The following is a 57,671-nucleotide window of genomic DNA, read 5'->3' as shown; positions in this document are numbered from 1 at the left end:
GTCTTCTGCGGCTGTGGGGGAGTGAGCTTCGCGATGGTGACGTTCGCGCAGGCGCAGGAGCGCGCGGAAGAGTGGATCAACGGTGACGTGCCGTCGTACCAGCATCGCGAGGTGCGGGTACGGGAGTTCGAGCTGGGCTTCGTGGTGTGGGCGGAGGACCGTGCGGACGGTCCGCGCTCGGACGGTGGCGCGCAGCGGCTTGTGATCGCCCGGGACAGCGGTGAGGCGACGTTGTGGCCGTCGCTGCCGGTGGGCGAGGTGATTCGCCGGTACGAGGAGGAGTACGGCCGTCCGCAGGCCGACCCGGAACCGGCGCCGGCGTCGGCCGCTTCGGCGCGGGTGGATCTCAACCAGACGTCGTTCCTGCTGAGTCCGCCGGAGTGGTTGCAGGAGGCGGCGGACAAGCTGGGGATCGCGGATCGGCGGGGTGGGGCCGGGGCGGGTGTTGGTGCCGGTTCGGGTGCTGGTGCTGGTGCTGGTGCCAGGGATGGGAACTTGGCCGAGACGCAGCCCGGGCCGGGTGCGGCTGCCGTGCCCGCGGGGGCGACTCCTTGGGCCGGGACCGACACCAACGCCGATGCCGAAGAGGACCGTTCGGTGCCGCTGCCGGCGACCGTCTTCGCACCTCCGCTGAACGAGGCGGGCGACGATACGCCGCCGGACGCGGTCACGGAGCTGATGTCGGCGGGCAGTGCGCTTCCGCCGACGGTGCAGGGGTCGGCGGTGGACGCGGCGGGCGTGCGGGGTGCGCCGGAAGCGCCTTCGTACGGCTACCCGCAGGGCACGGGCGGCGCTGCCGCGCCGGGTACGCCCCCGCCGGGCGCGCCTGCGCCGGGTGCGGTGCCTCCGCCTCCGCCGGGTGCTCCCTCTTACGGTTATCCGCAGGCTCCCGGCGCCGCGCCGGGGTTGCCCCAGCCGCCCGGTGCTCCGGGTGCCCCGGGGGTTCCGGGTGCTCCGGGACGGGCGCTCGCGCCGAACGCCGGCGACATCGCCGACGCCGCGACCAGCAAGGCGGGGCCTCCGCCGCGCCGGAGCACGACGCCGCCTCCGCCGCCACCGCCGGGTGTCCCGGGGGCTCCGGGCGCGCGGGAGGGAAGCGCGCCGCCGCCTCCGCCCGGGCCGGGAGCGGGCGGGTACGTCCCCACTCAGCTCGTGTCGGCGCTCGGTCCCGGCGGACCGGAGGATGCCGTCGGACCGCAGGCCCCGGGTGCGCCGCAGCCGCCCGGCGCGCCGCATCCGCCGGGCGCCCCCAAGCCGCCCGGTGCGCCGAACATGCCCGGCGGCATGCCTCCGGGCGGCGTTCACCATGCGGCCACGATGTTCGCCGACCCCAGTGCGATGGGGCCGGGCGGGGGCGCGCCGCAGCCTCCGGGCGCCCCTGGTATTCCGGGTGCGCCCGGCGCGCAGCCGGCTCCTGGCGCCCCGGGTGCACCGAACGCGCCTGGCGCACCAGGAGTGCCAAGCGCCCCGGGTATGCCGGGAGCGCCGGGCGCATCCCAGCTTCCGAGCGCCCCGGGCATGCCGGGTGCCCCCGGCGCGCCCCAGCCCCCGAGCGCCCCGGGCATGCCCGGCGCGCCCAGCGCCCCGCAGCCCCCAGGCGCTCTCGGCACCCCCGGCGCGCAAGGCCCGTCTGGGGGCGCGCGAGGCGCCGTTCACCACGCGGAGACCGTCCTGGCCGCGCCGCCGGTGGGCGGCCCGGGCGCGCCCCCGATGGGCCCGCCCGGCGCGCCCCCGCCGCCGCAAGCCCCCGGCATGGCGTCCGCTCCGGGCGCGCCCGCCGCGCCGGGCGCCCCCGGCATGGCGTCCGGCACCCCCGGCACGACACCGACCGCTCCCCAGCCGCCGATGCCACCGGCCGCCCCCGGCACGATGCCCCCGCCACCGGGCCAGCCCCTGCCCGGCCAGCAGCCCCAGGCCACCGGCCAGCCCGTGCCCGGCCAACCCATGCCCGGCCAGCAACCCCCGCCCCCCGGCCAGCCCATCCCCGGCCAGCAGCCGCCGGCATACGGCTACCCGCAGCCTCAGCCGCAGGGGCAGCCGACGGTCGGTCCCGGCTATCAGGCCGTGTTGCGCTACCGGGCGCAGGACGGTTCGGAGCAGCAGCTGATCCGGCGTTCGGCGCCGGGTATGCCGCATCCGGAGTGGCAGATCTTCCACGAGCTGCGCGGTATGAACGTGCCGCCGGACCAGGTGCTGGAGCTGCACACCGAGTTGGAGTCGTGTGAGCTGCCGGGTGCGTACTGTGCGCGGATGATCCGGGAGCAGTGGCCGCAGGCGCGGATCACGAGCATCGCGCCGTACGGCACGGATCATGCGAGCCGGCAGCAGGGCATGCAGCAACTGCTGGCGCATCAGGGCGAGTTGCACCAGGTGGCGGACGGGCCCGCGCGGCCGGCGCCGGTGCGGGCGCCGTTGCCGCCGGTGCAGGCGGCACCGCCGGTGCCGCCGGAGGCGGTCGCGCAGGAGTTGGGTGCGGCGTTCGGGCCGGGGATCTTCCGGTTCGAGCAGCAGGCCGTGTCCCGGCAGGGTGTGCCGCCGATCGTGGCCCAGTCGCTGGTGATGGCGGGCCTGCCGATGGACATGGGCCCGTTCTTCTGGGCGCAGGCCCAGCCGGGGCGGCCGGTGCCGACGCTCGCCGAGCTGGCGCAGGAGCGCGGGGTGCAGCCGGCCTCGGACGCGGGGTCGTACCTCGTGATGGGCAGTGACTTCGGCAAGGCGATCTGTGTGCAGTACGGGTCGGCGAACATCGTGGCCGTGCCGGTGGAGGCGGGGCCCGGTGGGGCGCCGGTGCCGCCGCAGTTCGTGAACACCGGGCTGCCCGAGTTCCAGCGCTGTCTGGCGTTGCTCGGGCGGATGTGGCGGCTGAGGTTCGGGCTGAACCAGGAGCAGGCGGGGCGTTGGACCGTCGACTTCCAGGCCCAGCTGGCCTCGCTGGACCCGGCGGCGCTGGGGTCGCCGGAGAGCTGGTGGTCGGTGCTGCTGGAGGAGATGTGGGACGGCCTCCTGTGACGTCGTGTTGACGCTCGCGTGAGGGGTTCCTCGGGCCGGGCCCGGTCGCTGTGACCGGGCCCGGCCCTTTTGCGTGCGCGCGCTCCGCGTGCCGGTGCGGGCGCCCCGACCGTGACCTGTGCGCGGAGTGTCGCGTTATGAACACTTACGTCCGATACCTCAAGATGTGCGCGCAATCATCTTTTCGTGTCCATTCGGCGCAGAGGGGTTCCAGGATGAGCAGCGCATCGGTCTCGCCCCACGGCTTCGGGGCCGTACGGGGGCGCGGTTACCGCCCCGATCAGGTCGACGCCTACGCCGCCGCCCTCTCCCGCGACCGGGACGCCGCCTGGGAACGGGCGGCCCGTCTCACCGTGCTCGCGCGGGAGATGGAGGAGGAGGCGGCGCGGCTGCGGGAGGCGGTGGCGCGGCTCGCGCCGCAGGCCTACGAGACGCTCGGGGAGGGCGCGCGGCGCCTGTTCCAGCTCGCCCAGGAGGAGGCGGCCGCCGTGCGGGAGGGCGCGCGGCAGGAGGCGCAGCGCCTTGCGGAAGAGGCGCAGGAGCGCGCGGACGGCGTGCGGGACGCCGCACAGGCGCACGCCGACGGCATGCGCGCCGACGCCGACGAACGCGCCCGTCAGTGCCTCCTCGCCGCGCGCGCCGAGGCCGACGAGATCCGTGTCTCCGCCCGGCGTGAAGTGAAGGAGAGGCGTGGTGAGGCGCTGGGCGCGCTCCGGGAAGTGCGCCGCCGCACCTCCGCGATGCTCGCCGAGCAGGCCGACGAGCTCGCCGAGCGCTGGGAGGAGGCGGAGCGGGCGGAGACCGAGCGCCTGGACGCGGCGGCGGCGCGGGAGGCCGAACGGGTGGCGCTCGCGGAGGAGACGCTGTCGGAGGCGAAGCGGGCGTTCGGGGAGGCGGAGGAGTCGGGGCGTCGTTGTCAGGAGGAGGCACGCGCGCGTGCCGCCGAGATTCTGGCGGAGGCGAGGCTGCAGGAGGAGCGGATCGCCCGGGAGACGGAGCGGGTGCTGCGCGAGCACGGGGAGCGGTGGGACGACGTGCAGGCGCAGATGGATTTCGTACGGAGCAGTCTCACGGCGTTGACGGGGTCGACGCAGGGGGACTGAAAGCGGAGCGGGGGGCGGCCACCGTAGTGGCCGCCCCCGGGCGTGAGCGCGTGGGTCGGTGTCGTTCACCCACCCCGGCGCACGGCCCCCGCAGTCTCGTTCACCCGCCCCTGCGCACGGCCCCCGCCAGGATCCAGCCCTCGACGGCCTCGTACTCGTGCCGCTGTTCCTCCGACGCGCGCCGGCCGGACAGGACCGTGCCGAGCCAGCCGAAGGCGAAGCCGAGGGGGATGGTGAGCAGGCCCGTCGTCGTGAAGTGGAACCAGTTGAAGTCGGCCTCGGGGAAGGCGGAGACGGGGGAGCCGGAGACGAGGTTCGTGCCCGGCATCACGACGAGCACGGCGAGTGTGCCGCCGATCAGGGTGCTGAGCAGGCCCGTGCGGGTGAAGCGGCGCCAGAAGAGGCTGTAGAGCAGGGCCGGGGCGATGGCCGAGGCGCCCAGGCAGAAGGACAGCGTCACCAGGGGCTGCAGGCTGCGGTGCTGGACCAGGGTGGCCAGCAGGATCGCCGGGGCGCCCACCGCGAGCGCCGAGGCCCGGGCCAGCGCCATCTCGCGGCGGGCCGACAGGTTCCGCATGTGCGTGGCGAAGACGTCGTGGGCGAGGGAGTTGGCGCAGGCGAGGATCATGCCGGCGACGGAGGCGAGCAGCGTCAGGAAGATCGCCGTGGTGACGGTGGTGAACAGGAACGTCTCCGCCGTGGAGACGTCGGGGCCGAACGCGGCCCGGGAACCCAGCAGGTACGCGGTGTTGCCCTGCGGGTCGGCCTGTGCGATGACCGCGCGTCCGATCAGCGCCGTGGCGCCGAATCCGACGACCGTCATGATGAGCACGAACACGACGACGGACGACACCGCCCAGGACATCGAACGGCGCACCTGGCGGGCGCTGTTGGCGGTGTACATGCGCATCGTGACGTGCGGGAGGCAGGCCCCGCCGATGACGACCGTCAGTTGTGAAGTGATCATGTCGAGGCGGGGGTTGGAGCTGCCCGCGAACTCCACGCCCGAGTGCAGGAACCGGGAGCCCACCCCGCTCTGCGCGGCGGCGGCTTGGAAGAGGGCGCCGGGGTCCCAGTCGAAGCGGTGCAGCACCAGCAGGGCGACCACGGCTCCCGAGCCGAGCAGCATGACCATCTTCATGATCTGGATGAGGGCGGTGCCCTTCATGCCGCCGATCGCCGCGTAACTGATCATCAGGGCGCCCAGTCCGATGATGCAGCCCGTCTTCAGTGCGTCGCCGGAGAATCCGAGGATGAACGCCAGCAACTGCCCGGTGCCGGCGAGTTGGACCAGCATCAGCGGCAGCAGCGCGGCGATGGTCACCGCGCACGCCGTGATGCGCACCGCGCGGCCGGGCATCCGCCGGGTCAGCGCGTCGCCCATGGTGAACCGGCCCGCGTTGCGCAGGGGTTCGGCCAGCACGAACATCAGCAGCATCAGGGACAGGGCCGTGCTGAGCGCCAGCACGATGCCGTCGTAGCCGCACAGGGCGATCACTCCGCCGGTGCCCAGGACGCTCGCCGCGGAGATGTAGTCGCCTCCGATGGCCAGGCCGTTGCGCATGGGGGAGAGGGAGCCGTAGCCGGTGTAGAACTCGTCGAGGTCGTCCCGGTCGGGGCCGGTCATCACGCACAGCAGCAGCGTGATGGTGGCGATGGCGGAGAACGCGACGAGGGACATCGCCTGCGCGTTGCCGCTGAAGCCGTTGGTCATCGCCGGGCCTCCCGCTTGGCGTCCAGTTCGGACTGCTTGCGGATGCGGTCCGCGATCGGGTCGACGCGACGGCGGGCCGTGCGCTCGTACAGTGCGATCGCCAGCCAGGTGACGGGGATCTGCAGGAGGGCGAGCAGCAGTCCGGCGGGCAGTCCGTCCGCGACGCCGGTCGTCATCACCGACGGGGCGAAGGCGGACAGCGCCAGGAAGAGGACGAAGTAGCCGAGTGCGGTGAGTGCGGCGGTACGGCGCTGCCAGCGGTAGGCGCTGCGCAGCACGCGCAGGTCGCTGTGGTGGCCGAGGGGCGGGTGCGGCGGACGGGGCGGTGCGACGCGCTGCGGCGGGGCGGTGTGCGGCTGCCACGGGTATGTGGCGTCGTAAGCGGGGGATGGGCCGTAGGGCTCATGGGACATCCCGGTGCTCCTTGCGTGGCTCGGGTCCGGTGCTGGACCGCAGGGAGGTGGGGGGCGGGCAGAGCCCCGCACGTTACTCGCCGGTTGCGGTGTGCGCGAGGTTTTCCACAAACTGGCTGGTCGGTATGCGCTTACTACGCTGAGCTGCGGTGTTACCCGCGTTAACCCATCGATCGCGTGGATCCCGGGGCCCGGATCGTGGCCCGCCGTCAGTCCTTGAGCACCGGGAAACGCCGTGGCGCCACAAGCAGCAGGACCACGAAGGCGAGCGCCGCCGCGCACCCGGCGCCGACATACACCGCGTGCACCGCGTCCGCGATCGCGCGCCGGGTCGCCTCCGGGACGCCGTCGCCGTCCAGCCCCCGCGTCACCGAGTCCAGGTCGCCCGCACCGCCCAGGCGGGAGGCCAGCACCCCGTTGGCCACCGCACCGAACACCGACGCGCCGATCGTCTGACCGGTCTGGCGGCAGAAGAGCACCGACGCCGTGGTCGTCCCGCGCTCCGCCCAGCCCACCGTCGACTGCACCCCGACGATCAGCGGGAGCTGGAACAGCCCCAGCGCCGCCCCCAGCAGCAGCATCAGCAGCGCGGGCTGCCAGGCGGAGCCCGGATAGGGCAGGAACGGGAACGCGAACAGGATCAGCGTCGCCGTCCCGATGCCCAGCAGCGCCGTGTCGCGGAAGCCGATCCTGCCGTACACGTGCTGGCTCAGCGCCGCCGACACCGGCCAGCTCAACGTCCACACGGACAGCACGAATCCGGCGGCCACGGGCGCCAGCCCCAGCACCGACTGCGCGTACGTCGGCAGGAACACGCTCGGCGCCACCATCAGCAGCCCCAGCGCGCCCAGCGCCAGGTTGACCGCCGCGATCGTCCGGCGCCGCCACACCCACCCGGGGATGATCGGCTCGGCCGCACGGCGTTCGACCACGACCACGACACCGGCCAGCGCGAGTCCCGTACCGAACAGGGCTGCGGACGGCGCCGACAGCCACGGCCACGCCACCCCGCCCTGCACCAGGGCGGTCAGCAGCACACCGCCGCAGGCGAACACCGCGACCGCGCCCGCCCAGTCGATGCGCGGGCGGCCGGCCGACTCCCGTTCCGGCTCGTGGAGATGGCGGACGATCAGCCACAACGCCACCGCGCCGATGGGCAGGTTGACGAGGAAGATCCAGCGCCAGTCGGCGTACGCCGCCAGCACCCCGCCCACGCCCGGGCCGGCCACCGCCGAAACCGCCCACACCGTCGACAGCTTGGCCTGGATCTTCGGGCGCTCCTTGAGGGGATACAGGTCGGCCGCGAGCGTCTGGACCGTGCCCTGAAGGGCCCCGCCGCCCAGGCCCTGGACGATGCGGAAGGCGATCAGCGCCCCCATGTTCCAGGCCCCGGCGCACAGCAGCGAGCCGAGCAGGAACACCGCCGCGCCCGCCACCAGCACCGGTTTGCGACCGAAGGTGTCGGAGAGCTTGCCGTACACCGGGAGCGTGACGGTGACGGCGAGCAGATAGCCGGAGAACAGCCAGGAGAAGTACGAGAAGCCGCCGAGGTCGCCGACGATCTGCGGGACGGCCGTGGAGACGATGGTGGAGTCGAGGGCGGCCAGGGCCATCGCGAGCATGAGCGCGGCGACCACGGCGCCTCTGCGGCCGGTGGACGCGGGTGACCGCTCCTCCGTCACCGCGGCCTGTATTCCGGTGTCCCCCTCGTCCACGAGATTCCTTCCCCTTGCATCCATCCGCCGCGGGACAGCTTCCCATTTGACCCTCACGTAGCGGCAGGGTGCAGGCTCGGTGGGCCGGTGGGTGGAGAGAACCCCGAGACCCTCTCCACCCGTCGGTGGACTGCCCCTAAGGGTTCCTCCGTACTACGGCTCGGGGAGGGTTCGTCCCACTGGAGGACGAGAGGGCCCGGGGTCCGTCCTTAACCTGGCTTTACGCCGCTGGGGGGCGGTTGACCGAACCGGCGGGGGTGGGGTTTTCCCCCGTAGAAGAGGGTGCCGGGCACCAGCGCGCCGGACCCCTCCGCGGGACCAGACTCGTCGTCGAAGCAGTTCGGGACGCACACCGGCTCGCACAGCACCGGGACCGCGCGACCCATCCAATGACCGACATAGGAGATATGCCATGACATCGGCCGTGACCATTCCCAGGCACGGGGGCACTGGAGGGCGTACGGCCGTTGCCGCGCGAGCGCGGCAGGTCGTCAAGGCGTACGGGGCCGGGGAGACCCGTGTCGTCGCCCTCGACCACGTGGACGTGGACATCGCCCGCGGGCAGTTCACCGCGATCATGGGGCCCTCGGGCTCCGGCAAGTCCACGCTGATGCACTGCCTCGCCGGACTCGACACCGTGACGTCCGGGCAGATCTATCTCGACGAGACCGAGATCACCGGCCTGAAGGACAAGAAGCTCACCCGGCTGCGGCGCGACCGGATCGGCTTCATCTTCCAGGCCTTCAACCTGCTGCCCACGCTGAACGCGATCGAGAACATCACGCTGCCCATGGACATCGCCGGCCGCAAGCCGGACCAGCAGTGGCTGTCACGCGTGGTGGACACCGTCGGCCTCTCCGACCGGCTCAAGCACCGGCCCACCCAGCTCTCCGGCGGCCAGCAGCAGCGCGTCGCCGTGGCCCGGGCACTGGCCGCCCGCCCCGAGATCATCTTCGGTGACGAGCCGACCGGAAACCTCGACTCACGCGCGGGTGCCGAGGTCCTGGGCTTCCTGCGCAGGTCCGTCGACGAGCTCGGGCAGACCATCGTGATGGTCACGCACGACCCCGTCGCGGCCTCGTACGCGGACCGGGTGCTGTACCTCGCCGACGGCCGGATCGTCGACGAGATGCACCGGCCGACCGCCGAGGCCGTCCTGGACCGCATGAAGGACTTCGACGCCCGGGGGCGTACGTCATGACCGTCCTGAAGACCTCCCTGCGCAACTTCTTCGCGCACAAGGGGCGCATGGCCCTGTCGGCCATAGCCGTCCTGCTGTCCGTCGCCTTCGTCTGCGGGACGCTGGTGTTCACGGACACCATGAACACCACCTTCGACAAGCTGTTCCAGGCCACCTCCTCCGACGTCACCGTCAGCGCCAAGGGCGCCTCGGACAGCGGTGAGACGACCTCCGACAACGGCAGGCCGCCCGTCATGCCGGCCTCCGTGCTCACCAAGGTGCGCGCGGCCCAGGGCGTGAAGTCGGCCGAGGGGACCGTCTTCTCGACCTCCGTGACCGTCGTCGACGGCAAGAAGGACAGCCTCTCGCCCTCCAGCGGCGCCCCCACCATCGTGGGCAGCTGGAACGGCAACGACGCCCGCACCATGAAGATCACCTCCGGTACGGCGCCCAAGGGCCCCGACCAGGTGATGGTGGACCGCGACACCGTCGACAAGCACCACCTGAAGCTGGGCGACGAACTCGCCGTGATCAGCGCGGTCGGCACCCACAGCGCGAAGATCTCCGGCATCGCCGACTTCCAGGTCACCAACCCCGGCGCGGCGATCTTCTACCTGGACACGAAGACGGCCCAGCGGACGCTCGTCGGCAGGACCGGTGTCTTCACCAACGTCAACGTCACGGCCGCCTCCGGAGTGACCGACCCGCAGCTGAAGAAGAACGTCGTCACCGAACTCGGCGCCGGCTACAAGGTGCAGACCGCCAAGGAGACCGCCGACGCCAACCAGAAGGACGTCGAAGGCTTCATGAACGTCATGAAGTACGCGATGCTCGGCTTCGCCGGGATCGCCTTCCTGGTCGGCATCTTCCTGATCATCAACACCTTCTCGATGCTGGTCGCCCAGCGGACGCGGGAGATCGGCCTGATGCGGGCCATCGGCTCGAGCCGCAAGCAGGTCAACCGGTCGGTGCTGGCCGAGGCGCTGCTGCTGGGCCTGTTCGGTTCCGTCCTCGGGGTCGGCGCGGGGGTCGGCCTCGCGGTCGGACTGATGAAACTCATGGGCTCCATGGGCATGCACCTGTCGACCAGCGATCTGACGGTCGCCTGGACCACCCCCGTGGTCGGCCTGCTGCTCGGTGTCGTCGTCACCGTCCTCGCCGCCTACCTGCCCGCCCGCCGGGCCGGAAAGGTCTCCCCGATGGCCGCCCTGCGCGACGCCGGCGCCCCCGCCGACGCCAAGGCCGGCCGCGTACGGGCCCTGGTGGGCGTGCTCCTCACCGGCGCCGGCGGCTACTGCCTCTACCTGGCCGCGGGCGTCAGCAAGGCCGCCGACGGCTCGCTGTGGCTGGGCCTGGGCATCGTGCTCTCGCTCATCGGGTTCGTCGTCATCGGCCCGCTCCTCGCGGGCGGTGTGGTGCGCGTCCTGGGCGCCGTACTGCTGCGGATGTTCGGTCCGGTCGGCCGCATGGCCGAGCGCAACGCGCTGCGCAACCCGCGCCGCACCGGAGCCACGGGCGCCGCCCTGATGATCGGGCTCGCGCTGGTCGCCTGCCTGTCGGTCGTCGGCTCCTCCATGGTCGCCTCCGCGACCGACCAGCTCGACAAGACCGTCGGCACGGACTTCATCATCCAGTCCGACAGCGGGCAGCTGGTGACCCCGCAGGCGGTCAAGGCGGTCAAGGACACGCCGGGACTGGCGCGGGTCACCGAGTACCGGTCGATGCAGGCCGACTACACCACGCCCGACGGCAAGCTCCTCAAGGACACCGACATCACCGCGGCCGACCCGACGTACGCGACGGACCTGCGCACCAAGACGGTCGCCGGCAACCTCAAGGACGCCTACCGGCCCGACTCCATGTCGGTGCACGAGAAGTTCGCCAAGGCGCACGACATCCACCTCGGCTCGAAGATCAAGGTCGCCTTCAAGGGCGGCCGCACCGCGAACCTGACCGTCCGGGCGATCACCAGCAGTGACGTCGTGATCGACCAGGGCGCCAAGTACATGTCGATCGCGACGCTCGCCAAGTACGTCCCGGCCGACAAGATGCCCCTCGACCAGCTGGTCTTCGCCACCGCCCGGCACGGGCAGCAGGACGCCGCGTACAAGTCGCTGAAGTCCGCGCTGCACGACTACCCGCAGTACAAGGTGCGCGACCAGACCGACTACAAGCAGGCGCTGAAGGACCAGATCGGCCAGCTGCTGAACATGATCTACGGCCTGCTCGCCCTGGCGATCATCGTCGCGATCCTGGGTGTGGTGAACACCCTGGCCCTGTCGGTGGTGGAGCGGACCCGGGAGATCGGCCTGATGCGGGCCATCGGTCTCTCCCGCCGCCAGCTGCGCCGCATGATCCGCTTGGAGTCGGTCGTCATCGCCCTCTTCGGCGCCCTGCTGGGCCTGGGGCTGGGCATGGGCTGGGGCGCGACGGCCCAGAAGCTGCTCGCCCTGGAGGGCCTGAAGGTCCTCGACATCCCGTGGCCGACGATCATCGCGGTGTTCCTCGGATCGGCCTTCGTGGGCCTGTTCGCGGCACTGATCCCGGCGTTCCGGGCGGGCCGGATGAACGTCCTGAACGCCATCGCCACCGAATAGCCACCGCATACGGGGGTTGCGGGGGAGCGGCCCGGTGCCGGGGAGTCTTGGGGGACTCACCGGCACCGGGCCCGTTCGCGCGCATTCGGCCCGACGGCCGACTCCGGCACACCGGAAACCGACGTTGTCCACAGCCCCGGCGCCCCCGCGAGGCGCGACGTACGCTGGAGGTACCCCCGGCCCGCAGCGCGCGTCGGGCGATTCGCGTTGCCCACCCCCGGACGAAAGCCGCCCAGAATGAGCCTGCACGGTCTGCTCGACGCCGTCGTCAAGGACCCCGCCCTCGCGGAAGCGATCAAGGCGGGCGCCGACGGCAACCGCATGCACGTCGACCTGGTCGGCCCCCCTGCGGCCCGCCCCTTCGCGGTCGCCGCGCTGGCCCGCGAGACCGGCCGCCCGGTGCTGGCGGTGACGGCGACCGGCCGGGAGGCGGAGGACCTCGCCGCCGCCCTGAGATCGCTGCTGCCGCCGGACGAAGTCGTGGAGTACCCCTCCTGGGAGACCCTCCCGCACGAGCGGCTGAGCCCCCGCAGCGACACCGTCGGCCGCCGCCTGGCCGTCCTGCGTCGGCTCGCCCACCCCAGCACCGACGACCCCGAGACCGGCCCGGTCTCCGTGGTCGTCGCGCCCGTACGCTCCGTGCTGCAGCCGCAGGTCAAGGGGCTCGGCGACCTGGAGCCGGTCGCGCTCAGGACCGGGCGTACGGCCGACCTGAACGAGGTCGTCGAGGCCCTCGCCGCCGCCGCGTACGCGCGCGTGGAGCTCGTCGAGAAGCGCGGCGAGTTCGCCGTACGCGGCGGGATCCTGGACGTCTTCCCGCCCACCGAGGAACACCCCCTGCGCGTCGAGTTCTGGGGCGACGACATCGAGGAGATCCGCTACTTCAAGGTCGCCGACCAGCGCTCCCTCGAAGTCGCCGAGCACGGGCTGTGGGCGCCCCCCTGCCGTGAACTTCTGTTGACGGACGACGTCCGTACGCGTGCGCGTGCCCTCGCCGAGCAGCACCCCGAGCTCGGCGAGCTGCTCGGCAAGATCGCCGAGGGGATCGCCGTGGAGGGCATGGAGTCACTGGCTCCCGTCCTCGTCGACGACATGGAGCTGCTGCTCGACGTCCTGCCCAAGGGCGCCATGGCCCTCGTGTGCGATCCGGAGCGGGTCCGCACGCGTGCCGCCGACCTGGTCGCCACCAGCCAGGAGTTCCTGCAGGCCTCCTGGGCCGCCACCGCGGGCGGCGGCGAGGCCCCCATCGACGTCGACGCGGCCTCCCTGTGGTCCATCGCGGACGTCCGGGACCGGGCGCGCGAACTGGACATGATGTGGTGGTCGGTGTCGCCGTTCGCCGCCGACGAGGAGCTCGACGCCGACACCCTCAAGCTCGGCATGCACGCCCCCGAGACCTACCGCGGCGACACCGCCAAGGCCCTCGCCGACACCAAGGGCTGGCTCGCCGACGGCTGGCGCACGGTCTTCGTCACCGAGGGCCACGGCCCCGCGGCCCGCACGGTCGAGGTGCTGGGCGGCGAGGGCATCGCGGCCCGCCTGGAGACCGAACTGGGCACGATCGCCCCGTCCGTCGTGCACGTGGCGTGCGGCTCGATCGACTACGGCTTCGTCGACCCGGCCCTCAAGCTCGCGGTCCTGACCGAGACCGACCTCTCCGGCCAGAAGGCGGCCGGCAAGGACGGCGCCCGGATGCCGGCCCGCCGCCGCAAGACCATCGACCCGCTCACCCTGGAGACGGGCGACTACATCGTCCACGAGCAGCACGGCGTGGGCCGCTACATCGAGATGGTGCAGCGCACCGTCCAGGGCGCCACCCGCGAGTACCTGGTCGTCGAGTACGCCCCCGCCAAGCGCGGCCAGCCGGGCGACCGCCTCTACATCCCCACCGACCAGCTGGAACAGATCACCAAGTACGTCGGCGGCGAGGCCCCCACCCTGCACCGGCTGGGGGGCGCCGACTGGACCAAGACCAAGGCGCGCGCCAAGAAGGCCGTCAAGGAGATCGCGGCGGACCTCATCAAGCTCTACAGCGCGCGGATGGCGGCGCCCGGCCACGCCTTCGGATCCGACACCCCCTGGCAGCGCGAGCTGGAGGACGCCTTCCCCTACGCGGAGACCCCCGACCAGCTCACCACCATCGCCGAGGTCAAGGAGGACATGGAGAAGACGGTCCCCATGGACCGCCTGATCTGCGGCGACGTCGGCTACGGCAAGACCGAGATCGCCGTGCGCGCCGCCTTCAAGGCCGTCCAGGACGGCAAGCAGGTCGCGGTCCTGGTGCCGACCACGCTGCTGGTGCAGCAGCACTTCGGGACGTTCTCCGAGCGCTACTCCCAGTTCCCGGTCAACGTGAGGGCGTTGAGCCGCTTCCAGACCGACACCGAGGCCAAGGCGGTGCTGGAGGGACTGCGCGACGGCTCGGTGGACGTCGTCATCGGCACCCATCGCCTGTTCTCCTCCGAGACGAAGTTCAAGGACCTGGGCCTGGTCATCGTCGACGAGGAGCAGCGCTTCGGCGTCGAGCACAAGGAGCAGTTGAAGAAGCTGCGCGCCAACGTCGACGTGCTGACGATGTCCGCGACCCCGATCCCGCGCACCCTGGAGATGGCCGTCACCGGCATCCGCGAGATGTCGACCATCACCACCCCGCCGGAGGAACGCCACCCGGTGCTGACCTTCGTCGGCCCGTACGAGGAGAAGCAGATCGGCGCGGCCATCCGCCGTGAACTGCTGCGCGAGGGCCAGGTCTTCTACATCCACAACCGGGTCGAGTCCATCGACCGGGCCGCGTCCCGCCTGCGCGAGATCGTCCCCGAGGCGCGTATCGCCACCGCCCACGGCCAGATGTCGGAGACGACGCTGGAACAGGTCGTCGTCGACTTCTGGGAGAAGAAGTACGACGTCCTGGTCTCCACGACGATCGTCGAGTCCGGCATCGACATCTCCAACGCCAACACCCTGATCGTCGAGCGCGGCGACAACTTCGGCCTCTCGCAGCTGCACCAGCTGCGCGGCCGGGTCGGCCGCGGCCGCGAGCGCGGCTACGCCTACTTCCTCTACCCGCCGGAGAAGCCGCTGACGGAGACGGCCCACGAGCGTCTCGCCACGATCGCCCAGCACACCGAGATGGGCGCGGGCATGTACGTGGCGATGAAGGACCTGGAGATCCGCGGCGCCGGAAACCTCCTCGGCGGCGAACAGTCCGGCCACATCGCGGGCGTCGGCTTCGACCTGTACGTGCGCATGGTCGGCGAGGCCGTCGCGGACTACCGGGCCTCCCTGGAGGGCGGCGTGGAGGAGGAGCCGCCGCTCGAGGTCAAGATCGAGCTGCCGGTCGACGCCCACGTGCCGCACGACTACGCCCCCGGCGAGCGGCTGCGCCTGCAGGCCTACCGTGCCATCGCCTCCGCCAACACGGAGGAGGACATCAAGTCCGTCCGCGAGGAACTCGTCGACCGCTACGGCAAGTTGCCCGAGCCGGTCGAGAACCTGCTGCTCGTGGCGGGCCTGCGCATGCTCGCCCGCGCGTGCGGCGTCGGCGAGGTCGTCCTGCAGGGCAACAACATCCGCTTCGCACCGGTGGAGTTGAGGGAGTCCCAGGAACTGCGCGTCAAGCGCCTGTACCCCGGGACGGTCATCAAGCCGGCGGCGCACCAGGTGCTGGTGCCACGGCCGAAGACGGCGAAGGTCGGCGGGAAGCCGCTGGTCGGACGGGAGTTGCTGGGCTGGGTCGGGGAGTTCCTGACGTCGATCCTGGGGTCCTGACCCTCCCTCACCCGTCCTGAACAGGCATCAGGCCACCGGCCCCGTGGGGGGCCGGTGGCCTGAACGTGAGTGCGTGGCGAGCCGTTCGCGTGGGGCCGTGCGGGACCGGTCTACGGCTGGTCGGGGCGGTCGCGGTCGCGATCCATGCCGAGCTGGTCCTCGAGCCTCTGCTGGCCCTGGTCGACCTGGCTCTCGTACTTGTTGCCCGTCCTCTCGTTGACCTTCTTCTCCGCGGCGTCGGACATGTCCCTGGCCTTGTCCTGCGCCATGCGGTTGCTCTTGAACCTGTCGAAGATGCCCATCCAGAGCTCCTTCCATAGGTGACTCAGAATCGACGATACGACCGGTATGGGGCAAATGCCCACTCGTGGGATGCCTGGCCGAAACCCTGCGCGGCCCTCGTGCGTGCCCCCGTGCGCCCTGTCGCTACGGTGTGCGCGGAGTCGTACAGGGAAAACGCCCCGTGCGGGGCCCACCGGGGTGACAAAGGGGAGGGACGCAACGTGAGGCGTCTGAGGGGCGGGGCCGCGGCTGCCGTCGTGTTGGTGTTCGCCGTGGCCGGGTGCAAGGCGGAGACGACCACCGGGTCCGGCGGTCCACAGGAGGCCGGGGGCGGCGGGGCCGCGCTCACCGCGGCCGAGTCGCTGACCGTCAAGGGCCGGGCGCCGAAGACGGGCTACTCGCGGGAACGGTTCGGCACCGCCTGGGCCGACACCGACTCCAACTCCTGCGACACCCGCGACGACATCCTCAAACGGGACCTGGACGAGGTGAAGTTCAGCCGTGGCCAGTGCAAGGTGTCGTACGGCGTACTGGAGTCGGACCCCTACTCCGGCAAGAAGGTCACCTACCGGCGCGGCCGCAGCCTCGTCGACATCGACCATGTCGTCCCCCTCTCCGACGCCTGGCAGAAGGGCGCCAAGTACTGGGACGCGGGCAAGCGCATAGCCCTCGCGAACGACCCGCTCAACCTCATAGCGGTCGACGCCAGCACCAACCGTTCGAAGGGCGACGGCGACACGGCGACCTGGCTGCCCCCGAACAAGGCGTACCGGTGCACCTACGTCGCCGCCCAGGTCGCCGTGAAGAAGAAGTACCAACTGTGGGTGACCGCCGCCGAGAAGGCCGCGATGGAGAAGGTGCTCCGGACGTGCCCCGGGCAGAAGCTCCCTGCCGGGGGCAACCCGACTGAGGCTCCGGCGCGGTTCCACGCGAACTGACCGCGGTCGGTCCACACGGAATCCGTGTGGACCGACCGCGGCCTCCGCATGCGCGGGGAACAGGCAGGATCAGGCGGTCTTCAGGTCCTTCAGGGACGTGAGGAGCCGGCTCGTCAGCTTCTTCGCCGTCGTGGCGCCGTTGTCGCTGCCCGCCGTGGACAGCACGGTGACCACGGCGTTGCCCGAACGGGCCGCGACGAGCGTGGTCCCGTTCTGCCAGGCGCCGCTCGTCAGCGTCATCGTGTAGGCCTCGTCACCGAGTCCAGTCGTCGCGGCACCGGCGACCTTCACCTTGGCGTGGGCGTCCGTGTCCGTGAACGTGGCGCACTCCGCCGCGACGGACTGCAGCTGCTTCATCACGGCGCTGGCCGTGGAACCCTGGAACTCGTCGATCTCCTGGGCCATTTCCTCGGTCTTGTCCTTGTTCACGTAGTCGTCCTGGGCGAACGACACGCCTCCCTCGTAGCCGGTCACCTGCATCCAGGACGTGGCCTCCAGCTTCGTGCAGTCCGGCTTGGCGGTCTTGCGGGCGGACGGGGCAAGGAACTGGCCGCCGCTGTCCGACGCGCCGTCGGCCTCGAGGGTGAACCCGGCCGGGAAGGCCGACGCGGGCGCCAGCGCCTTCTTCAGCTCCGTACCCGTGGCCAGACCGGCGTTGAGGTCCTTGGCCTTGGCCGGCTTGGCGTTCGCGCCCGAGGGCGAGTCGGAGGACGAGCCGGAGGAACAGGCGGTGAGGGCCAGGGGAAGCGCCGCGACGGCGAACAGCGTGGCGACACGGGGCGAGAGACGCATGACAGTCCTTCAAGGGGAGTGGTGAGTGGGGAGAGGGTGCGGGGGGCGGGGACCAGGACGGGGGCGGTGGCGGGGCCGCGCACAGGGGGCGGCCGGGTGGGTCAGGCCTTCTTCCAGTCCTTGCAGCCGGTCGTCTTGAAGTAGCCGTCCGAGGCGCTGATGGTGACGACGGCCGTGCCGCTGACGTTGTTGTTGGCGATGATGGAGTTCATGTCGCCCTTGGCGTCCTTGGCGCGCTCCCAGTAGCAGGAGTCGTCGGTGTTGCCGGTGGAACGGTAGGTGCCGGGCGCGATGTCGGCGCCGACTCTGAACATGCCGCCGTCGCCGGCCATACGGGAGGCGGGCGTGCCCTTGGCCTTCGCCTTGAGGTCGACGGCCTCCCAGTCCTTGCAGCCGTTGGACTTGAAGATCTTGTCGGTGGCCTTGACGGTCACGTAACTGGCGCCGGTGACGTTGTCGTTGGAGAGGATCGAGTCCATCTCGCCCTTGGCGTCCTTCGCGCGCTCCCAGTAGCACATGCCGTCGCTGTTGCCGGTGGTGCGGTAGGTGCCGGGCTTGACGTCCTTGCCGACCCGGAACTCGCCGTCCCCGGCGAAGGCGACCTTCTTCTCGCCGGCCTTCGTGCCGCTGTCCTTGCCCTTGGCGGTCTTCTTGCCGTCGGAGTCGTGGCCGGCGGAGGCCGAGGAGCCCTTGTCGTTGCCGCCGTTGTCCTTGCCGTTGTCGCCGGCGTTCGCCGACACGGCACCGATGACGACGATCCCGACGACGGCCCCCAGTGCGACCTTGCCCTTCATGCCCATGGCTGTGTCCCCCCTCGGACGGTGCGGCCGCCTCCTCGTCGGTGGCCGCTGTTCGATGGGTCAATAAGAGCAGAGCTTGTGAACCGAGTCAACACGGTTCACGAGACTAGATGTGTACACGGTCGTGAAGGGGTGGCTCTTGCCTGCGTCGGTATGCTCGGCTCACACGCAGAGGTCGGGACACGGGGACGACGAGGGGAGCCGACGGGTGCAGGACAACGCGACAGAGGTGACCGCCGCCGGGATCGCCCGGCTGGCCGGAGTCGGCCGCGCCGCCGTCAGCAACTGGCGCCGCCGCCACGCCGACTTCCCCAAGCCTGTCGGCGGCACCGAGACCAGCCCCTCCTTCGCGCTGGCCGAGGTCGAGGCCTGGCTGCGCAAGCAGGGGAAACTCGCCGAGGTCCCGCTGCGCGAACGCGTCTGGCAGCAGCTCGCGGGGCACCCCGAGGGGCCGGTCGCCGCGCTGACGCACGCCGGATGCGTACTGCTGCTCATTCACGAGCGGCCGACGGTGTGGCTCGAGGTCAGCTCGGGGTCGGATGAACGGCTGGCCGCGATGCTGCCGGGGGCGCTGGAGCAGGTGCTGGTGCCGCGGTTCGGCGCGGGGGCCGTGAACGCATCGGCCGCTGTGAACGCTGCGGTCGCTGTGAACCCGTCGTCGCCCGTCAACCCGCCGCCCCGAGCGGGCACCCCTGATGCTGTGAACACGCCGCCGCCGATTCACGGCGTGAACTCCCCCTCAGCCATTCACGCTGTGAACACCTCGCCGGCAGTTCACACCCCCACCGGCCCCCAACTCCTCCCCTCCGCCCCCCTCCTGCGTGGCGCCGCCGAACTCGCCGCCGACCTGGGCGCCCGGCAGGCCTTCGAGTTCCTGCTCGGCCGGCATCTCGACGCCAACCCGCGCCAGTACACGCTCACCCCCACCGAACTCGCGGGCCTCATGGCCGACCTGGCCGGTCCGGCCCGCACCCTCCTCGACCCGGCCGGCGGCACCGGCGCCCTCCTGCGCGCCGTCTCCTCCCGCCCCGACCAGGAGCTCTACGTCCAGGACAGCGCCCCCGACCTCGCCGCGCTCACCGCGCTCCGCCTCGCCCTGCACACCCGGGCCACCGTCCGCGCCGCCGCGGGCGACACCCTGCGCGCCGACGCCTTCCCGGACCTGCGCGCCGACGCCGTCCTGTGCCACCCGCCGTTCAACGAGCGCAACTGGGGGCACGACGAACTCGCCTACGACCCCCGCTGGGAGTACGGCTTCCCCGCCCGCAACGAGTCCGAGCTCGCCTGGGTCCAGCACGCCCTCGCCCGCCTGCGCGACGGAGGCACCGCCGTACTGCTCATGCCGCCCGCCGCCGCCTCCCGCCGCTCCGGCCGCCGTATCCGCGCCGACCTGCTGCGCCGCGGCGCGCTGCGCGCCGTCGTCGCGCTGCCGATCGGTGCGGCACCGCCGTACAACATCCCCCTCCACCTGTGGGTTCTGCACCGGCCCGACAAGGCGCCCGCGCAGCCCGAGGTGCTGCTCGTCGACACCGGGCAGTACGCGACCGAGGGGCGCGGCGGCCCCGACTGGCGGGCGGTGCGCGAGGCCGTGCTGGAGGCCTGGGGCGCCTTCGACCGCGCGGGCAGCACCCTCCAGGAACGTCCGGGGCTGGCCCGCTCCCTTCCCGTCATCGACCTCCTCGACGACGACGTCGACCTCGCGCCGGCCCGCCATCTGCCGCCGCCGGCCGCGGCCGACGGCACCGACGCGCTCACCGCCGTACGCGAACGCCTCGGCGACACCCTGCGCCTGACGGTCGAACTCACCCCACCGCCCGCCGACCCCGCGCAGCCGGCGCCCCGCTGGCCGTTCACGACCGTCGGTGAACTCGCGCGCGGGGGTGCCCTGGTGATGCGTACGGGCGGAAACGGCGGCCACGCGCGCGTGCCCGTTCTCACCGACCACGACGTGCTCGCCGGTACGGCGCCCTCCGGCACGCTTCCCGAGAGCGACGAGGAGGCCGTGCTGACCGAGCCGGGCGACGTCGTCGTGCCGGTGCTCGGCGGTGGCGCGGTGGCGCGCGTGATCGACGACGCGACGGGGGGCGCCGCCGTGGGGCGCAACCTCGTGCTTCTGCGCCCCGATCCCACGGCGCTCGACCCCTGGTTCCTCGCCGGCTTCCTTCGCGGCACCGCCAACAACCGTCAGGCCAGCAGCTACGCGTCCACGGCCACGCGCCTGGATGTGCGCCGGCTCCAGTTGCCCCGGCTCGCGCTCGACGAACAACGGCGCTACGGCGCGCGTTTCCGCGCACTCGACGAGTTCGAGCGGGCGCTCAGGCGCGCGAACCGGCTCGGGGACCAGCTCGTGCGCGGGATGTACGACGGGCTGACGGACGGGACGGTGGCGCCCGGCTGAGACGGCTGGGGGGACGCCCCCTGAATCACGCGCCGTCGTACGGAGTGGATCAGCACGACAACGGTTCGGTACAAGCCGGACCGGTTGTCCTTGTCGGCCTATACGCTCGGACACGGCACACACACGTCCGCCCCCACCAGGCCTCCAGGAGCAGCCATGCACGGCCCCGGCTACGCGCCGCCTCCGCCGAAACGACCCTCGACGGGCGTGCTGGTCGTGCTGCGCGTGATCTTCGTGGCCGTGCCGATCCTGAGCATCGGGTTCCTGGCGTGGGTGGCGACGCTCCGCGCGGCCATCGTGACGCGCCGGGCCGTCGACTGGTGGGTCTTCGCGGCCTCGGTGGTGGTCCTCGGCACCAGCTTCGCGTTCCTCAGCACCGACCACACCGACGACTTCAGCACCCCGAACGGCAACATCGGCATGAGCATCCTGCTGCTGAACGCCGTGGCCTGTGCCGGGTACTTCCTCTACGCGGACATACGTCACTTCAGCCGGCTCGGCCGGCCCTACGCCGGACAGCCGCCGATGACGCCGGGCTACGGATACCCGCAGGCCTCCTCGCCGTTCACCGCGGCGACCGTGCCGAGCACCCCGCGGCCGCCGTACACCCCGCCGCCGATGCCCCACACGCCCGCGCCCCCCGCACCCGCCTCCCACACGCCCGTGCCCCAGCCGCCCGCGCCCGCCCCCGCGCCGCCGCAGCGGCCCGCCCCCGCCCGCATCGACCAGGTGCGCGCCGAACTCGACGAGCTCAGCGACTACTTGCGCAAGCACCCCGGCGGGAGCGACGGCAACCACGAGGGCGGAAGGTGACCGTGACGGCAGGACGCGTCGTCGCCGGCCGGTACGAACTGTCCACGCTCATCGGACAGGGCGGCATGGGACAGGTCTGGACGGCCTACGACCAACGGCTCGACCGGCGCGTGGCGGTGAAGCTGCTGCGCCCCGACAAGGTGGCCGGGCAGGAGGCCGACGAACTGCGCCGGCGGTTCGTGCGCGAGTGCCGGGTGACCGCGCAGGTCGACCACCCCGGGCTCGTCACCGTGCACGACGCGGGCAGCGAGGGCGAGGAGCTGTTCCTCGTCATGCAGTACGTCGACGGCGCGGACCTCTCCGACCACCTCGCCGAGCACGACCCGTACCCGTGGCAGTGGGCCGTCGCGGTGGCCGCGCAACTCTGCGCCGTGCTGAGCGCCGTGCACGCCGTGCCGATCGTCCACCGCGACCTCAAGCCGCGCAACGTGATGGTCAAGCAGGACGGCACCGTCACCGTCCTCGACCTGGGCGTGGCCTCCGTCATGGACGCCGACACCACCCGCCTCACCCACACCGGCACGCCCATCGGCTCGCCCGCCTACATGGCGCCCGAGCAGGCCATGGGCGGCGCGGTCGGCCCGTACACCGACCTGTACGCGCTCGGCGTGCTCCTGCACGAACTGCTCAGCGGTGACGTCCCGTTCGCCGGCTCCACGGCGCTCGGCGTGCTGCACCGGCACCTCTACGAGCCCCCGGTGCCCGTGCGCCGTATCCGCCCCGAGGTACCGGAGCCGCTCGAAGCGCTCGTCCTGCGCCTGCTCGCGAAGGACCCGCAGCACCGTCCGGCGTCCGCGCAGGAGGTGTACGAGCACCTGGCGCTGCTCCTGCCCGCGCGCGGGACGCCCACGGGGGCGCCCCTCGACCCCACGCGCCCCTTCCTGCGCCCGCACGCCCCCTGGCCGGACCGCGCGCGCACGCCCGCGCCCCAGCCCGCCCCCGTCACGCCCATGCCCGAGAGCGCCGAGAAACCGGACGTCGCGCGCGCCGTCGACGAGGTCAAGCGCCTCCTCGGCGAGGGCCGCATCACCCAGGCCGTGGACATCCTCGGCGCGATCCTGCCCGCCGCGGCGGAACAGCACGGCGAGCACTCCCCGGTCGTACGCACCCTGCGCAAGCAGTACGCGGCCACGCTCATGGACGACGGCCAGTACCGGCGCGCGCTGCCCGAACTGCGCCGTCTCGCCGACGAACGCGCCGCCGAGGCCGGTCAGGCCGACCCCCAGTCGCTCCGGTTCCGCTACGAGGCCGCCCAGTGCCTGGAGGCGCTCGGCGATCCGGCGGGGGCGCTCGCGGAGTACCGCGCGCTGCTGCCGTACTACGAGAACCAGTACGTGTCGGCGGGCGACCCCGAGCTCTCGCACGAGGTCCGCCGGCGCATCGGCCACCTGCTCCTCGCCCTCGGCGACCGCCCCGCCGCGCACGACGTGCTCGCGCGCCTGCTGATGGACGTGGAGCGCCTGCGCGGCCCCGCCCACCCGCTCGCGGCCGAGATCCGCCGCACGCTGCAGTGGCTCGGGCAGGTGCGCGGCTAGCGGAAGGCGCACGATTTTGCCGTGCCATGAGGGAATCTTGTGAACCAGCGGGGCTTGTGTTTCCCGAACGCATGAACGCCGCCGGATAGGTTGCGGTTCGTTTTAGCCAGGCATCGCCTCGAACGCACGGGCAGTCGAACGCACCGGCAATCGCCTCGACGCACAACCAAGGGTGGGGAATCCATGGCCGGCCACCGGCAGTCCAAGAAGCGCAGATACATCACGTGGGCCGTCGCCGGCGCCGCCGTCGTCGCCGGGGCGGGGATCGCCGCGCAGACCTCCATGGCCGCCACCGCCTGGCCCGCGCAGAAGACGTACACCGGGCGCGCCTTCGACACCTGCGCCGCACCCTCCCTGTCCGCGATGAAGGCCTGGCACACCGGCTTCTACGGCGCCGCCGCCGTCTACGTCGGCGGCCGGAACCGAGGCTGCTCCCAGCCCAACCTCACCGCCTCCTGGGTCAAATCCGTCAGCACCCTCGGCTGGAAGCTCATCCCGCTCTACGTCGGCGCCCAGCCGCCCTGCCAGTCCGGCTCCAACCCCGAGAAGCTCACCGCCACGACCGCCGCCTCCCTCGGCAAGACCGACGCGGACGACGCCGTCGCCAAGTCCTCCGCGCTCGGCATGAAGGCCGGCAGCCCGATCTACCTGGACATGGAGTCGTACGACATCACGAACACGTCGTGCAACAACGCCGTGCTCACCTATGTCCGCGCCTTCGACAAGGAACTGCGCGCCAAGACCTACCGCGCCGGCTACTACGGATTCACCAGCTCCAGCGCCAAGGCCATCGCGAACGCCACGGACAAGACGGACCTGCCGGGCAACCTCTGGTACGCCCTGTGGGACAAGCAGAACACCACGACGGCGGACTGGCCCTTCGGCTCGACCCAGTACACCGGTCACAGCCGCGGCCACCAGTACCTGGTCAACAGCAAGGAGACGCGCAACGGCTACACGATCACCGTGGACCGCGACGCGTGGGACGCCCCGGTGGCCATCACCGGCTGAGCCCCCTCGGACCTCCCGGGGCGCGGCGGTGCCCGAAGCGGCGGTGAATCGTTGGTCGAATGGGTCGGTCGAATGGGTTGGCCACAGCCGTCCCACTGCCTAACATCGATCACCGCAAGACTTTGTGCACCGTCGCACAATCTCCTCGGGAGGCTTCCTTGCACCGCCGTCGTCGCACCGCGCTCCTGCTCACCGCCGCGATCGCCGCTGCGGCCCCCCTCCTCACCGCCTGCGGAAGCGACTCGCATCCCGGCGCCGCGGCCGTCGTCGGCGGCCAGCGGATCACCGTGGCGCAGCTGGAGAACCGGGTCAACGAGGTACGCACGGCCCAGCGCACGGCCGTGGCGAACGACGCGCAGTACAAGCAGGCCGTCGCCCAGACCGGCAGCCTCACCCGCGACACCCTGCACAACATGGTGCTCGACCGGGTACTGCACCGGGCCGCCCAGGACAACGGCGTGACCGTCACCACCAAGGAGATCCAGCAGATGCGCAGCGGCCTGGAACAGCAGGTCGGCGGCTCCAAGGCGCTCGAGACGGCATGGCTGCAGCAGTACGGCGTGGCGCCCAAGCGCCTCGACGACAACCTCCGCCTCCAGCTGGAGGCGCAGAAGCTCGCCCAGACCCTCGACACCGACACCAGCAAGCCTGCCTTCTGGAACGCCCTGTCCAAGGCGTCCAAGGAACTCCACGTCGACCTCAACCCGCGCTACGGCTCCTGGGACGTCCAGAAGAGCAGCCGCGTCGACGCGAAGACGCCGTGGGTACGAGAGGTCACGACGGCGGCCTCGCAGGGCACCGCGTAACCGGAGGAACGGTCCGGCAGCGAGGGCGGGCGCCCTGTGGACGCCCTGCCCCCGTGGATGCCCCGCCCCTGTGGACGCCCGCCCCCGTCTGTGGATTTCCGCCCCTGTGGATCCCCGCCTGTGGACAACTCACGGGGCTGTCGGTGACGTGCGTTAGCTTCGAATCGTGAACGCAACCAGCTTCGACCCCGCCCCCGACCAGGACCCCGACGAGGCCGTCGCCCCCGGCCGCATCGTCCTGCTCACCACCAGCCACCGCGTCGCGCCCGGTCTCCTCTCCTGGCCCGCCTGGCAGGTCCTGCACGCCGCCGACCGCGTGCTGTGCGCGGACGGCGCTCACCCGCAGCTGCCCTATCTGCGGGAGGCGGGCATACGGGTCGACGAGGCGTCCCCGACGGCGGAGGAACTGTTGGCCGCCTGCGCCGGCGGCCGCACGGTGGTCGTCGTCGCCACGGGTGAGGGCGAGCCCGCGCTCACGGACGGCCTGGCACGCCTCGCCGGCTCGGGCCGGGTGAGCATGCCCGAGCTGGAACTCCTCCCCGCCTCCTACGACCTCCCCGGCGCCCGTCTCCTGGACCTCGTCCAGGTCATGGACCGGATCCGCGCCGAGTGCCCCTGGTCCTCGCAGCAGACCCACAAGGGCCTGGCGAAGTACGGCATCGAGGAGGCCTACGAACTCGTCGAGGCGATCGAGGACGGAGACCGCGACGAGCTGCGCGAGGAACTGGGGGACGTCCTGCTCCAGGTCGTCTTCCACTCCCGCATCGCCGAGGAGGACCCGGACGCCCCCTTCTCGATCGACGACGTGGCCGGCGGCATCGTCGCGAAGCTCGTCCACCGCCACCCGCACGTCTTCGGCGACGAGACCGCCTCGACCCCGGAGGAGGTCAAGGAGCACTGGCTGCGCACGAAGGCGATCGAGAAGCAGCGGGAGTCGGTGACCGACGGCATACCCCTCGGGCAGCCCGGCCTGGCCCTCGCCTCGAAGCTGGCGTCGAGGGTGCGCACGGCGGCCCTGGAGGTGCCGCTTCCCGCCGGCGAGGGCATCGGGTACGAGCTGCTGGCGCTGGCGGCGCGGGCGGAGGCGGAGGGAGTGGATCCCGAGGCGGCTCTGCGGGTGGCGGCGCGCACCTATCGCGACGCGGTGCGCAGGGCCGAGGGGCTGCCGGGTTAGTCCCGTCGCCTCGAGGGCGGGGCAAGGCAAGGGGGCCTGACGGAAGCCGAGTTGGCGGCACCGGCGGCTGCGGGGAGCTCGACGGTCGTGCAGGCGACAGGGCGGCGCGCGCGGGCCACCCTGAGGGCCGGCTGGACCTCGCGGCCCTGCACCTCGTCCGTGCCGAACACTGCCCGGCCGAGGGCGCCGAAGACGGCGCCCCGCACGCCGCCGCCACCCTCGCCACCCTCGCCGCCCTCCGTAGGGCACTCCCCTCGAACCCGGATACCGTCAAGGAGTGACCGACCAGCCCACCCCCGACCAGCCCACCCCCGCGTCCGCGTCCGCGCCCGCCGCCCCCGCACCCCCCACTCCCGAGCCCGACACCCCCGCGTCCGCGACACCCGCGCCCCCGGAGCCCACCACCCCCACCCCCTCACCCCCCGCCCTCTTCACCTGGGAATTCGCCACCAACCCCTACCCCGCCTACGCCTGGCTCCGCGAGCACGCCCCCGTGCACCGCACCACCCTCCCCAGCGGAGTCGAAGCCTGGCTGGTCACGCGTTACGCCGACGCCAAGCAGACCCTCGCCGACAACCGGCTGTCGAAGAACCCGGCCCATCACGACGAGCCCGCGCACGCCAAGGGCAAGACGGGCATTCCGGGTGAGCGCAAGGCCGAGTTGATGACGCATCTGCTCAACATCGACCCGCCCGACCACACCCGGCTGCGCCGCCTCGTCTCCAAGGCGTTCACGCCTCGCAGGGTGGCCGAATTCGCTCCGCGCGTGCAGCAGTTGACCGATCAGTTCATCGACCGGTTCGCGGAGAAGGGCTCCGCCGACCTCATCCACGAGTTCGCCTTCCCGCTGCCCATCCACGCGATCTGCGACCTGCTCGGCGTGCCCCGCGAGGACCAGGACGACTTCCGGGACTGGGCGGGGATGATGATCCGGCATCAGGGCGGGCCCAGGGGCGGGGTGGCGCGGTCGGTGAAGAAGATGCGCGGGTATCTCGCCGACCTCATCCACCGCAAGCGCGCCGCCCTCCCGGACACCCCCGCCCCCGGCGAGGACCTCATCTCCGGCCTGATCCGCGCCTCCGACCACGGCGAGCACCTCACCGAGAACGAGGCCGCGGCGATGGCCTTCATCCTGCTCTTCGCGGGGTTCGAGACCACCGTCAACCTCATCGGCAACGGCACCTTCGCCCTTCTCACCCACCCCGAGCAGCGGGCCCGCCTGCAGAGCTCCCTCGCCGCGGGCGAACGCGGCCTGCTGGAGACCGGTGTGGAGGAACTCCTGCGCTACGACGGGCCGGTGGAGCTCGCCACCTGGCGGTTCGCCACCGAGCCGCTGACCATCGGCGGACAGGACATCGCGGCCGGCGACCCCGTGCTCGTCGTACTCGCCGCGGCGGACCGCGACCCCGCCCGGTTCACCGAACCCGACACCCTCGACCTGTCCCGACGCGACAACCAGCACCTGGGATACGGCCACGGCATCCATTACTGCCTGGGCGCCCCGCTGGCCCGGCTGGAGGGCCAGACCGCCCTCGCGACGCTCCTCACCCGGCTGCCGGATCTCCGACTGGCCGAGGAACCGGGGGAGTTGAGGTGGCGGGGCGGGCTCATCATGCGTGGACTCCGCACGCTCCCGGTCGAGTTCACCCCGGTCGACGCATCGCGTCCGGCCGCGCAAACGTGACACGCGCTCAAGTCTGTGATCTTCACGTGATCTACGCGGCATTAACTTGTGACAAGTGATCGGTAGCCGCTACGTTCACGGATCAACAGCGGCGCGAAGGTTTGGCCCAAGCTTCACGCGCCGCGGTCATTGCTGTCTCGCGAAAGGCCCTCCGCATGCTCTCCGGGAACGGTCGTCACCGTCGCCCCCGCCAGGCTCCGGCTCTCCTCGTCGCGGCCGGAGTGACCGGCTCCGCCATCGCGATCCCGCTGTTCGCCGCGGGTGGCGCCAGCGCCGCCGACGGGACCACCTGGGACAAGGTGGCGCAGTGCGAGACAGGTGGCTCCTGGAGCGAGAACAGCGGCAGCGGCTTCTACGGCGGCCTGAAGCTGTCCCAGGCGGACTGGGAGAAGTACGGCGGCCTCGACTACGCCCCCCGGGCCGACCTGGCCAGCCGCAACCAGCAGATAGCCGTCGCCGAGAAGCTCCTGGACGCCGAAGGCGTCGGCGCCTTCCATACCTGCGGACTGACGTCGGGGCTGAGCAAGGACTCCGGTTCGGCAGACGTGGACACCGGCATCGGGGGCGGCTCGTCCGACTCATCCGATTCGTCCGACGGTTCGGACTCAACTGGTTTGTCCAATTCGTCGGGTAACGCGTCGAGCGACCCGTCCGGTGACTCCGCCTCCTCGGACGCGTCCGGTTCGCCCTCGGTCTCTCCGGGCTCTTCCTCGCATTCCAGTGGCAAGTCCAGCAAATCGGACAGCTCCGCCTCGCCCTCCATCTCGACTCCGAGCGCGTCCCAGGGGGCCGGCGGCTCGTCCGCGGGTCGGGCGAAGGGTGACGAGTCGGACAATTCTCAGCAGGCGCTGGGTTCTTGGAGCCTCGTCGACACCGGGGCCGTCGACTCCGCGACGACCGGCACCGGCACCGGCAAGCACCGCGGCGCCAGCGCCGACGAGAGTGTCGACGGCGGCGCCACGAAGGCCGCCGCGCACGACTCGTACACGGTCCGCACCGGCGACACTCTCGCCTCCATCGCCGACTCCCTTGACGTGGACGGCGGATGGCGCGCCATCTACGACGCGAACAAGCAGGCCATCGGTACCGACCCGAACCACATCTTCACCGGTCAGACCCTGGATCTCCCTGCCGAATAGGGCGAAATGCGGCGGGAGTTCACGTCACGCTTCGCGCTGAATGTCCGGTTTGGTGAAAGTGTGGGATGAGTCTCAGAAGCCCTGATCGTCTTTGAAATTCGGCGGATTCCGTGTCTACGGTCGTGACCGCTCGGCAACCCGAGCCCCGTCTGTCGCAACGCCGAATCCTGCCAGCGGCCGTACGGGAACAGTCGTCGCTTAACAGCGCCGTAGGCAGGAGCGGGGGACCCAAGGTAAGTGCCCCACCGGGTGGTTGACGGTGGTGGCTTGGGGTGTAGCCGCGGCTCGCGAGAGCGAGGCCGCGGCCGGGCAACTCAACCGGCCCGAACCCGACAGCTCACCTCGCAGGCGTCGGTGAGGGGATCCACCATGCTGTTTTCCGCCAAGGGCAAGCACCGTCGTCCGTCCAAGGCCACCCGCGCCGCCGCGCTCGCCGGTGTCACCGGTGTCGCCATCGCCGCCCCGCTGATGGCGGCCGGCAACGCCTCCGCCGCCACGGCCTCCGAGTGGGACGCGGTCGCCCAGTGCGAGTCGGGCGGCAACTGGTCCATCAACACCGGCAACGGCTACTACGGCGGTCTGCAGTTCTCCGCCTCCACCTGGGCCGCGTACGGCGGCACCGCCTACGCCCCGCAGGCCAACCAGGCCTCCAAGTCCCAGCAGATAGCCGTCGCCGAGAAGGTTCTCGCCTCCCAGGGCAAGGGTGCCTGGCCGGTCTGCGGCACGGGCCTGTCCAGCGCCGCCTACAACGGCTCCAGCGCCTCCACCGGCTCGTCCGGCACCACCACCCGCTCCACCACCGAGCAGCAGGCCTCCCGCTCCTCCGAGCGTCCGGCCCCCAAGAAGTCGACCAAGACCGTCACCACCCCGACCGGCAAGAAGGTCAAGAAGGGTGACGGCGAGTACAAGGTCGTCAAGGGCGACACCCTCAGCTCCATCGCCGCCGACCACAAGGTCAAGGGCGGCTGGAAGAAGCTGTTCGACCTGAACAAGGACATCGTCACGGACGCCGACCTGATCTACCCCGGTCAGCAGCTGCACCTGAAGTAGGACACAGTCGAACCACAGGCCCCGCACATCCGTGTCCCCCACAGTGGAGGCACGTGAGGGCCACCCCCGTCCCCACGGGCTCCCCGCTCCGGTGCGTCTTCCCCCGTACGCACCGGAGCGGGGTTTTTCTTTGCCCGCCGTCGCCCGCGATACATGCTGTGTTCACCCTCCTTTGTTCCGGGCGTGAACAATAGGTACCGTCTGTCCTTGTCCACGGGACGGTCGGTCGGCTGGCCGATGGCCCCGGGGCGGTTAGGCTCTAGTCGCAAGGCTGAGGTAGGGCCCAGAAGGGCCCACGTGCCCCGCACAACCAGCGTCACATCCAAGAAGGAGATGCTCGTGCCGTCCATCGACGTCGTCGTAGCCCGGGAAATCCTGGACTCCCGAGGCAACCCCACGGTCGAGGTCGAGGTCGGCCTCGACGACGGCAGCACGGGTCGTGCCGCCGTCCCCTCCGGCGCCTCCACGGGCGCCTTCGAGGCCATCGAGCTCCGCGACGGTGACCCCAACCGCTACAAGGGCAAGGGTGTCGAGAAGGCCGTCCTCGCCGTCATCGAGCAGATCGGCCCGGAGCTGGTCGGCTACGACGCCACCGAGCAGCGCCTGATCGACCAGGCCATGTTCGACCTGGACGCCACCGACAACAAGGGCTCGCTGGGCGCCAACGCCATCCTCGGCGTCTCCCTCGCCGTCGCCCACGCCGCCTCCGAGGCCAGCGACCTCCCCCTCTTCCGCTACCTGGGCGGCCCGAACGCGCACCTGCTGCCGGTGCCGATGATGAACATCCTGAACGGCGGCTCGCACGCCGACTCCAACGTGGACATCCAGGAGTTCATGATCGCCCCGATCGGCGCGGAGACCTTCTCCGAGGCCCTGCGCTGGGGCGCCGAGGTCTACCACACCCTCAAGTCCGTGCTGAAGTCCAAGGGCCTGGCCACCGGCCTCGGCGACGAGGGCGGCTTCGCCCCGAACCTGGGCTCCAACCGTGACGCCCTCGACCTGATCCTCGAGGCCATCAAGCAGGCCGGGTACGTCCCCGGCGAGCAGATCGCCCTCGCGCTCGACGTCGCCGCCTCCGAGTTCTACAAGGACGGCAAGTACCAGTTCGAGGGCAAGGACCGCTCGGCCGCCGAGATGACGGAGTACTACGAGGAGCTCGTGGCGGCCTACCCGCTCGTCTCCATCGAGGACCCGCTGTTCGAGGACGACTGGGCCGGCTGGAAGGTCCTCACGGACAAGCTCGGCGACAAGGTGCAGATCGTCGGCGACGACCTGTTCGTCACCAACCCCGAGCGCCTGGCCCGCGGCATCGAGGAGGGCACCGCCAACGCCCTGCTGGTCAAGGTCAACCAGATCGGCTCGCTGACCGAGACCCTGGACGCCGTCGAGCTGGCCCAGCGCAACGGCTTCAAGTGCATGATGTCCCACCGCTCCGGCGAGACCGAGGACGTCACCATCGCCGACCTCGCCGTCGCCACCAACTGCGGCCAGATCAAGACCGGCGCCCCGGCCCGCTCCGAGCGCGTCGCCAAGTACAACCAGCTGCTGCGCATCGAGGAGATCCTCGACGACGCCGCGGTGTACGCCGGCCGCAGCGCCTTCCCCCGCTTCAAGGGCTGAGCCGCAAAGGGTCAATCCTGAGCCAGTCGTACGTACGTCCCCGTACCGGTCCCGTACCGTGTGCGGGGACGTACGCACGTGTGAACGGCGATGAACGGGAGGCGGGGACATGGCCGTGAAGGACCGGGACCGGTTCTCCACCGCGACCAGGCTCAGGCTGCTCGGCGAGCAGACGGCGGCCCGGGTCTACCGCTCCCAGACCAAACGGCAGGCCCGCCGCTCCCGGCTGACGGGCCGGGCCGCGCTGCTCGCCCTGGTGCTGTGCACCCTCGTCGTGGCCCTCGCCTACCCGATAAGGCAGTACGTCTCCCAGCGCGCCGAGATCTCCGATCTGCAGCGCCAGAAGCAGCAGGCCGAGGAGCGGGTCGAGCAGCTGCGCGACCTCAAGGCGCGCTGGCAGGACGACTCCTACGCCGAGCAGCAGATCCGGCAGCGGCTGCACTACGTGATGCCGGGCGAGACGGGATACGTCGTCATCGACCCGCACGGCGCCAAGCAGTCGCGCGCCGAACTGGGCGGCGCAGACCGCCCGTGGTACGCGAACGTCTGGGACGGGGTCGACAAGTCCGACGCCTCCGACCAGTGACCTGACCAGAAAGACAGTTCTCAGTGGAAACGCCTCCGCCGCCCACCCCGCGCACCGAGCCCACCGACGCCGACGTCGAGGCCTTCAAGCAGCAGCTCGGGCGGCCGCCGCGCGGGCTGCGCGCGATCGCCCACCGCTGCCCGTGCGGACAGCCGGACGTCGTGGAGACGGCGCCCCGGCTGCCGGACGGCACGCCCTTCCCGACGACGTACTACCTGACGTGTCCGCGCGCCGCCTCGGCGATCGGCACGCTGGAGGCGAACGGCGTCATGAAGGAGATGACGGAGCGGCTGCAGACCGACCCGGAGCTGGCCGCCGCCTACCGTGCCGCGCACGAGGACTACATCCGGCGGCGGGACGAGATCGAGGTGCTGGAGGGCTTCCCGAGCGCGGGCGGCATGCCGGACCGGGTGAAGTGCCTGCACGTGCTGGTGGGTCACTCCCTGGCCGCGGGCCCGGGCGTGAACCCCCTGGGCGACGAGGCCATCGCGATGCTGCCGGAGTGGTGGCGCAAGGGGCCGTGCGTGCAGCCGCTGGCGGCTCCGGACCCGGCGGACGAGTTCCCCGGCGAGGAGGCCGAGGAGGACCCGACCGTCATCCGCAGCGGCTTCTTCTCGGCCCGGCCGATGACGCCCAGGGGTTTCAGCCGGGTCGCCGCGGTCGACTGCGGCACCAACTCCATCCGGCTGCTGGTCGCCGACGTCAACCCCGGCACCGGCGAACTGCTGGAGCTGGACCGGCGCATGACGATCGTGCGGCTCGGCCAGGACGTGGACCGCACCGGCCGGCTGGCTCCGGAGGCGCTGGAGCGGACCTTCGCGGCCTGCCGGGAGTACGCGGAGGTGATCCGTGACCTGGGCGCCGACAAGGTCCGTTTCGTGGCCACCTCGGCCTCCCGGGACGCCTCCAACCGGGACGACTTCGTACGGGGCGTCGTCGACATCCTCGGCGTCGAGCCCGAGGTGATCTCCGGCGAGCAGGAGGCGGAGTTCTCCTTCACGGGGGCCACCAAGGAACTCAAGGGCCGCGACGACCTCGCCCGCCCCTACCTGGTCGTGGACATCGGCGGAGGGTCGACCGAGTTCGTCGTGGGGGACGACCACGTGCGGGCGGCCCGCTCGGTGGACGTCGGCTGCGTGCGGATGACCGAGCGGCACCTCGTGGTCGACGGCGCCGTCACCGACCCGCCCTCCGAGGAGCAGATCGCGGCCATGCGGGCCGACATCGAGCGGGCCCTGGATCTCGCCGAGGAGACGGTGCCGCTCGGCGAGGCGCGGACGCTGGTCGGGCTCGCCGGTTCGGTGACCACGGTGTCCGCCATCGCCCAGGAGCTGCCCGAGTACGACTCCGCGCGCATCCACCACTCCCGCGTCTCGCGCGAGCGCGTCCGCGAGATCACCGACCGGCTGCTGCACTCCACCCACGCCGAGCGGGCGGCCGTGCCCGCCATGCACCCGGGGCGCGTGGACGTCATCGCCGCCGGCGCCCTCGTCCTGCTGTCGATCATGGAGCGGACGGGTGCCGAGGAGGTCGTCGTCAGCGAGCACGACATCCTCGACGGCATCGCGTGGTCGGTGGCGTAGGTCTCGATTGTTACCGATGGGTAGCTCTCTGACGAGCAGGTCGGATAGCGTATGAGCGCACCGGAGGGGCCTTCGCGGGCCCCTCCGTGACGTGTCGTCGGGAAAGTTCGTGAAGTTCTTCACAAGGAATTCCGTCCCCGAGATCCATGAAACGGTCCCGGTTGGGCCTTCCGAGGGTCCAACAGCCCCTTGAACATGTTCAGAATCGTGGTATGGAGGGGGTCCCGGAGGTTCTCGCGGAGGGGTGTTTCGGAGGACTCACTGCACCTCCGAAGGCCCAGAGAGGCAGCTCACGCGGCATTGACAACGGGTCGTAACGGACCCGGCCCGAGGGCCCGCGCCATGACCTTGGTCACGTGGGTCGCGGAGGATAACACACACCCTGTCGGAGCTTGTGAAGGGGCGCACGAGCTACCCCCCTGAGGCGGGTGGATACTCGATGCCATGAGCACCACGGAGCGTCCCAGGATCCTCGTAGTAGGCGGTGGGTACGTAGGCCTGTACGCAGCTCGGCGCATCCTCAAGAAGATGCGCTACGGCGAGGCGACCGTCACGGTCGTCGACCCCCGGTCGTACATGACCTACCAGCCCTTCCTCCCCGAAACCGCAGCCGGCAACATCTCCCCGCGCCACGTCGTCGTCCCGTTGCGACGCGTGCTGCCGAAGGCGGAGGTCCTCACCGGCCGCGTCACCACCATCGACCAGGACCGCAAGGTGGCCACGATCTCCCCGCTGGTCGGTGAGGCGTACGAGCTGCCCTTCGACTACCTGGTGATCGCGCTCGGCGCGGTCTCCCGCACCTTCCCGATCCCCGGCCTCGCCGAACAGGGCATCGGTATGAAGGGCATCGAGGAGGCCATCGGCCTGCGCAACCACGTGCTGGAGCAGCTCGACAAGGCCGACTCCACCACGGACGAGGAGATCCGCCGCAAGGCCCTCACCTTCGTCTTCATCGGCGGCGGCTTCGCCGGTGCGGAGACCATCGGTGAGGTCGAGGACATGGCCCGCGACGCGGCCAAGTACTACAAGAACGTGTCCCGCGAGGACATGCGCTTCATCCTCGTCGACGCCGCCGACAAGATCCTTCCCGAGGTCGGCCCCAAGCTGGGCGCCTACGGCAAGGAGCACCTGGAGAGCCGCGGCGTGGAGATCTACCTCTCCACCTCGATGGACTCCTGCGTCGACGGCCACGTGGTGCTGAAGAACGGCCTCGAGGTCGACTCCAACACCATCGTGTGGACCGCCGGTGTGAAGCCCAACCCGGCGCTGGCCCGCTACGGCCTGCCCCTCGGCCCCCGCGGCCACGTGGACTGCGAGCCGACCCTCCAGGTCAAGGGCACCGACTACATCTGGGCCGCCGGCGACAACGCCCAGGTTCCGGACCTCGCCGGCCGCAAGGCGGGCAACGAGAACGCCTGGTGCCCGCCGAACGCCCAGCACGCCCTGCGTCAGGCCAAGGTCCTCGGCGACAACGTGATCTCCGGTATGCGGGGCTTCCCGCAGAAGGACTACAGCCACGCCAACAAGGGTGCGGTGGCCGGTCTCGGCCTCCACAAGGGCGTCGCGATGATCGTCATGGGCAAGATGAAGATCAAGCTCAAGGGCCGTCTCGCCTGGTACATGCACCGTGGCTACCACGGCATGGCGATGCCGACCTTCAACCGCAAGATCCGCGTCTTCGCCGACTGGACCCTCGGCATGTTCCTCAAGCGCGAGGTCGTCTCCCTGGGCGCCATGGAGAACCCGCGCGAGGAGTTCTACGAGGCCGCCAAGCCCGTGCCCGCGGCGGCGAAGCAGGAGAAGACCGAGGCCAAGGCCTCCTGACCGGACCCCGGTCGCCGAACGAACCGAAGGACCTCCCGCCATCCGTGGTGCGGGAGGTCCTTCGGCGTTCCGACTCCGAATGGGCGACCCAGGTAGATGGTCCCTGCACCTTTTTGCATATTCGTGACGCCCGCGGGGGACTGCACACTCGCCCGGGTTTTGTTTACGTGGTGCTGGGCATTCCGGGATCGCCTGTCACGGAGGTGTGCGCCATGGCCGACGCCGCGTCGCGGCTGAAGAGCCTCGTCGAACAGTTGCTGGGAGCGCCGTTGCCGGTGCGCATCCGCGCCTGGGACGGTTCGCAGGCGGGGCCGCCGGACGCGCCCGCCCTGGTCGTGCGCAACCGCCGCGCCGTGCGCCGCCTGCTGTGGAAGCCCGGGGAACTGGGGCTCGCGCGGGCCTGGGTCGCCGGGGACCTCGACATCGAGGGGGACCTGTACGCCGCCCTCGACCTCATGGCGGAGCTGGTGTGGGAGCGCGGGGAGGACGCCCGGAGCCTGCTGCAGATGCTGCGGGATCCCGAGGTCCGGGCCGCCGCACGCGGCCTCGTGAAGGTCGCCGGCCTGCCGCTGCCGCCCGCGCCGCCCCGCGAGGAGGTCCGCAGGGTCCGCCACCTGCACACCAAGCGCACCGACAAGCGCGCCATCAGCCACCACTACGACGTCGGCAACGACTTCTACGAGATCGTCCTCGGCCCGTCGATGGTCTACTCGTGCGCCTACTGGCCCTCCCCGGACGCCACCCTGGAACAGGCCCAGCACGACAAGCTCGAACTCGTCTGCCGCAAGCTCGGTCTGACGGAGGGGCAGCGGCTCCTCGACGTCGGCTGCGGCTGGGGCTCCATGGCCATCCACGCGGCGCGCGAGCACGGCGTGAGCGTCGTCGGCATCACCCTCTCCCACGAACAGGCGGCCTACGCCCGCAAGCGCGTCGCCGGCGAGGGGCTGACCGACCGGGTGGAGATCCGGGTGCAGGACTACCGGGACGTCGCCGACGGGCCGTACGACGTCATCTCCTCGATCGGGATGGCCGAACACGTGGGCGCGGACCGGTACCTGGAGTACGCCGAGAACCTGCACCGGCTGCTGCGGCCGGGGGGACGGCTGCTCAACCACCAGATCGCCCGCCGGCCGCAGCGCGACGAGTCGGCGTACGACGTCGACGAGTTCATCGACGCGTACGTCTTCCCCGACGGCGAACTCGCGCCCCTCGGCACGACCGTCACCCAGCTCGAACGGGCCGGGTTCGAGGTGCGCGACGTCGAGTCCCTGCGCGAGCACTACGGGCTCACCCTGCGCCGGTGGGTGGCCAACCTGGAGGCCCAGTGGCCGCGCGCGATGCGGCTGGCCGGGCCGGGCCGGGCCAGAGTGTGGCGGCTGTACATGGCCGCCTGCGCCCTCGCCTTCGAGCACAACCGCATCGGCGTCAACCAGGTCCTGGCCGTACGGACGCCGGAGGACGGCGCGTCGGGGATGCCGCTGCGGGCCCGGACCTGGGGCGCGGAACCCTCGTAGAAGCGCCCTGGCAGTACGTACGAGGGGCCCCGTCCGAACACCCGGACGGGGCCCCTCGTGTCGTACCGCTACTCCGACTTGATCGCCGTCAGCATGTTCAGGCGGGCCGCGCGCCGGGCCGGCCACAGGGCCGCCAGGATGCCGACCGTCGCCGCGAGCAGGAGGAAGACAGCCATCCTCGCCCAGGGCAGGACCAGTTCGTACGTCGCCATCTTCGTGCCGAGCAACTGGCCGGCCGCCCAGCCGAAGAAGACGCCCAGGCCGATGCCGAGCACGCCGCCGAACAGGGAGATGACCAGGGACTCCAGGCGCACCATGCGCTTGATGCCCTTGCGGTCGAGGCCGATCGCGCGGAGCATGCCGATCTCCTGCGAGCGTTCGAAGACCGACATGGCCAGGGTGTTGATGACGCCGAGGACGGCCACGATCACCGCCATGGCCAGCAGGCCGTAGAGCATGTTCAGCATCAGCGTGAACATCTGCGCGATGTCGTTCGACAGGTCCTGCTTGCTCTGGACCTTGATGGCCGGGTTGGTGCCGAGCGCCTTCTCCAGCTTGTCCTTCGTGGCGCTCGACGCCCCGTCGGCCGTCCGGACCAGGACCTGCATGTCGCCCGGGTCGGTCATGTGCGGGGTGACGACGGCCTTGTCGAGCAGGATGCCCCTGATCAGCTCGTTGCCCTCGTAGACCCCGGAGACGGTCAGGCGGGAGGACCTGCCGTCCTCGTAGTGCGCGGTGAAGGCCGAACCCGCCTTCCAGCCGTGCGACTCGGCGGTGTCCTTGTCGACGACGACCCGCGTGCCGCCCACCTTGAAGGTGCCCTGGTCGACCTTGAGGTCGGTCAGCTCGCCGATCGCGGCGCCGTTCACCCCGGTCAGGGACTCACCCGTGCCGTCGATGCGGGAGTAGACGTTGCGCAGCGGGCTGGTGGCGGTGACCCCGTCGGTCGTGTTCAGTTTCCGGTCGACGTCGGGCGAGAGGTAGTTGCCGTTGGCCATGGAGACCACGTAGTCGGCCCTGATCGCGGAGGACGCCATCTTGTCGATCGACTTCTGCAGACTGCCCGCCATCACCGTCATGCCGGTGATCAGGGTGAGCCCGATCATCAGCGCGGAGGCGGTGGCCGCGGTGCGGCGCGGGTTGCGCACCGAGTTCTGGCGGGCCAGCTTGCCCGCGACGCCGAAGATCCGCAGGACCGGCGAGGCGGCCGCGATCAGCGGGCGCGACAGCAGCGGCGTGAGGATGAAGACGCCGATGATCAGCAGGACCGCGCCGAGGCCCATCGGGGCCTGACCGTCCGAGCCGTCCATCGTCGTGGCGGCCAGGACCACCGCGACGCCCGCGGCGCTGAACAGCGCTCCCAGCGTGTTGCGCAGCACCAGCGACTTGGTCGTCGCCTGGGCGTGGATGCTGCTCATCGCGGCGACCGGCGGGATCTTCGCGGCCCGGCGGCCGGGCAGCCAGGCCGCCAGCATGGTGATGACGATGCCGACCGCGAGGGCGCTCGCGACCGTGCCCGGCGTGATGATCAGCGGCCCGTCCGGGACGGTGGCGCCGAGGGTGCCCATGAGCGAGCGCAGGCCGGCGCCGATGCCGATGCCGGCGACCAGGCCCGTGACGCCCGCGACCGTGCCGACCACGAACGCCTCGATCAGCACCGACCGGGTGACCTGGCGGCGCGAGGCGCCGACCGCGCGCATCAGCGCGAGTTCCCGGGTGCGCTGGGCGACCAGCATGGTGAAGGTGTTGGCGATGATGAACGTGCCGACGAAGAGCGCGATGCCCGCGAAGACCAGCAGGCCCTGCTTCAGCCCGCTCATCGAGGAGGAGATCTGCTCGGCCTGGTCGTCGGCGAGCTTCTGGCCGGTGGTGGTCTCCACCCGCTCGGTGCCCAGCGCCTTGTCCAGGCCGGCCTTCAGCGCGGTCTGGGAGGTGCCGGCGGCGGCCTGCACGTCGATCTCGTCGTACGTGCCCGGCTTGCCGAACAGCTTCTGGGCGGTGGCCGTGTCGAACAGGGCGAGGCTGCCGCCGGCGGCGACGTTGCCGTCGTCGGTGGTGAAGACGCCGCTGATCGTCGGGGTGAGGACCGGGCCGTCGACGGAGAGGCGGACCGTGTCGCCGACCTTGTACCCGGCGCGTTCGGCCGTCTTGGCGTCGATGGCGACCTGGTTCGCGCCGTGCGGCGCGCTGCCGGACTTCAGCGGGTACCGGGCGTCCTTGTCGCCCCAGTAGTTCCCGCCCTGCGACTGGAAGCCGCGGCCGATGAGCTTGCCGTGCTTGTCGGCGATGGCGGTGAAGCCGTTCACGACGCCGACCGCGGAGGCCGCGCCCGGCACCTTCGCGCTCCGGTCGAGCATGGCCTGGGTCAGCTCGGGCGTCTTGCTGATCGTGTTGCCCGTGTCCGCCTGGGACTTGGCGGACACGGCGACGTCGACCCGGTCGAAGCCCTTGGCCGAACTGTTCTGGTAGGCGTCGGAGATGGTGTTGGTGAAGACCAGGGTCCCGGAGACGAACGCGACGCCGAGCATCACGGCGAGCACGGTCATCAGCAGCCTGGCCTTGTGCGCAAGCACGTTGCGCAGGGCGGTGCGGAACATCAGCTGGTACGGCCCTTCGCGTCGAACTGCTTCATGAAGTCCAGGACGGACTCCGCGGTGGGGTCGTACATGTGGTCGACGATCCGTCCGTCCGCGAGGAAGACCACCCGGTCCGCGTACGCGGCCGCCACCGGGTCGTGGGTCACCATCACGACCGTCTGCCCCAGTTCCCGAACGGAGTTGCGCAGGAAGCCCAGGACCTCGGCGCCGGAGCGGGAGTCGAGGTTTCCGGTCGGCTCGTCGCCGAAGATGATGTCCGGCTTGGAGGCGAGGGCGCGGGCGACGGCGACGCGCTGCTGCTGGCCGCCGGAGAGCTGGGAGGGGCGGTGGCCCAGCCGGTCGCGCAGGCCCACCATCTGAATGACCGTCTCCAGCCACTGCTTGTCCGGCTTGCGGCCCGCGATGTCCATCGGAAGGGTGATGTTCTCCAGGGCCGTGAGCGTCGGCAGCAGGTTGAACGCCTGGAAGATGAAGCCGATCTTGTCCCGGCGCAACTTGGTGAGCTGCTTGTCCTTGAGCGAGCCCAGCTCGGTCTCGCCGATGCGCACGGACCCCGAGGAGAAGGTGTCGAGGCCGGCCACGCAGTGCATCAGCGTGGACTTGCCCGACCCGGAGGGGCCCATGATCGCGGTGAACTCGGCCTGCCGGAAGTCCACGGAGACGCGGTCCAGGGCGACCACCTGGGTCTCGCCCTGTCCGTAGATCTTCGAAAGATCCGTGGCGCGTGCGGCCACGGTCGCGGTGGACCGGTCGGCGACGGGTGTGGTGGTCACGGGAAGGGACTCCTCGCGGGACGACGTCTGGAAGGGACGTGTTCCATCGTGGTCGCCGTACGGGCCCGTGTAGTCAGTCGCAGTCCCGGTTCCTGGGGGCGACTCGGGTCTGACCCGGTGCCGCGGTGTCATACCTGGGGATGACGGGAATCCCTGATGGCCGGGTCGGGGCAAGCGCTTCCTCGGGCCGACGTCGAGAACCGGTGGAGCACCCTCGTTCGGGCGGTGAAATTCCGTCATTCCGCATGCGCGGGCGAGCGTCGCACGCAAGGCTATTGGCAAGTGCGGATGGCGTGTACCAGGTGCTGATGCACCCTCAGACGTCAATAAAATAAGACAACATCGGTCCGCGGTTCGGCTGTTCGGGGGAGGCATCCCGATAGGCTCGGAACCTCGACGCGGAGCCCATGGCCTGCCCGGATGGTGGAATGCAGACACGGCGAGCTTAAACCTCGCTGCCCCTTCGCGGGCGTGCCGGTTCAAGTCCGGCTCCGGGCACTACCGCGCCCACGGGACGAAGCGTTCCGTGGCCGGCCGTCACCCTTCGTGCACGGCACGGCCTTCGCGCACGGCTCGTCGTTCGTACAAGGCTCAACCTTCGTACGGGACTCAACCGTCGTACGCGGCTCAGCCTTCGTACACGGTGAGGACGGCGCCGTCGACCTCTATCCGGCGGCCGGGGCGCAGCCCGCCGCGCAGTTTCTCCAGACAGCTGTGGAACAGTTCCAGTTCCTCGGCGTCCAGGATCGCGGCGGCCAGGTCGACGAGTTCGGCCACCGCTCCTTCCGTGAGTACCTCGGGCAGTTCGCCCGAGAGCAGGACGACCGATTGGCCGGCGGGTCCGCGGACCACGGCCGTGGCCGGTCCGCCATGCACGAACAACACACTTCCCCCCAGGGGCCCGGCGTGGTCGTGGGGCGGCTCACGCTTCTCGGGCAGGACGAGAGACTAGCGGGGGATCTCTGTGCTTTCGGGCGAGTTGAATTCTTTTTCCGAGTTGACGGAAGTCGGTGCGTACGGGGGCCGTACGGTGCCGGTCCGTGCTCGCCGGATGGTGCAAGTCGGCTCGGGCGGCCGTCACTTCTCCGGTGCGCGGGGGGCCGAGCGGTCCAGCAGTGACTCCACGAGGGCGGTCACGTGCCGGCGGTCGTCGGCCGACAGCTTCTGGACGCTGGCGATGAGCAGGTCGACCTCGGGGTCGGTGGCGGCGGTCTCCGGGTCGCCGTCGCCCGGGCTGCCGTAGACGTGGATGCCGCAGGCCTCGGCGGCGGCGCGGCGCACGGTGTCCAACGGAAGTTCCAGCCCCTTGGACAGCCCCTCCAGGGTGGCCGACTGGGGCATGCGGACGACGCGGTCGGCGGTGGCGAGGTGGTGGACGGTGGAGCGCGGGATGCCGCCGCGGCGTGCGACATCGCCGTAGGACCAGCCCTTGCGGTCGAGGCGGTCACGGATCAACTGCTGCAGTGCGTTGGCCACGGGTGGGTCACTTCCTGCTGGCTGTGTCGGCTGGACCGTCCATGTCGGGGCCGATTCTACGGTCGTCTCCCGGGGTCGCCGAAAGGGTGATTCCCCGAACGGGTTGCGCAACGGCCCCGCGAGGCCCTAGTGTCCAATCTCGTTGGACAGCCCGTCCGACCAGATTGGACAGAGTCCGGGGGGAACCTGACGCTGTCTGATCGGAAGTGCCCATCCCTGAGGGGGAATTGATCATGATGGACGCCCACGAGCTTGAGGCCGAGTCCGCGGAGCTGCTGCCGGGTCGCGAGGCCCTGGGTCGGCTGAAGTTCAGCTTCGGCAAGACGGTCAACGTCACCAAGCACGTCGCCCACATCTCGGCGCACAACGAGTCCGCGGCCCTGAACGACCACTCCTCGTGGTCCGTGGCCGACTCCGGTGCCGCCCAGAACATCATCGTCCAGCAGTAACGCTCGCGCTCCACCTCACAACCAACCCGAGAACACCGAAAGGACAACCATCATGAGCATGGACATGCGCGAGCTGGACACCGAGAGCGCGGAGCTGCTGCCGGGCCGTGAGGCCCTGGGTCGGCTGAAGTTCAGCTTCGGCAAGACGGTCAACGTCACCAAGCACGTCGCCCACATCTCGGCGCACAACGAGTCCGCGGCCCTGAACGACCACTCCTCGTGGTCGGACGCCGAGTCGCAGGCCACGCAGAACATCACCGTCCAGCAGTAGCGGCACCCGCTACCGAGGCGGCCAGGGGGCGGACCGTGAGCACCTGACGGCCCGGTCCGCCCCCACGGCGCGTTCCGGGGGGAGCCCGCCGCGCTTCCGGGGGGAAGCGGCGGGTCCGGGGGAGGCGCCGAGGACTCTGGGGGGAGACCACACATGACAGTGCTCGGCAATGGTCCGACGGCGCTGTACGACACCGGGCCGGTGCCCGGACCCGGCGGCTGGCCGGTGACCTACGAACAGGTCGCGACGGGCAAGCTGCCCGTCGTCGAACAGCCGCCGGAACCGGCCCCGCGCCTGAGCGCGGGGCTGCAACTGCACGGTGAGTACCAGGGATCGGGCTTCACCGACCCCAAGTACATCGCCCGTCGGGGGGACGGGCAGGTCGTGCAGCTGTCCCGGCTGCTGTACCTGGTGGCGTCGAGCATCGACGGCGTCCGCGACGCCGAGACGATCGCCCACCGGGTCAGCGCGCGGTTCGGCCGCGAGGTCAGCGGCGACAACGTCCGCTACCTGGTGGAGAACAAGCTCCAGCCGCTCGGCGTGACGGTGCCGGCCGGCCAGGAGGACGACGAGGTCGACGCCCCGCGCTCCGACCTGCTGCTCGCCCTCAAGGGCCACCGGGTCATCTTCGACGAGAAGCGATCGGCGCGGATCGCCGCGGCCTTCGCCTGGCTGCACCGGCCGGCCGTCGTCGTGGCCGTCCTGCTGTCGGCGGTGGCCATGGACGTGTGGCTGTTCGGCTTCTTCGGGGCGATCGAGCCGGTCCTGCAGGTCCTCGACCAGCCGGTACTGATCCTCCTCGTCTTCGTGCTGACCGTGGCCTCGCTCGTCTTCCACGAGTTCGGCCATGCCTCCGCCTGCAAGTACGGCGGTGCCCGGCCCGGCTGCATCGGCTGCGGGCTGTTCCTCATCTGGCCGTCGATGTACACCGACGTGACGGACGTCTACCGGATCGGGCGGGGCGGGCGCATCCGCACCGACCTGGGCGGGGTGTACTTCAACGTCGTCTTCATGCTCGCCATGGCCGCGGCGTACTTCGCGACCGGGATGCAGTTCTTCCTGGCCGCGGTGTACCTCGGGCACTTCGAGATCCTCGAGCAGCTGATGCCGGCCGTCCGGCTGGACGGCTACTACATCCTGGGCGACCTCGCCGGGGTGCCGGACCTCTACGGCAAGATCAAACCGATCCTGCTGAGCCTGCTGCCGGGCGCGAAGGGGAGGGCGGCCCGCGAGGAGGTCGCGGGGCTGAAGAAGTCGGCCCGGCGCATCGTCGCCACGTGGGTGCTGACGATGGTGCCGCTGATCGTCGGCGAGCTGGGGTACGCGCTGTGGAACCTGCCGCGCATCCTGGCCACGATGACGCGGTCGCTGACCGAGCAGATCATCGGTACGGGGGCCGCGTTCGGGGACGGGCGGATCGCCGAGGGGTTCGTCGGGGTGATCGGCTGCGTCATGCTGCTGTGCCCCATGGCGGGTGTCGTCTATCTGTCCGTGAAGCTGAGCGGCCGGCTCTTCCGCGCCGCGAAGCGCTCCACGGCCGGCCGGCCCCGCCTGCGGATCGTGGTCTGCGCGCTCGCGCTGGCCGGGCTCACCGGGCTCAGCTACGCGTGGGTGTCCGGGATGACCCCGAAGCCGCTGCCCAAGCAGCCGCCGATCGCGCCCATCCTGCAGCCGGGCGTGTCCACGGAGCCTCCGGGCCCCCAGGACGCCTCGACGCCGGGCGAGAGCGGAACGCGCGGCTCCTCCGGCACCGGCGCCTCACTGTCGCCGTCGGCGTCGCCCGGCGCGTCCGGACTGCACGGCAGTCCTTCGCCGGGAGCGTCGGGGAGCGCGTCCGCCGCGGCCTCGGCCTCGCCGTCGGCCTCGAAGTCGGCCCGGCCGGGCGGGAGCTCGTCGTCGTCCAGGACGGACGGCCCGGTGACCGGGCCGACCCCGACGTCCTCCGTTCCGGGCGGCGGCCCGTCCGGTCCGCAGCCGTCGCCGACCCCCTCGGAGAGCGTGCCTCCCTCACCCACCGAGGCCCCCTCTACGCCACCGGCCAGCGCGTCACCGGCGGCGACCTGAGGTTCGCCTCCGTGGCCAAGGCGGGGTGGACGTCCCCGCCCGGCCACGGCGGCGAAACCACCGGCACGACCGTTCCGGGCGGGGGCACGCGCGGCCCGGGACCAGGTGTCGTCAGGCGGTTCCGGGCGGGGGGCGCGCGGTGCGTCGGGTGGTCGGGCCGGGGGGCCCGTACGGCGGTTCGGTGCGGTGGCCAGGGGACGGGCCGCCGCACCGGCCTCCACGGCGTGGCCCGGTATTCCTCCCGTCGCAAGCCTTCCTCGGCACCGCTTCCGTCTCACACAGTCCGTACCCGATCCATCCAGCGAGGAGATCAGTTCCTTGAGCAGTCATCGAAAAGCACGACCAGTCAGCAACCCGTTGACCCGCCGGGCCCTCGGCATAGGCCTGTTCGCCGCCGGCGTCGCCGGTGCCGCGACGGCCGTGCCGGCGCAGGCCGCGAGCGGGGTGACGCATGCCGCCGTCGTCTCGGACCACGTCTTCAGCCACGTCGACCGGGCGCACCACACGCAGGCCCGCGACTCCTTCACCATCCGTCAGTTCGGCACGGTGAACGCCGCCAGCGCGCGCAACCAGGCCAACGCCGTCTCGGCCGGCTGCTCGGCCGACGACGCCTGCCGTTCGGTGGCGCTGTCCTTCCAGATCGTCACCGTCGCGGGAGAGCACGCGCACCTGCGGGCCGTGAACATCAGTGACGCCGCCAACAAGGAGTGCACCGGCTGCCAGACGCTGGCCGGCGCCTACCAGTTCGTCGTCTCCACGCCCCGGCCCCTCAGCCTGGACGCCGCGGCCCAGGGCAAGCTGGCCGACATCCACCGCCGACTGGACGCGCTGACCAGGTCCTCCGTCTCCGCGGCCGACCTGAAGAAGCAGGCCGACGGTCTGGCCGCGGAGGTCAACGCGGTCCTGAAGGACGCCGTGGCCAGTGCCCCGAAGGGCGACGTGCAGCCCGACGTCACCCTCCACCGGCACCTGGACGGCTGGCCGCCGGCCGCCTGATCCGTCGGACTCCGACCGCCGTGCCGACCCCCAGAGGTGCGGCGGTCGGCCATTGACATCGAGTGTCCGCGGGCGCAGACTCACGTCCAGAATTCGGGTGAACAAAATTTCACTGGACGAACTCAACCCTCTTCAGACGAACCCGCGGCTACTCGAAGGGAACGCCCGATGCGTACCACCGTCGGCATCATCGGAGCCGGCCCCGCCGGCCTCCTCCTCGCCCGGCTGCTCCACAACGCCGGCATCGACTCGGTCGTCCTGGAGAGCCACGACCGCGCCTACGTCGAGCAGCGCCAGCGCGCCGGAATCCTGGAGCAGGGCACGGTGGACGTGCTGCGGGCGGCCGGCGCCGGGGAGCGGATGGACCGGGAAGGGCTCCGGCACGACGGCATCGAGCTGCGGTACGACAGCAAGCGCCACCGCGTCGACTTCCCCGCCCTCACCGGCGGCCGGTCGGTGATGGTCTACGCCCAGACCGAGGTGTGCAAGGACCTCATCGCCCTCCAGCTCAAGGAGGGCGGCCCGCTGCTGTTCGAGGCGGAGGCGCTGGCCGTCGAGGGCGCGGACACCGACAGCCCGTGCGTCCGCTTCCGGCACGAGGAACGGGAGGAGGTGCTGGAGTGCGAGTACGTCGTCGGCTGCGACGGATTCTGGGGGGTGGCCAGGAAGGCGATCCCCGCCGAGCTGGTCCGGGTGTTCGAGCGCACGTACCCCTTCGGCTGGCTCGGTGTCCTCGCCGACGTGCCGCCCTCCCACGACGAGCTCGTCTACGCCCGCCACGACCGCGGCTTCGCCCTGCTGTCCATGCGCTCCCCGTCCGTGTCCCGGCTCTACCTCCAGGTCCCCGAGGGCACGGACGCCGGGGACTGGACCGACGAGGAGATCTGGGACGAGCTGGAGCGGCGCTTCCAGACCGAGGACGGGTGGCGCCTGGAGCGCGGGCCGATCACCCAGAAGTCGGTGACGCCGATGCGGTCCTACGTCCACGAGCCCATGCGCCACGGCCGCCTCTTCCTGGCCGGCGACGCCGCCCACATCGTCCCGCCGACCGGCGCCAAGGGGCTCAACCTGGCCGTCGGCGACGTCGTGACCTTCGCGCGGGCGCTGTCGTACCGGACGGAGACCGGATCGGACGCGCTGCTCGAGGCCTACTCCGAGACCTGCCTGCGCCGCGTCTGGCAGGCCGAGCGGTTCTCGTACGACATGACGACGATGCTCCACCCGGCCCCCGATGCCGCGCCCTTCGACGACCGCCTCCAGCTCGCCCGTCTGGACCGGATCGCGACCTCCCGGGCCGCCGAGACCGACCTGGCCGAGGGGTACACCGGCTTTCCTCTGGACGACGGCCGTGTGAGCCCCTCCGGTGAGGGGAATCACGGACCCGCGTAGCGTGTTGCGCAGCATGGCGGGGGAAAGATCCTCCCCAAGCACTAGAGGCATTTCTTTGCCTACCTATTACTCTTGAGCCAAGGCCGCGACGCGTGGCCATGGAGGAGTGAAATGAGGAGCAGAAACCCGGTCTTCTCGCGACGGGGGTTCAGCCGCGACAACGGCTACGCGGGCTTCAACACCGCGCCGCAGGCCGGGGGACCCGCTGTCGGCACGCAGGCCGACCCGTACGGACAGCAGTACGGCAACCCCTATGCGCAGAACCCCTACGCCCAGCAGGACCTGCAGCAGGGCGCCCCGCCCCAGGCCCCGGCCACCACCGGCCGGATGACCATGGACGACGTCGTCCTGCGCACCGCGTCCACCCTCGGCACCCTGATCGTCACGGCCGCGCTGGCCTGGGCGCTGCTGCCGGTCGACGACGCCCACATCAACCGCTCGTACGGTGTCGCCTTCGTCGCGATGATCGTCGGCATGGTGCTGGCGTTCGTGCAGTCCTTCAAGCGCACGGCCTCGCCGGCGCTGATCCTGTCCTACGCCGCGTTCGAGGGTGTCTTCCTCGGCGTGCTGTCGAGCGTCGTGGACAACCGCATCGCGAGCGGCGCGGCCATGCAGGCCGTGATCGGCACGATGGCGGTGTTCGCCGGTGTGCTGGTGGCGTACAAGGCGGGCTGGATCCGCGTCAACCGCCGCTTCTACGGCTTCGTGATGGCGGCCGCGCTCGGCTTCGTGCTGCTGATGATGGTGAACCTGCTGTTCGCGGTCTTCGGCGGCGGTGACGGACTCGGCTTCCGCAGCGGCCCGCTCGGCATCTTCTTCGGCATCGTCGGCATCATCCTCGGCGCGTGCTTCCTCGCCCTGGACTTCAAGCAGGTCGAGGACGGCATCGCCTACGGCGCGCCGAAGAACGAGGCGTGGCTGGCTGCCTTCGGGCTCACGCTGACGCTGGTGTGGATCTACATGGAGTTCCTGCGGATCATCGCGATCCTCAACAGCAACGACTAGCCTGCGACGGTCGTACGGCAAAGGGCCCCGGGTCGCCTGACCGGGGCCCTTCGTCATGTCGTGGTGCGCGCCTAGAGCAGTTTGCGCGCTGCCCTCCTCAGGTCGTATTCGTGGACGATCGCCTTCGCGTGGCCGTACGCGAGGTTGTGCTCGTGGCGGAGCCAGCTGACCTTTTCCTCGAAGCGGAAGAGGGCGGGGCCTTCTTCGACGGTGCGCAGCCAGTCGGATACTTCACGACCGGTGCAGTGGGGGATACGGGCGAGCATGTTGCGGTGGGTCTCCTCGGAGAGGACGTGGGACATCGGCGCCTCCGGACGCAAAGGGGATGTAAGCCGGTCCTTCAGGTCACGGTGCCTGAGCGTTCGCCTGTTGGCAACAGTCCGGAGGTCCCGCGTACGCTCCTTCTGTGGTTGATACGACGCCCTTGACACGTGCCGTGGATCATTTCGCCGACCGGTTGAGGGCCGCGCCGCAGAGCCGGCTCCAGCGCGGGGCCGCCGCCGAGGCGCTGGAACTGGCCAGGGAGTTGGCCCGTCGGACGCAGGCCGTGGAGGAGCCGGGCACCCCGCTGAGGGAGATGCCGGACGCGGGGATGTTCGCGGCCGCGGACCAAATCACCGTCGCCGCACACGACTTGGCCCTCGTCCTTCAGGACGAGGGCCAGGTGGAAGAGGCCGTGGAGCTCGTGGCGCACGCCCAGCAGCGGGCCGGCGTCTGATCGCTACAGGGACGCTATGACCCGGTCCGCGAGGATGTAGACGTTCTCCTCGCCGCACGCGAACGTCAGCGTGTACGCGCCCGAGATGCCCGAGCCGCCCAGCAGGACCGGGGTCTCGCCGGCGCGCAGGGCCGCCGCCAGGCGTTCGGCCGTCTCGCGGTGGCCCGGGGTCATGCACAGCGTGGTGCCGTCGGCGAAGACGTAGACGTCGAGGGTGCCGAGGGGGCCGGGGCGGACGTCGGCCAGTTCGACGCGGGACGCGGCGAGTTCCTCCAGGGTGGCCACCGTGCGCTCATGGTCGTTCACCACGGGCGACTGGACCGGGACGAAGTCCGGGTGGGAGGGGTGGCGGCGCCGGGCCGCGGCCAGTTCGGGGGAGTCGGCGGCGAACTCGTCGCCGTCCGTGGACGGCTCGGTCACCGACTCCAGCGGCTCCAGGCCCACGAAGTCGCTCTGCCGGGGCAGGAACAGCTCGCTGTCCGGCAGGCCCAGCAGAGAGGGGGCGTCGGAGACGTCACGGGCCTCCTGGGCGGCCCAGAAGGCGCGGGCCTCGGCCAGTTCGCGCTCCCGCTCCTCGGCGAGCGCCTCGGCGACGGCGGCGCGTATCTCGTCGGCCTCGGTGGAGAGGCGGGCCGCCGGCACGAGACCGTGCGGGACGCGCTGTTCGGCGAGCTGGGTGTGCAGGGCGGCGACCTCACGGCGCAGCACCATGAGGGTGCGCAGGACGGCGACGCCCACGGCGCCCGTGGCGGCCGTGATGAGCAGCAAGGCGATCGGCATGGCGCTCACTGACGTACTCCCGGTTCAAAGTCGACCCCCGACTTCCTACATCAGCTTGAAGGGCGGACTAACCAGCTGTCAGTGCGTAACGTCACGAATCGGACAGGACTTTGGGCCCGTGGTCCCCACCGTGACGGCGCTGACCTGCGTGGATCTCTCCGGTTAGGGAGATAGGTCACATCCTGGGGGAGATTGGATCACAAAACGGCCCGAAGTCCAGGGGTGTCCCGGACTCCGGGCCAGAGGCTCACGAGGTGTGCCCCGGTGGTTACGGAGGGCTCAGCTCAGGCGCTCGATGACCATCGCCATGCCCTGGCCGCCGCCGACGCACATGGTCTCCAGGCCGAACTGCTTGTCGTGGAACTGGAGGGAGTTGATCAGCGTGCCGGTGATGCGGGCGCCGGTCATGCCGAAGGGGTGTCCGACGGCGATGGCGCCGCCGTTGACGTTCAGCTTCTCCAGCGGGATGCCGAGTTCGCGGTAGGAGGGGATCACCTGGGCGGCGAACGCCTCGTTGATCTCGACCAGGTCGATGTCGCCGATGGTCAGGCCGGCGCGGCTCAGGGCCTGCTTGCTCGCCTCGACCGGGCCGAGGCCCATGATCTCGGGGGAGAGGCCGGAGACGCCGGTCGACACGATGCGGGCGAGCGGGGTGAGGCCGAGCTCGCGGGCCTTGGTGTCGCTCATGATGACGACCGCGGCGGCGCCGTCGTTCAGCGGGCAGCAGTTGCCGGCGGTGACCAGGCCGTCGGGGCGGAAGACGGGCTTGAGGCCGGCGACGCCCTCCAGGGTGACGCCGGCCCGCGGGCCGTCGTCCTTGGAGACGACCGTGCCGTCGGGGAGGGTCACCGGGGTGATCTCGCGCTCCCAGAAGCCGTTCTTGATGGCTTCCTCGGCGAGGTTCTGCGAGCGGACGCCGAACTCGTCCATGTCCTGGCGGGTGACGCCCTTGAGGCGGGCCAGGTTCTCGGCGGTCTGCCCCATCGCGATGTAGGGGTCGGGGACCAGGCCGTCCTCGCGCGGGTCGTGCCAGGTGGTGTTCTCCTGCGCGGCGACCTCGGCGGTGCGGGCCTCGGCCTCGGCGAAGAGCGGGTTGTGCGTGTCGGGGAGGCTGTCGGAGTTCCCCTTCACGTACCGGGAGACCATCTCGACGCCGGCAGAGATGAAGACGTCGCCCTCACCGGCCTTGATGGCGTGCAGGGCCATGCGGGAGGTCTGCAGGGAGGAGGAGCAGTACCGGGTGATGGTGCAGCCCGGCAGGTGGTCCATGCCCATCTGCACGGCGACGATACGGCCGAGGTTGTTGCCCTGCTCGCCGCCGGGCAGACCGCAGCCGAGCATCAGGTCCTCGATGTCCTTCGGGTCCAGCTCCGGGACCTTGGCGAGGGCGGCCTGGATGATCGTGGCGGCGAGGTCGTCGGGGCGCAGGTCTTTCAGGGAGCCCTTGAAGGCGCGGCCGATGGGGGAGCGGGCGGTCGAGACGATCACGGCTTCGGGCATCACGGCTCCAGATGGAAAGGGGTGGCGCGTAGCGCCTCGTTGAGGGGCGGTGGTCGGGTGACGGGCGGGCGTACGTACGTGCGTGGGCAGGGCTGGTTGGGAAGTTACCCGTACGTATGGGCGGGGTCACGCGTGCGACGGTGTGACCCTGACCGCAATTTTCTAAGCGCTTGCTTGGGCCTCCGGCGGTGGGGCGGGTATCGGTGCGGGTGGGTGGGGGTGCGCGCCCCTGGGGGCTGCGCCCCCAGACCCCCCGTCGGCCCTCCGGGCCTCGTCCTCAAACGCCGGACGGGCTGGATGTGCGGGGCTCGGCCTCCAAGCCGGACGGGCTGGGGTGCAGGCCCCGCGTCCACGGCCCCCCGTCGGCCCTGCGGGCCTTGTCCTCAAACGCCGGACGGGCTGGATGTGCGGGGTTCGGCCCGAGACGCCGAGCGGGATGGGGGTGCGTGGCTCGGCCCGAGACGCCGAGCGGGCTGGGGGTGCGGGCCTCGGCCCCCGACCCCGAGCCTGCTGGGGTGCGGGGCTCGGCCTCCAACGCCGAACGGGCAGCTGGGGGTGCGGGGCTCGGCCTCCAACGCCGGACGGACAGGCTGGGGGCGCGAGCCCCGGCCTCCAACGCCGGACGGGCCGCTGGAGGCGCGGGCCCCGGCCTCAGACCCCGAGCGCTTCAGACTCCGGAAGGGCTGGACGGGGTCGGTGTGGGTTCTGACGGGGTTGGTTCTGGGACCCGGCGCCTGCGCCTGCGTTTCAGGAGGGCCCAGGGGCCGCGGGGGCCCGTCGGCATTGCTGCCGTGACCTCCGTGCCGGCCTCGGACGCCGCCTCGGCTGCCGCCCGTGCCACCGGCAGGAAGCCCTCGCGTCGTGCCGCGTCCGGGCGGTCCTCGTCCGCCGGCCACAGGGCCAGGGCGGCGCAGACCGTCGGGAGGACGGCCATGGCCGCCGTCGCGTAGCCCTCCGCCGAGGGGTGGTAGTTGTCGGGGCCGAACAGCTCGCGCGGGTTGGCCTCGAACTCCGGGCCCAGCAGGTCGCCCAGGGAGACCGTGCGGCCGCCCTGCTCGACCACGCCGATCGTCTGGGCCGCCGCCAGCTGACGGGAGGCCCGGCGGGCCAGCCAGCGCAGCGGCTGCTGGACCGGCTCGATCGTGCCGAGGTCGGGGCAGGTGCCGACCACCACCTCCGCGCCCGCCGTGCGCAGCCGGCGGACCGCCGCCGCCAGATGGCGGACGGAGCGGGTCGGCGGCATCCGGTGCGTGACGTCGTTCGCCCCGATCATGATCACGCAGACGTCCGGCATCCGGGCGGGGTTCGCCAGCACCAGGGCCACCTGGCGGTCCAGGTCGTCGGACGTGGCCCCCGGCAGGGCCACGTTGTGCAGCTCCACCGGCCGCTCCGCCACCGCCGACAGACCGGAGGCCAGCAGCGCGCCCGGTGTCTGGCCCGCCCGGTGCACGCCCTGGCCCGCGGCCGTGGAGTCACCGAGCATCGTCAGGCGCAGGGGAGGTTCGTCGGGAACGGTGTACGCCGTGCCGTACAGGCCGTCCGCCACCGGCACCCGGCCGCTGCCGCCATTGCCCACATGGCGCTTCGCCAGCTGCACCTCCGCCAGCAGCAGCCCGACGGTGGCCGCGCCGGCCAGCCCGATCCCGCCGCCGCCGTACGCGGCGCCGGCCGCGATCCGCCGGGCCACCCGTGCCCTCGACATGCTCGTCATGCGTCGCCGCCACCTCCTCTTAGCCGTACAAACACTCCTTGCCCCGTACAGACGGTGCGCCAATCTCAACGGGGAGTGAACGACCGTCGTGGACGGTCCACAGGTCATAGGCTGGCCGCACCACCAGGACCACTTCTTTTGCAAGCGACCGGAGACAACGGTGCGATTCCACGACTCGATGATCAGCCTCGTCGGCAACACCCCGCTGCTGAGGCTCAACAGCGTTACCAAGGGCATCAGGGCTACCGTTCTGGCCAAGGTCGAGTACTTCAACCCCGGCGGCTCGGTCAAGGACCGCATCGCCCTGCGCATGATCGAGGCGGCCGAGCAGAGCGGGGAGCTGAAGCCGGGCGGCACGATCGTGGAGCCCACCAGCGGCAACACCGGGGTGGGACTGGCCATCGTGGCCCAGCAGAAGGGCTACAAGTGCATCTTCGTCTGCCCCGACAAGGTGAGCACTGACAAGATCAACGTGCTGCGCGCGTACGGCGCCGAGGTCGTCGTCTGCCCGACCGCCGTGGACCCCGAGCACCCGGACTCCTACTACAACGTCTCCGACCGCCTGGTGCGCGAGACGCCCGGCGCGTGGAAGCCGGACCAGTACTCCAACCCCAACAACCCCCTCTCGCACTACCACTCCACCGGCCCCGAGCTGTGGGAGCAGACGGAGGGGAAGATCACCCATTTCGTCGCGGGCGTGGGGACCGGCGGCACCATCTCCGGGACCGGCCGGTACCTGAAGGACGTCAGCGACGGCAGGGTCCAGGTGATCGGCGCCGACCCCGAGGGGTCCGTGTACTCCGGCGGGTCCGGGCGGCCGTACCTGGTGGAGGGCGTGGGCGAGGACTTCTGGCCCACCGCCTATGACCGGACCGTCGCCGACGAGATCGTCGCCGTGTCGGACAAGGACTCCTTCCAGATGACCCGGCGGCTGGCCAAGGAGGAGGGGCTGCTGGTCGGCGGCTCCTGCGGCATGGCGGTCGTGGCCGCGCTGCGGGTCGCCGAGCGGCTCACCGAGGACGACGTCGTGGTCGTCCTGCTGCCGGACAGCGGCCGCGGCTACCTCAGCAAGATCTTCAACGACGAGTGGATGGCCGACTACGGCTTCCTGGAGGACGAGGGCCCCAGCGCCCGCGTCGGCGACGTCCTCAACGACAAGGAGCACGGCGCCATCCCGTCCCTCGTCCACATGCACCCCGACGAGACCGTCGGCCAGGCCATCGAGGTGCTGCGCGAGTACGGCGTCTCGCAGATGCCGATCGTGAAGCCGGGCGCCGGCCACCCGGACGTGATGGCCGCCGAGGTCGTCGGCTCGGTCGTCGAGCGGGAGCTGCTGGACGCCCTGTTCACCCAGCGGGCCTCGCTGGAGGACCCGCTGGAGAAGCACATGTCCGCCCCGCTGCCTCAGGTCGGCTCCGGCGAGCCGGTCGCCGACCTGATGTCCGTGCTCGGCGCCGCCGATGCCGCCATCGTCCTCGTCGAGGGCAAGCCGACCGGCGTGGTCAGCCGGCAGGACCTGCTGGCCTTCCTCGCCAAGGGCGGGAAGTGACGGCGAACGTCCGGTGAACGGCCGGTGCCGGCGCGGGTCTTGCGGTGATCGTCCGAGATCGCGGACTTCGCGGAAGTGGTACGAGCGTGTCACGTCCACGCAGCACACGCTTAACACGCGTCCGGCACATTGGTGGATGTCGGCAGGGCGGGAGCGGCTCCCCGCCCAGGCCGGCACCGAACGTCCAAGGACCTCCGGAGCGGCTCCCGGACCTCCATGGACGCCGGACGCGAGGCCCGGCCTGACCCGGTCAGCGTCCTTCGCGGGGACCGCCGTCGTCCCGCCCCCCGGCAACGGGGGTGCGGCGGTCCCCGCGCATCATCTTTCTACGCGCGTGCGCTCGCCCAACTGCCCAGCAGCGCCAGCCTCTCCGCCGTCTCCGAGCCCGGCTCGGGCGTGTAGACGACGAGCGTCTGGTCCGGGTCCGTGGGGATCGTCAGCGTCTCGTACGGCAGGGTCAGCAGGCCCGCGACCGGGTGCCGTATCCGCTTCACGCCGTACGCGCACTCCTTGACCTGGTGGTCGGCCCACAGGCGGCGGAAGTCCTCGCTCTTGACGGAGAGTTCTCCGACCAGCGCGCACAGCCCGGGGTCGTCGGCGTACCGGCCCGCGCAGATCCGCAGGTTGGCGACGGTCTGGGCGGCCACCGCGGACCACTCCGGGTACAGCTCGCGGCTCACCGGGTCCAGGAACACCTGCCGGGGCATGCTGCGCCCGGCCGCCGTCATACGGCTGAAGCCGCTCAGCGCGTCGGCGAGCGCGTTCCAGGCCAGTACGTCCATGGCGGGCCCGAGGACGAACGCCGGGGCGTGCGCCATGCCGTCGAGCAGCGCCCGGATGCCGGGGCGGACCCGGGACGCGGCCCGCCGCTCGCGCTTCTTGTGCGGCCGGGCCACCTCGTACAGATAGGCGTGCTCCTCCTCGTCCAGCCGCAGCACCCGCGAGACGGCGTCCAGCACCGCGTCCGACACGCTCGGCCCGCGCCCCTGCTCCAGCCGGATGTAGTAGTCCACGCTCACTCCGGCGAGCTGCGCCACCTCCTCGCGGCGCAGGCCCGGCACGCGGCGCCGGCCGTAGGAGGCCAACCCCACCTCCTCGGGCTGTATGCGGGCACGGCGCGAGCGCAGGAAGTCTCCGAGGTCCCCGTTCATGGGTTCGATCGTAGGGGAGGGGCGGGATTCCAGCCTGGTTCTGGCAGACCCAGGAAAAGCGCATCCCTGGGTAGGACCGGCCCGGCGGCGCACGGTGGTTGTCGCCGCCGGGCACGCCGGCGGCCCGATCGCACAGGGAGTGCACCATGTCGTACGAGAACCTGGCCGGCCGTACCGCCGTCGTCACCGGGGCCGCGAGCGGGATCGGCGAGGCCGTCGCCGTGCTGCTGGCCGCGCAGGGCGCCAGGGTCGCGCTGCTGGCCCGGCGCCGGGAGCGGCTGGACGCCGTCGTGGAGAAGATCCGGGCGGACGGCGGGAAGGCCCTCGCCGTCGCCGCCGACGTGACCGACGACGGCTCGGTGGACGCGGCCGTGGAGCGGATCCACGCGGAGTACGGAGCCGTCGACCTGGTCGTGAACGCGGCGGGCGTGATGCTGCCCAACCCCGTGGACGACGGACGCATCGACGAGTGGCAGCGGATGATCGACACGAACGTCACCGGGGTGCTGCGGATGATCCGCGCCTTCACCGGGGACCTGCTCGCCGCCGCCGCGGCGGGGCGCGCCGCGGACCTGGTGAACATCTCGTCGGTCGGCGCGCACCTCACCTTCCCCACCTACGCCGTGTACGGGGCGACCAAGGCCGCGCTGACGCACCTCTCGCAGACCCTGCGCACCGAGTTCGGGCCGCGCGACGTCCGGGTCACCAACATCGAGCCGGGACTGACGCGGACCGAGCTCGCCTCGCACATCGAGAAGGACACGCTGCGGGAGTTCGTGGAAGGGATGGCGGACACGATGGGCAGCCTGTCCTCGGAGGAGGTCGCCGACGTCGTGGCGTACGTCAGCAGCCGTCCCCGGCACGTCAACCTGCGGCAGATCATGGTGCTGCCGACCCGGCAGGCGTGAGGTTCAGTCCTCCCAGTGGTCGCCGTCCTTGTCCCGCCGGCGCCGCCCGCCGAACAGGCTCGGGTTGGCGCGCGCCGCCTGGAAGGCGTTGACGCCGACGATGCCGGCCCAGGTGACGAACAGCCCGGGCAGGTGGGCGATGCCGCCGCCGATCGCGGACAGCGGGATCGCCAGGACCATCGAGACCATGCCGAAGCCGAAGCGCTCGCCCCAGGAGTCGGTCGGCTTCGGCCCGCGGGTGCCGCGGGCCACCACCATCTGCTGCTCGGCCATCTGCCGGCGCACCCGCCGCTCGACCGCCCCGTCGATGCGCTGGTCGACCTTCTCCAGGAACGAGTCGACCAGTGCGGACTCGTACTCCTCGCCCAGCTCCCTGCGCGCCTGCAGCGTGGCGTTGAGTTCCTTCTTGAGCTCCGCGTCCCGCGCGTCCATCGCCGTCTCCGTCCCCATGCCTGTCATGGAAACCCACGGTAGGCAGCCGCGGCGCCCCCCGCACTGGGGATAGCCCCCCTGTCCGGACCGGGGTTCGCCGGGCGGGACGGCCCCACCGATCTTGCGAGGGGACGCCTGATCGGGAACGCTGTGCCTGCATAGGGCCATGCAGCATTCCTAGAATCTGAATATGGCGTGTCCGGGTGAGGGGAGTGGGGCGTGACGCACACCGGCCTGGTCGTCCTCGACGGCATCGGACTCGGCGTCGAGGATGTGGTCCGCCTCGCCGACGGCTCCGCGCGTCCGGTGCCCGGGACCGACGCCATGAAGCGGGTCACCGAGTCCTGGGACGCGGCCCGCCGGATCGCCGCGACGGGACGCGTCTACGGCCGCTCCACCGGCGTCGGCGCCAACCGCAACGAGCCCGTGCCGACCGAGGCGGCCGCCGGGCACGGGCTGCGGCTGCTGCGCAGCCACGCGGGCGCCATCGGGGACGAGCTCCCGGCCCGGCAGGTCCGGGCCATGCTCGCCGTACGCGCCAACCAGCTGCTGGCGGGCGGAGCCGGACTGCGGCCCACGGTGGTGACGGCCCTCTGCGAGGCGCTGGCGAACGGGGCGCATCCGGTCGTCAACGAGTTCGGGTCGGTCGGTACGGGGGACATCGCCGCCCTGGCCCAGGTGGGGCTGGCGCTGGCGGGGGAGCATCCCTGGCGGCCGGCCGGGGACGGCTCCGGCGCCCCCGCGGCCCAGCCCCTCGACAACAACGATGCGTTGGCCTTCATCAGCAGCAACGCCCTCACCCTCGGCCAGTCCGCGCTGGCCCTGCACGAACTGCGCGCCCTGGTGGAGGCCAC

General features: G+C 71.3%; 47 protein-coding genes, 1 tRNA gene, 1 pseudogene and 1 riboswitch (1 of these 50 running past the window's edge). Of the genes and pseudogenes, 33 read left to right on the top strand and 16 right to left on the bottom strand.

Translation table 11 applies throughout. The annotated features are described in order from the left end of the window. The 3 genes from ACIGDI_RS24240 to ACIGDI_RS24230 all read left to right on the top strand — a co-directional run. On the top strand, positions 1-25 hold the 3' portion of the coding sequence (locus ACIGDI_RS24240; protein ID WP_399900154.1) for an SMI1/KNR4 family protein. Its footprint begins 1,037 nt before the window's first position; 25 of the gene's 1,062 nt are visible here — the last part of the coding sequence; its start codon lies off the left edge, out of view; the stop codon is at positions 23-25. A gap of 8 nt (positions 26-33) precedes the next feature. Next, the gene (locus ACIGDI_RS24235) at positions 34-3,009 is read left to right on the top strand and encodes an SUKH-4 family immunity protein (protein ID WP_399900151.1); all 2,976 of its coding nucleotides are present in this window, start codon (positions 34-36) and stop codon (positions 3,007-3,009) included. Between the two features lie 215 nt (positions 3,010-3,224). After that, positions 3,225-4,112: a cellulose-binding protein gene (locus tag ACIGDI_RS24230; RefSeq protein WP_399900148.1), complete on the top strand. Its 888-nt coding sequence runs from the start codon at positions 3,225-3,227 to the stop codon at positions 4,110-4,112. A gap of 100 nt (positions 4,113-4,212) precedes the next feature. On the opposite strand, the gene ACIGDI_RS24225 is transcribed toward ACIGDI_RS24230, so the two are convergent. From ACIGDI_RS24225 to ACIGDI_RS24215, 3 genes are all read right to left on the bottom strand, one after another. Beyond that, a complete protein-coding gene (locus ACIGDI_RS24225) occupies positions 4,213-5,826 on the bottom strand; it encodes a cation acetate symporter (protein ID WP_399900145.1) in 1,614 nt (537 codons plus the stop codon). Then, the gene (locus tag ACIGDI_RS24220; RefSeq protein WP_399900142.1) at positions 5,823-6,239 is read right to left on the bottom strand and encodes a DUF485 domain-containing protein; all 417 of its coding nucleotides are present in this window, start codon (positions 6,237-6,239) and stop codon (positions 5,823-5,825) included. Before ACIGDI_RS24220 ends, ACIGDI_RS24225 begins: the two co-directional genes overlap by 4 nt. A 209-nt stretch (positions 6,240-6,448) precedes the next feature. Then, positions 6,449-7,978, bottom strand: coding sequence for an MFS transporter (locus tag ACIGDI_RS24215; protein ID WP_399900139.1), 1,530 nt, complete (start codon positions 7,976-7,978; stop codon positions 6,449-6,451). A 388-nt stretch (positions 7,979-8,366) separates the two neighbouring features. Here ACIGDI_RS24215 and ACIGDI_RS24210 point away from each other — a divergent pair, with 388 nt between their 5' ends. From ACIGDI_RS24210 to mfd, 3 genes are all read left to right on the top strand, one after another. Next, on the top strand, positions 8,367-9,155 hold the full coding sequence (locus ACIGDI_RS24210; protein ID WP_058924873.1) for an ABC transporter ATP-binding protein: 789 nt from the start codon (positions 8,367-8,369) through the stop codon (positions 9,153-9,155). After that, the gene (locus ACIGDI_RS24205; RefSeq protein WP_399900137.1) at positions 9,152-11,731 is read left to right on the top strand and encodes an ABC transporter permease; all 2,580 of its coding nucleotides are present in this window, start codon (positions 9,152-9,154) and stop codon (positions 11,729-11,731) included. Before ACIGDI_RS24210 ends, ACIGDI_RS24205 begins: the two co-directional genes overlap by 4 nt. Positions 11,732-11,968: 237 nt before the next feature. Next, positions 11,969-15,499 carry a transcription-repair coupling factor gene (gene mfd, locus ACIGDI_RS24200; protein ID WP_399900134.1) on the top strand — a complete coding sequence of 1,177 codons (3,531 nt, stop codon included), beginning with the start codon at positions 11,969-11,971 and terminating at the stop codon, positions 15,497-15,499. Between the two features lie 110 nt (positions 15,500-15,609). On the opposite strand, the gene ACIGDI_RS24195 is transcribed toward mfd, so the two are convergent. Continuing rightward, positions 15,610-15,801, bottom strand: a complete 192-nt coding sequence (locus ACIGDI_RS24195) for an antitoxin (protein WP_399900131.1) — start codon at positions 15,799-15,801, stop codon at positions 15,610-15,612. Positions 15,802-16,002: 201 nt separating this feature from the next. Here ACIGDI_RS24195 and ACIGDI_RS24190 point away from each other — a divergent pair, with 201 nt between their 5' ends. After that, positions 16,003-16,719 carry an HNH endonuclease family protein gene (locus ACIGDI_RS24190; RefSeq protein ID WP_399900128.1) on the top strand — a complete coding sequence of 239 codons (717 nt, stop codon included), beginning with the start codon at positions 16,003-16,005 and terminating at the stop codon, positions 16,717-16,719. A gap of 69 nt (positions 16,720-16,788) precedes the next feature. Here ACIGDI_RS24190 and ACIGDI_RS24185 read toward each other — a convergent pair whose 3' ends face one another. Continuing rightward, on the bottom strand, positions 16,789-17,511 hold the full coding sequence (locus tag ACIGDI_RS24185; protein ID WP_399900125.1) for a hypothetical protein: 723 nt from the start codon (positions 17,509-17,511) through the stop codon (positions 16,789-16,791). Between the two features lie 101 nt (positions 17,512-17,612). Next, on the bottom strand, positions 17,613-18,311 hold the full coding sequence (locus tag ACIGDI_RS24180) for a hypothetical protein (protein ID WP_399900122.1): 699 nt from the start codon (positions 18,309-18,311) through the stop codon (positions 17,613-17,615). A gap of 208 nt (positions 18,312-18,519) precedes the next feature. Between ACIGDI_RS24180 and ACIGDI_RS24175 the strand changes: the two genes are divergently transcribed. The 15 genes and pseudogenes from ACIGDI_RS24175 to ACIGDI_RS24105 all read left to right on the top strand — a co-directional run bounded on the left by ACIGDI_RS24175 (position 18,520) and on the right by ACIGDI_RS24105 (position 37,048). Then, on the top strand, positions 18,520-20,709 hold the full coding sequence (locus ACIGDI_RS24175; protein WP_399900119.1) for an N-6 DNA methylase: 2,190 nt from the start codon (positions 18,520-18,522) through the stop codon (positions 20,707-20,709). Between the two features lie 156 nt (positions 20,710-20,865). Next, the gene (locus ACIGDI_RS24170; protein WP_399900116.1) at positions 20,866-21,522 is read left to right on the top strand and encodes a hypothetical protein; all 657 of its coding nucleotides are present in this window, start codon (positions 20,866-20,868) and stop codon (positions 21,520-21,522) included. Between the two features lie 38 nt (positions 21,523-21,560). After that, positions 21,561-23,057, top strand: a complete 1,497-nt coding sequence (locus tag ACIGDI_RS24165; protein WP_399901150.1) for a protein kinase — start codon at positions 21,561-21,563, stop codon at positions 23,055-23,057. A gap of 183 nt (positions 23,058-23,240) precedes the next feature. Next, positions 23,241-24,068: a glycoside hydrolase domain-containing protein gene (locus ACIGDI_RS24160; RefSeq protein WP_399900113.1), complete on the top strand. Its 828-nt coding sequence runs from the start codon at positions 23,241-23,243 to the stop codon at positions 24,066-24,068. Between the two features lie 158 nt (positions 24,069-24,226). Beyond that, entirely contained in the window at positions 24,227-24,874 is a 648-nt protein-coding gene (locus ACIGDI_RS24155) for a SurA N-terminal domain-containing protein (RefSeq protein ID WP_399900110.1), read from the top strand. Positions 24,875-25,040: 166 nt separating this feature from the next. Beyond that, on the top strand, positions 25,041-26,048 hold the full coding sequence (locus ACIGDI_RS24150) for a nucleoside triphosphate pyrophosphohydrolase (protein WP_399900107.1): 1,008 nt from the start codon (positions 25,041-25,043) through the stop codon (positions 26,046-26,048). Between the two features lie 277 nt (positions 26,049-26,325). Next, positions 26,326-27,732, top strand: a complete 1,407-nt coding sequence (locus tag ACIGDI_RS24145) for a cytochrome P450 (protein ID WP_399900104.1) — start codon at positions 26,326-26,328, stop codon at positions 27,730-27,732. A gap of 155 nt (positions 27,733-27,887) precedes the next feature. Then, positions 27,888-28,871, top strand: coding sequence for a transglycosylase family protein (locus ACIGDI_RS24140; RefSeq protein ID WP_399900101.1), 984 nt, complete (start codon positions 27,888-27,890; stop codon positions 28,869-28,871). Positions 28,872-29,066: 195 nt separating this feature from the next. Beyond that, a riboswitch (cyclic di-AMP (ydaO/yuaA leader) is annotated at positions 29,067-29,237 on the top strand. Between the two features lie 3 nt (positions 29,238-29,240). After that, positions 29,241-29,921, top strand: coding sequence for a transglycosylase family protein (locus ACIGDI_RS24135; protein WP_200704321.1), 681 nt, complete (start codon positions 29,241-29,243; stop codon positions 29,919-29,921). 333 nt (positions 29,922-30,254) lie between these two features. Then, positions 30,255-31,541, top strand: a complete 1,287-nt coding sequence (gene eno / locus ACIGDI_RS24130; protein ID WP_058924887.1) for a phosphopyruvate hydratase — start codon at positions 30,255-30,257, stop codon at positions 31,539-31,541. 109 nt (positions 31,542-31,650) lie between these two features. Further along, positions 31,651-32,127: a septum formation initiator family protein gene (locus ACIGDI_RS24125; protein ID WP_399900098.1), complete on the top strand. Its 477-nt coding sequence runs from the start codon at positions 31,651-31,653 to the stop codon at positions 32,125-32,127. A 23-nt stretch (positions 32,128-32,150) separates the two neighbouring features. Next, a pseudogene (locus ACIGDI_RS24120) lies at positions 32,151-32,552 on the top strand (DUF501 domain-containing protein); the annotation flags it as partial. Positions 32,553-32,753: 201 nt separating this feature from the next. Further along, positions 32,754-33,710 carry an exopolyphosphatase gene (locus tag ACIGDI_RS24115; protein ID WP_399901147.1) on the top strand — a complete coding sequence of 319 codons (957 nt, stop codon included), beginning with the start codon at positions 32,754-32,756 and terminating at the stop codon, positions 33,708-33,710. 444 nt (positions 33,711-34,154) lie between these two features. Next, positions 34,155-35,534 carry an NAD(P)/FAD-dependent oxidoreductase gene (locus ACIGDI_RS24110; RefSeq protein ID WP_200704318.1) on the top strand — a complete coding sequence of 460 codons (1,380 nt, stop codon included), beginning with the start codon at positions 34,155-34,157 and terminating at the stop codon, positions 35,532-35,534. Between the two features lie 212 nt (positions 35,535-35,746). Continuing rightward, entirely contained in the window at positions 35,747-37,048 is a 1,302-nt protein-coding gene (locus ACIGDI_RS24105; protein ID WP_399900094.1) for a class I SAM-dependent methyltransferase, read from the top strand. A 68-nt stretch (positions 37,049-37,116) separates the two neighbouring features. Here the strand turns inward: ACIGDI_RS24105 and ACIGDI_RS24100 are convergent, their stop codons facing one another. Both ACIGDI_RS24100 and ACIGDI_RS24095 read right to left on the bottom strand, forming a co-directional pair. Further along, the gene (locus ACIGDI_RS24100; protein WP_399900091.1) at positions 37,117-39,645 is read right to left on the bottom strand and encodes an ABC transporter permease; all 2,529 of its coding nucleotides are present in this window, start codon (positions 39,643-39,645) and stop codon (positions 37,117-37,119) included. Beyond that, on the bottom strand, positions 39,645-40,418 hold the full coding sequence (locus ACIGDI_RS24095; RefSeq protein ID WP_399900088.1) for an ABC transporter ATP-binding protein: 774 nt from the start codon (positions 40,416-40,418) through the stop codon (positions 39,645-39,647). The genes ACIGDI_RS24100 and ACIGDI_RS24095 overlap by 1 nt, the downstream gene beginning before the upstream one ends. A 414-nt stretch (positions 40,419-40,832) precedes the next feature. Here ACIGDI_RS24095 and ACIGDI_RS24090 point away from each other — a divergent pair. After that, positions 40,833-40,916, top strand: a tRNA-Leu gene (locus tag ACIGDI_RS24090). Positions 40,917-41,045: 129 nt separating this feature from the next. Here ACIGDI_RS24090 and ACIGDI_RS24085 read toward each other — a convergent pair. After that, positions 41,046-41,294 carry a hypothetical protein gene (locus ACIGDI_RS24085; protein ID WP_239015294.1) on the bottom strand — a complete coding sequence of 83 codons (249 nt, stop codon included), beginning with the start codon at positions 41,292-41,294 and terminating at the stop codon, positions 41,046-41,048. Between the two features lie 201 nt (positions 41,295-41,495). After that, complete coding sequence (locus ACIGDI_RS24080; RefSeq protein ID WP_351475498.1) at positions 41,496-41,894, bottom strand: helix-turn-helix transcriptional regulator; 399 nt, start codon at positions 41,892-41,894, stop codon at positions 41,496-41,498. 233 nt (positions 41,895-42,127) lie between these two features. Between ACIGDI_RS24080 and ACIGDI_RS24075 the strand changes: the two genes are divergently transcribed. The 6 genes from ACIGDI_RS24075 to ACIGDI_RS24050 all read left to right on the top strand — a co-directional run bounded on the left by ACIGDI_RS24075 (position 42,128) and on the right by ACIGDI_RS24050 (position 48,068). Next, entirely contained in the window at positions 42,128-42,343 is a 216-nt protein-coding gene (locus ACIGDI_RS24075; protein ID WP_174267357.1) for a hypothetical protein, read from the top strand. Positions 42,344-42,395: 52 nt separating this feature from the next. Next, the gene (locus ACIGDI_RS24070) at positions 42,396-42,614 is read left to right on the top strand and encodes a hypothetical protein (protein ID WP_058924895.1); all 219 of its coding nucleotides are present in this window, start codon (positions 42,396-42,398) and stop codon (positions 42,612-42,614) included. 153 nt (positions 42,615-42,767) lie between these two features. Continuing rightward, positions 42,768-44,678: a hypothetical protein gene (locus ACIGDI_RS24065; RefSeq protein WP_399900083.1), complete on the top strand. Its 1,911-nt coding sequence runs from the start codon at positions 42,768-42,770 to the stop codon at positions 44,676-44,678. 318 nt (positions 44,679-44,996) lie between these two features. Further along, positions 44,997-45,674 (top strand): hypothetical protein, encoded by a 678-nt coding sequence (locus ACIGDI_RS24060; protein ID WP_399900080.1) that lies wholly within the window; start codon positions 44,997-44,999, stop codon positions 45,672-45,674. A gap of 168 nt (positions 45,675-45,842) precedes the next feature. Further along, a complete protein-coding gene (locus ACIGDI_RS24055) occupies positions 45,843-47,063 on the top strand; it encodes a 4-hydroxybenzoate 3-monooxygenase (RefSeq protein WP_399900078.1) in 1,221 nt (406 codons plus the stop codon). Between the two features lie 111 nt (positions 47,064-47,174). Beyond that, a complete protein-coding gene (locus ACIGDI_RS24050) occupies positions 47,175-48,068 on the top strand; it encodes a Bax inhibitor-1/YccA family protein (RefSeq protein ID WP_399900075.1) in 894 nt (297 codons plus the stop codon). A 71-nt stretch (positions 48,069-48,139) separates the two neighbouring features. Here the strand turns inward: ACIGDI_RS24050 and ACIGDI_RS24045 are convergent, their stop codons facing one another. Next, positions 48,140-48,370, bottom strand: a complete 231-nt coding sequence (locus tag ACIGDI_RS24045) for a DUF4287 domain-containing protein (protein ID WP_058924900.1) — start codon at positions 48,368-48,370, stop codon at positions 48,140-48,142. Between the two features lie 104 nt (positions 48,371-48,474). Between ACIGDI_RS24045 and ACIGDI_RS24040 the strand changes: the two genes are divergently transcribed. Further along, positions 48,475-48,786, top strand: a complete 312-nt coding sequence (locus ACIGDI_RS24040) for a hypothetical protein (RefSeq protein ID WP_200705764.1) — start codon at positions 48,475-48,477, stop codon at positions 48,784-48,786. Between the two features lie 3 nt (positions 48,787-48,789). Here ACIGDI_RS24040 and ACIGDI_RS24035 read toward each other — a convergent pair whose 3' ends face one another. The 3 genes from ACIGDI_RS24035 to ACIGDI_RS24025 form a co-directional block, all read right to left on the bottom strand. Further along, positions 48,790-49,566, bottom strand: a complete 777-nt coding sequence (locus ACIGDI_RS24035) for a hypothetical protein (protein WP_399901144.1) — start codon at positions 49,564-49,566, stop codon at positions 48,790-48,792. 279 nt (positions 49,567-49,845) lie between these two features. Beyond that, complete coding sequence (locus ACIGDI_RS24030; RefSeq protein WP_399900072.1) at positions 49,846-51,066, bottom strand: acetyl-CoA C-acetyltransferase; 1,221 nt, start codon at positions 51,064-51,066, stop codon at positions 49,846-49,848. A gap of 667 nt (positions 51,067-51,733) precedes the next feature. After that, on the bottom strand, positions 51,734-52,777 hold the full coding sequence (locus ACIGDI_RS24025; protein ID WP_399900069.1) for an SGNH/GDSL hydrolase family protein: 1,044 nt from the start codon (positions 52,775-52,777) through the stop codon (positions 51,734-51,736). 160 nt (positions 52,778-52,937) lie between these two features. Between ACIGDI_RS24025 and ACIGDI_RS24020 the strand changes: the two genes are divergently transcribed. After that, complete coding sequence (locus ACIGDI_RS24020; RefSeq protein WP_058924904.1) at positions 52,938-54,326, top strand: cystathionine beta-synthase; 1,389 nt, start codon at positions 52,938-52,940, stop codon at positions 54,324-54,326. 326 nt (positions 54,327-54,652) lie between these two features. Here ACIGDI_RS24020 and ACIGDI_RS24015 read toward each other — a convergent pair whose 3' ends face one another. Next, positions 54,653-55,477: a helix-turn-helix transcriptional regulator gene (locus ACIGDI_RS24015; protein WP_399900065.1), complete on the bottom strand. Its 825-nt coding sequence runs from the start codon at positions 55,475-55,477 to the stop codon at positions 54,653-54,655. Positions 55,478-55,623: 146 nt separating this feature from the next. Between ACIGDI_RS24015 and ACIGDI_RS24010 the strand changes: the two genes are divergently transcribed. Beyond that, a complete protein-coding gene (locus tag ACIGDI_RS24010) occupies positions 55,624-56,385 on the top strand; it encodes an SDR family oxidoreductase (RefSeq protein WP_399900062.1) in 762 nt (253 codons plus the stop codon). Positions 56,386-56,388: 3 nt separating this feature from the next. On the opposite strand, the gene ACIGDI_RS24005 is transcribed toward ACIGDI_RS24010, so the two are convergent. Beyond that, entirely contained in the window at positions 56,389-56,817 is a 429-nt protein-coding gene (locus ACIGDI_RS24005) for a hypothetical protein (protein ID WP_399901141.1), read from the bottom strand. A 219-nt stretch (positions 56,818-57,036) separates the two neighbouring features. On the opposite strand from ACIGDI_RS24005, the gene ACIGDI_RS24000 reads away from it, so the two are divergent. Beyond that, the coding region (locus tag ACIGDI_RS24000) for an aromatic amino acid lyase (protein WP_399900059.1) at positions 57,037-57,671 on the top strand (635 nt) is incomplete at its 3' end.

Origin of the sequence: Streptomyces sp. NPDC085900 (assembly GCF_044540925.1) — a bacterium.
Classification (GTDB): domain Bacteria; phylum Actinomycetota; class Actinomycetes; order Streptomycetales; family Streptomycetaceae; genus Streptomyces; species Streptomyces gilvifuscus.
The sequence above is the reverse complement of the archived record's forward strand: the minus strand, read 5'-3'. Positions and strand labels throughout refer to the sequence as shown.

Coding starts and splice junctions, on each gene's coding strand:
- ACIGDI_RS24205 (WP_399900137.1), top strand. CDS start 9,152: ATGACCGTCCTGAAGACCTCCCTGCGCAACTTCTTCGCGCACAAGGGG.
- ACIGDI_RS24070 (WP_058924895.1), top strand. CDS start 42,396: ATGAGCATGGACATGCGCGAGCTGGACACCGAGAGCGCGGAGCTGCTG.
- ACIGDI_RS24065 (WP_399900083.1), top strand. CDS start 42,768: ATGACAGTGCTCGGCAATGGTCCGACGGCGCTGTACGACACCGGGCCG.
- ACIGDI_RS24055 (WP_399900078.1), top strand. CDS start 45,843: ATGCGTACCACCGTCGGCATCATCGGAGCCGGCCCCGCCGGCCTCCTC.
- ACIGDI_RS24215 (WP_399900139.1), bottom strand. CDS start 7,978: ATGGATGCAAGGGGAAGGAATCTCGTGGACGAGGGGGACACCGGAATA.
- ACIGDI_RS24140 (WP_399900101.1), top strand. CDS start 27,888: ATGCTCTCCGGGAACGGTCGTCACCGTCGCCCCCGCCAGGCTCCGGCT.
- ACIGDI_RS24125 (WP_399900098.1), top strand. CDS start 31,651: ATGGCCGTGAAGGACCGGGACCGGTTCTCCACCGCGACCAGGCTCAGG.
- ACIGDI_RS24030 (WP_399900072.1), bottom strand. CDS start 51,066: ATGCCCGAAGCCGTGATCGTCTCGACCGCCCGCTCCCCCATCGGCCGC.
- ACIGDI_RS24005 (WP_399901141.1), bottom strand. CDS start 56,817: ATGGACGCGCGGGACGCGGAGCTCAAGAAGGAACTCAACGCCACGCTG.
- ACIGDI_RS24170 (WP_399900116.1), top strand. CDS start 20,866: ATGCACGGCCCCGGCTACGCGCCGCCTCCGCCGAAACGACCCTCGACG.
- ACIGDI_RS24100 (WP_399900091.1), bottom strand. CDS start 39,645: ATGTTCCGCACCGCCCTGCGCAACGTGCTTGCGCACAAGGCCAGGCTG.
- ACIGDI_RS24045 (WP_058924900.1), bottom strand. CDS start 48,370: ATGTCCCACGTCCTCTCCGAGGAGACCCACCGCAACATGCTCGCCCGT.
- ACIGDI_RS24225 (WP_399900145.1), bottom strand. CDS start 5,826: ATGACCAACGGCTTCAGCGGCAACGCGCAGGCGATGTCCCTCGTCGCG.
- ACIGDI_RS24210 (WP_058924873.1), top strand. CDS start 8,367: ATGACATCGGCCGTGACCATTCCCAGGCACGGGGGCACTGGAGGGCGT.
- ACIGDI_RS24160 (WP_399900113.1), top strand. CDS start 23,241: ATGGCCGGCCACCGGCAGTCCAAGAAGCGCAGATACATCACGTGGGCC.
- ACIGDI_RS24075 (WP_174267357.1), top strand. CDS start 42,128: ATGATGGACGCCCACGAGCTTGAGGCCGAGTCCGCGGAGCTGCTGCCG.
- ACIGDI_RS24235 (WP_399900151.1), top strand. CDS start 34: ATGGTGACGTTCGCGCAGGCGCAGGAGCGCGCGGAAGAGTGGATCAAC.
- ACIGDI_RS24195 (WP_399900131.1), bottom strand. CDS start 15,801: ATGGGCATCTTCGACAGGTTCAAGAGCAACCGCATGGCGCAGGACAAG.
- ACIGDI_RS24050 (WP_399900075.1), top strand. CDS start 47,175: ATGAGGAGCAGAAACCCGGTCTTCTCGCGACGGGGGTTCAGCCGCGAC.
- ACIGDI_RS24015 (WP_399900065.1), bottom strand. CDS start 55,477: ATGAACGGGGACCTCGGAGACTTCCTGCGCTCGCGCCGTGCCCGCATA.
- ACIGDI_RS24115 (WP_399901147.1), top strand. CDS start 32,754: ATGACGCCCAGGGGTTTCAGCCGGGTCGCCGCGGTCGACTGCGGCACC.
- ACIGDI_RS24010 (WP_399900062.1), top strand. CDS start 55,624: ATGTCGTACGAGAACCTGGCCGGCCGTACCGCCGTCGTCACCGGGGCC.
- eno (WP_058924887.1), top strand. CDS start 30,255: ATGCTCGTGCCGTCCATCGACGTCGTCGTAGCCCGGGAAATCCTGGAC.
- mfd (WP_399900134.1), top strand. CDS start 11,969: ATGAGCCTGCACGGTCTGCTCGACGCCGTCGTCAAGGACCCCGCCCTC.
- ACIGDI_RS24025 (WP_399900069.1), bottom strand. CDS start 52,777: ATGACGAGCATGTCGAGGGCACGGGTGGCCCGGCGGATCGCGGCCGGC.
- ACIGDI_RS24110 (WP_200704318.1), top strand. CDS start 34,155: ATGAGCACCACGGAGCGTCCCAGGATCCTCGTAGTAGGCGGTGGGTAC.
- ACIGDI_RS24135 (WP_200704321.1), top strand. CDS start 29,241: ATGCTGTTTTCCGCCAAGGGCAAGCACCGTCGTCCGTCCAAGGCCACC.
- ACIGDI_RS24105 (WP_399900094.1), top strand. CDS start 35,747: ATGGCCGACGCCGCGTCGCGGCTGAAGAGCCTCGTCGAACAGTTGCTG.
- ACIGDI_RS24035 (WP_399901144.1), bottom strand. CDS start 49,566: ATGCCGATCGCCTTGCTGCTCATCACGGCCGCCACGGGCGCCGTGGGC.
- ACIGDI_RS24180 (WP_399900122.1), bottom strand. CDS start 18,311: ATGGGCATGAAGGGCAAGGTCGCACTGGGGGCCGTCGTCGGGATCGTC.
- ACIGDI_RS24185 (WP_399900125.1), bottom strand. CDS start 17,511: ATGCGTCTCTCGCCCCGTGTCGCCACGCTGTTCGCCGTCGCGGCGCTT.
- ACIGDI_RS24230 (WP_399900148.1), top strand. CDS start 3,225: ATGAGCAGCGCATCGGTCTCGCCCCACGGCTTCGGGGCCGTACGGGGG.
- ACIGDI_RS24220 (WP_399900142.1), bottom strand. CDS start 6,239: ATGTCCCATGAGCCCTACGGCCCATCCCCCGCTTACGACGCCACATAC.